General features: G+C 59.1%; 53 protein-coding genes and 3 tRNA genes (1 of these 56 only partly in view). 43 read left to right on the forward strand and 13 right to left on the reverse strand.

What is annotated here, in order from left to right; translation table 11 throughout:
* The 3 genes from rluD to clpB all read left to right on the forward strand — a co-directional run.
* Window positions 1-701, forward strand: partial view of a 23S rRNA pseudouridine(1911/1915/1917) synthase RluD gene (gene rluD, locus I6L34_RS12020; RefSeq protein ID WP_005339771.1) — the 3' portion only. It extends 280 nt beyond the left edge of the window; the window shows 701 of its 981 coding nt (coding positions 281-981); the start codon falls outside the window, past its left edge; it ends in the stop codon at window positions 699-701.
* Between the two features lie 179 nt (window positions 702-880).
* On the forward strand, window positions 881-1618 hold the full coding sequence (gene pgeF, locus I6L34_RS12025) for a peptidoglycan editing factor PgeF (RefSeq protein ID WP_216954754.1): 738 nt from the start codon (window positions 881-883) through the stop codon (window positions 1616-1618).
* A 202-nt stretch (window positions 1619-1820) separates the two neighbouring features.
* Complete coding sequence (gene clpB, locus I6L34_RS12030) at window positions 1821-4394, forward strand: ATP-dependent chaperone ClpB (RefSeq protein WP_058058981.1); 2574 nt, start codon at window positions 1821-1823, stop codon at window positions 4392-4394.
* 299 nt (window positions 4395-4693) lie between these two features.
* Here the strand turns inward: clpB and asnA are convergent, their stop codons facing one another.
* Window positions 4694-5686 (reverse strand): aspartate--ammonia ligase, encoded by a 993-nt coding sequence (gene asnA, locus I6L34_RS12035; RefSeq protein ID WP_111901457.1) that lies wholly within the window; start codon window positions 5684-5686, stop codon window positions 4694-4696.
* Between the two features lie 154 nt (window positions 5687-5840).
* Here asnA and asnC point away from each other — a divergent pair, with 154 nt between their 5' ends.
* The gene (gene asnC / locus I6L34_RS12040; protein ID WP_005339783.1) at window positions 5841-6302 is read left to right on the forward strand and encodes a transcriptional regulator AsnC; all 462 of its coding nucleotides are present in this window, start codon (window positions 5841-5843) and stop codon (window positions 6300-6302) included.
* Between the two features lie 8 nt (window positions 6303-6310).
* Here the strand turns inward: asnC and I6L34_RS12045 are convergent, their stop codons facing one another.
* On the reverse strand, window positions 6311-7075 hold the full coding sequence (locus tag I6L34_RS12045) for an ABC transporter substrate-binding protein (RefSeq protein ID WP_216954755.1): 765 nt from the start codon (window positions 7073-7075) through the stop codon (window positions 6311-6313).
* An 87-nt stretch (window positions 7076-7162) separates the two neighbouring features.
* Here I6L34_RS12045 and I6L34_RS12050 point away from each other — a divergent pair, with 87 nt between their 5' ends.
* Window positions 7163-7699 carry a DUF2301 domain-containing membrane protein gene (locus I6L34_RS12050; RefSeq protein WP_058056215.1) on the forward strand — a complete coding sequence of 179 codons (537 nt, stop codon included), beginning with the start codon at window positions 7163-7165 and terminating at the stop codon, window positions 7697-7699.
* Here the strand turns inward: I6L34_RS12050 and I6L34_RS12055 are convergent.
* Complete coding sequence (locus I6L34_RS12055; RefSeq protein WP_216954756.1) at window positions 7696-8100, reverse strand: CBS domain-containing protein; 405 nt, start codon at window positions 8098-8100, stop codon at window positions 7696-7698. The genes I6L34_RS12050 and I6L34_RS12055 overlap by 4 nt on opposite strands.
* Before the next feature lie 162 nt (window positions 8101-8262).
* Between I6L34_RS12055 and I6L34_RS12060 the strand changes: the two genes are divergently transcribed.
* Window positions 8263-8967: an SDR family oxidoreductase gene (locus tag I6L34_RS12060; RefSeq protein WP_216954757.1), complete on the forward strand. Its 705-nt coding sequence runs from the start codon at window positions 8263-8265 to the stop codon at window positions 8965-8967.
* Here the strand turns inward: I6L34_RS12060 and I6L34_RS12065 are convergent.
* Window positions 8893-9468, reverse strand: a complete 576-nt coding sequence (locus tag I6L34_RS12065; protein ID WP_058058984.1) for a 2-amino-4-hydroxy-6-hydroxymethyldihydropteridine diphosphokinase — start codon at window positions 9466-9468, stop codon at window positions 8893-8895. The two genes, I6L34_RS12060 and I6L34_RS12065, sit on opposite strands and share 75 nt — an antisense overlap.
* A gap of 124 nt (window positions 9469-9592) precedes the next feature.
* On the opposite strand from I6L34_RS12065, the gene I6L34_RS12070 reads away from it, so the two are divergent.
* From I6L34_RS12070 to I6L34_RS12085, 4 genes are all read left to right on the forward strand, one after another.
* Entirely contained in the window at window positions 9593-9685 is a 93-nt protein-coding gene (locus I6L34_RS12070) for a YnhF family membrane protein (protein ID WP_005339800.1), read from the forward strand.
* Window positions 9686-9788: 103 nt separating this feature from the next.
* On the forward strand, window positions 9789-11189 hold the full coding sequence (locus tag I6L34_RS12075; protein WP_042657344.1) for a HAMP domain-containing sensor histidine kinase: 1401 nt from the start codon (window positions 9789-9791) through the stop codon (window positions 11187-11189).
* Between the two features lie 5 nt (window positions 11190-11194).
* Window positions 11195-11713, forward strand: a complete 519-nt coding sequence (locus I6L34_RS12080) for a hypothetical protein (RefSeq protein WP_013724185.1) — start codon at window positions 11195-11197, stop codon at window positions 11711-11713.
* Complete coding sequence (locus I6L34_RS12085; protein WP_005339807.1) at window positions 11710-12990, forward strand: sigma 54-interacting transcriptional regulator; 1281 nt, start codon at window positions 11710-11712, stop codon at window positions 12988-12990. The genes I6L34_RS12080 and I6L34_RS12085 overlap by 4 nt, the downstream gene beginning before the upstream one ends.
* Window position 12991: 1 nt before the next feature.
* On the opposite strand, the gene I6L34_RS12090 is transcribed toward I6L34_RS12085, so the two are convergent.
* Window positions 12992-13474, reverse strand: a complete 483-nt coding sequence (locus tag I6L34_RS12090; RefSeq protein ID WP_058056212.1) for a DUF1097 domain-containing protein — start codon at window positions 13472-13474, stop codon at window positions 12992-12994.
* A 368-nt stretch (window positions 13475-13842) separates the two neighbouring features.
* Between I6L34_RS12090 and msrP the strand changes: the two genes are divergently transcribed.
* Together msrP and msrQ are read left to right on the forward strand one after the other, a co-directional pair.
* Window positions 13843-14844, forward strand: coding sequence for a protein-methionine-sulfoxide reductase catalytic subunit MsrP (msrP, locus tag I6L34_RS12095; RefSeq protein WP_058056211.1), 1002 nt, complete (start codon window positions 13843-13845; stop codon window positions 14842-14844).
* On the forward strand, window positions 14835-15461 hold the full coding sequence (gene msrQ, locus I6L34_RS12100) for a protein-methionine-sulfoxide reductase heme-binding subunit MsrQ (protein ID WP_216954758.1): 627 nt from the start codon (window positions 14835-14837) through the stop codon (window positions 15459-15461). The genes msrP and msrQ overlap by 10 nt, the downstream gene beginning before the upstream one ends.
* Here msrQ and I6L34_RS12105 read toward each other — a convergent pair.
* Window positions 15458-15706 (reverse strand): PepSY domain-containing protein, encoded by a 249-nt coding sequence (locus I6L34_RS12105; protein ID WP_058056209.1) that lies wholly within the window; start codon window positions 15704-15706, stop codon window positions 15458-15460. The genes msrQ and I6L34_RS12105 overlap by 4 nt on opposite strands.
* A 63-nt stretch (window positions 15707-15769) precedes the next feature.
* On the opposite strand from I6L34_RS12105, the gene I6L34_RS12110 reads away from it, so the two are divergent.
* Genes I6L34_RS12110 through I6L34_RS12125 form a run of 4 tightly spaced genes read left to right on the forward strand, consistent with a single transcriptional unit; the run spans window position 15770 to window position 18635 of the window.
* A complete protein-coding gene (locus I6L34_RS12110; RefSeq protein ID WP_058056208.1) occupies window positions 15770-16108 on the forward strand; it encodes a PepSY domain-containing protein in 339 nt (112 codons plus the stop codon).
* 21 nt (window positions 16109-16129) lie between these two features.
* A complete protein-coding gene (locus I6L34_RS12115) occupies window positions 16130-16786 on the forward strand; it encodes a response regulator transcription factor (RefSeq protein ID WP_005339826.1) in 657 nt (218 codons plus the stop codon).
* The gene (locus I6L34_RS12120; protein WP_005339828.1) at window positions 16783-18132 is read left to right on the forward strand and encodes a sensor histidine kinase; all 1350 of its coding nucleotides are present in this window, start codon (window positions 16783-16785) and stop codon (window positions 18130-18132) included. The genes I6L34_RS12115 and I6L34_RS12120 overlap by 4 nt, the downstream gene beginning before the upstream one ends.
* A gap of 41 nt (window positions 18133-18173) precedes the next feature.
* Entirely contained in the window at window positions 18174-18635 is a 462-nt protein-coding gene (locus tag I6L34_RS12125) for a hypothetical protein (protein ID WP_005339830.1), read from the forward strand.
* An 85-nt stretch (window positions 18636-18720) separates the two neighbouring features.
* On the opposite strand, the gene torA is transcribed toward I6L34_RS12125, so the two are convergent.
* Window positions 18721-21201, reverse strand: coding sequence for a trimethylamine-N-oxide reductase TorA (gene torA / locus I6L34_RS12130; RefSeq protein WP_216954759.1), 2481 nt, complete (start codon window positions 21199-21201; stop codon window positions 18721-18723).
* A 23-nt stretch (window positions 21202-21224) separates the two neighbouring features.
* Window positions 21225-22355 (reverse strand): NapC/NirT family cytochrome c, encoded by a 1131-nt coding sequence (locus tag I6L34_RS12135; protein ID WP_216954760.1) that lies wholly within the window; start codon window positions 22353-22355, stop codon window positions 21225-21227.
* 275 nt (window positions 22356-22630) lie between these two features.
* Between I6L34_RS12135 and I6L34_RS12140 the strand changes: the two genes are divergently transcribed.
* The 3 genes from I6L34_RS12140 to I6L34_RS12150 all read left to right on the forward strand — a co-directional run bounded on the left by I6L34_RS12140 (window position 22631) and on the right by I6L34_RS12150 (window position 27192).
* A complete protein-coding gene (locus I6L34_RS12140; RefSeq protein WP_216954761.1) occupies window positions 22631-24598 on the forward strand; it encodes an ATP-binding protein in 1968 nt (655 codons plus the stop codon).
* A gap of 55 nt (window positions 24599-24653) precedes the next feature.
* Window positions 24654-25151 (forward strand): response regulator, encoded by a 498-nt coding sequence (locus I6L34_RS12145; RefSeq protein WP_005341867.1) that lies wholly within the window; start codon window positions 24654-24656, stop codon window positions 25149-25151.
* Between the two features lie 67 nt (window positions 25152-25218).
* The gene (locus I6L34_RS12150; protein ID WP_216954762.1) at window positions 25219-27192 is read left to right on the forward strand and encodes a DNA topoisomerase III; all 1974 of its coding nucleotides are present in this window, start codon (window positions 25219-25221) and stop codon (window positions 27190-27192) included.
* A 40-nt stretch (window positions 27193-27232) separates the two neighbouring features.
* On the opposite strand, the gene I6L34_RS12155 is transcribed toward I6L34_RS12150, so the two are convergent.
* Together I6L34_RS12155 and I6L34_RS12160 are read right to left on the reverse strand one after the other, a co-directional pair.
* Window positions 27233-27673 carry a DUF417 family protein gene (locus I6L34_RS12155; protein WP_139461831.1) on the reverse strand — a complete coding sequence of 147 codons (441 nt, stop codon included), beginning with the start codon at window positions 27671-27673 and terminating at the stop codon, window positions 27233-27235.
* A gap of 16 nt (window positions 27674-27689) precedes the next feature.
* Entirely contained in the window at window positions 27690-28223 is a 534-nt protein-coding gene (locus I6L34_RS12160) for a carboxymuconolactone decarboxylase family protein (RefSeq protein ID WP_216954763.1), read from the reverse strand.
* Between the two features lie 101 nt (window positions 28224-28324).
* Between I6L34_RS12160 and I6L34_RS12165 the strand changes: the two genes are divergently transcribed.
* Window positions 28325-29155 carry an AraC family transcriptional regulator gene (locus I6L34_RS12165; RefSeq protein ID WP_216954764.1) on the forward strand — a complete coding sequence of 277 codons (831 nt, stop codon included), beginning with the start codon at window positions 28325-28327 and terminating at the stop codon, window positions 29153-29155.
* A 41-nt stretch (window positions 29156-29196) separates the two neighbouring features.
* Here I6L34_RS12165 and I6L34_RS12170 read toward each other — a convergent pair whose 3' ends face one another.
* A complete protein-coding gene (locus I6L34_RS12170; RefSeq protein WP_042082855.1) occupies window positions 29197-30552 on the reverse strand; it encodes a TrkH family potassium uptake protein in 1356 nt (451 codons plus the stop codon).
* Complete coding sequence (locus tag I6L34_RS12175; RefSeq protein ID WP_005339863.1) at window positions 30549-31202, reverse strand: TrkA family potassium uptake protein; 654 nt, start codon at window positions 31200-31202, stop codon at window positions 30549-30551. The genes I6L34_RS12170 and I6L34_RS12175 overlap by 4 nt, the downstream gene beginning before the upstream one ends.
* A 127-nt stretch (window positions 31203-31329) precedes the next feature.
* Here I6L34_RS12175 and murB point away from each other — a divergent pair, with 127 nt between their 5' ends.
* Window positions 31330-32367, forward strand: coding sequence for a UDP-N-acetylmuramate dehydrogenase (murB, locus tag I6L34_RS12180; protein WP_216954765.1), 1038 nt, complete (start codon window positions 31330-31332; stop codon window positions 32365-32367).
* Window positions 32364-33329: a bifunctional biotin--[acetyl-CoA-carboxylase] ligase/biotin operon repressor BirA gene (gene birA, locus I6L34_RS12185; RefSeq protein WP_058058994.1), complete on the forward strand. Its 966-nt coding sequence runs from the start codon at window positions 32364-32366 to the stop codon at window positions 33327-33329. Before murB ends, birA begins: the two co-directional genes overlap by 4 nt.
* Window positions 33330-33409: 80 nt before the next feature.
* Here birA and coaA read toward each other — a convergent pair whose 3' ends face one another.
* Window positions 33410-34348, reverse strand: a complete 939-nt coding sequence (gene coaA, locus I6L34_RS12190) for a type I pantothenate kinase (protein ID WP_005339877.1) — start codon at window positions 34346-34348, stop codon at window positions 33410-33412.
* Between the two features lie 263 nt (window positions 34349-34611).
* Between coaA and I6L34_RS12195 the strand changes: the two genes are divergently transcribed.
* The 21 genes from I6L34_RS12195 (at window position 34612) to tuf (I6L34_RS12295) (ending at window position 55365) form a co-directional block, all read left to right on the forward strand.
* Window positions 34612-34696: transfer RNA gene (locus I6L34_RS12195), tRNA-Tyr, on the forward strand.
* A 38-nt stretch (window positions 34697-34734) separates the two neighbouring features.
* Window positions 34735-34809: transfer RNA gene (locus I6L34_RS12200), tRNA-Gly, on the forward strand.
* 168 nt (window positions 34810-34977) lie between these two features.
* Window positions 34978-36162: an elongation factor Tu gene (tuf, locus tag I6L34_RS12205; protein WP_005339879.1), complete on the forward strand. Its 1185-nt coding sequence runs from the start codon at window positions 34978-34980 to the stop codon at window positions 36160-36162.
* A 53-nt stretch (window positions 36163-36215) separates the two neighbouring features.
* A tRNA-Trp gene (locus I6L34_RS12210) sits at window positions 36216-36292 on the forward strand.
* Window positions 36293-36352: 60 nt separating this feature from the next.
* Window positions 36353-36724 carry a preprotein translocase subunit SecE gene (gene secE, locus I6L34_RS12215; protein WP_005306322.1) on the forward strand — a complete coding sequence of 124 codons (372 nt, stop codon included), beginning with the start codon at window positions 36353-36355 and terminating at the stop codon, window positions 36722-36724.
* A gap of 9 nt (window positions 36725-36733) precedes the next feature.
* The gene (gene nusG / locus I6L34_RS12220) at window positions 36734-37285 is read left to right on the forward strand and encodes a transcription termination/antitermination protein NusG (protein WP_005306318.1); all 552 of its coding nucleotides are present in this window, start codon (window positions 36734-36736) and stop codon (window positions 37283-37285) included.
* A gap of 134 nt (window positions 37286-37419) precedes the next feature.
* Complete coding sequence (gene rplK, locus I6L34_RS12225) at window positions 37420-37848, forward strand: 50S ribosomal protein L11 (protein WP_005339887.1); 429 nt, start codon at window positions 37420-37422, stop codon at window positions 37846-37848.
* 4 nt (window positions 37849-37852) lie between these two features.
* Complete coding sequence (gene rplA / locus I6L34_RS12230; protein WP_005339888.1) at window positions 37853-38554, forward strand: 50S ribosomal protein L1; 702 nt, start codon at window positions 37853-37855, stop codon at window positions 38552-38554.
* 256 nt (window positions 38555-38810) lie between these two features.
* Entirely contained in the window at window positions 38811-39311 is a 501-nt protein-coding gene (gene rplJ, locus I6L34_RS12235; RefSeq protein ID WP_005339895.1) for a 50S ribosomal protein L10, read from the forward strand.
* A gap of 51 nt (window positions 39312-39362) precedes the next feature.
* Window positions 39363-39728 carry a 50S ribosomal protein L7/L12 gene (gene rplL / locus I6L34_RS12240; RefSeq protein WP_005306304.1) on the forward strand — a complete coding sequence of 122 codons (366 nt, stop codon included), beginning with the start codon at window positions 39363-39365 and terminating at the stop codon, window positions 39726-39728.
* Between the two features lie 224 nt (window positions 39729-39952).
* The gene (gene rpoB / locus I6L34_RS12245; RefSeq protein ID WP_075116112.1) at window positions 39953-43981 is read left to right on the forward strand and encodes a DNA-directed RNA polymerase subunit beta; all 4029 of its coding nucleotides are present in this window, start codon (window positions 39953-39955) and stop codon (window positions 43979-43981) included.
* Window positions 43982-44072: 91 nt separating this feature from the next.
* The gene (gene rpoC, locus I6L34_RS12250) at window positions 44073-48377 is read left to right on the forward strand and encodes a DNA-directed RNA polymerase subunit beta' (protein WP_005339899.1); all 4305 of its coding nucleotides are present in this window, start codon (window positions 44073-44075) and stop codon (window positions 48375-48377) included.
* 194 nt (window positions 48378-48571) lie between these two features.
* Window positions 48572-49288: a transcriptional regulator gene (locus I6L34_RS12255; RefSeq protein ID WP_005339902.1), complete on the forward strand. Its 717-nt coding sequence runs from the start codon at window positions 48572-48574 to the stop codon at window positions 49286-49288.
* Window positions 49289-49312: 24 nt separating this feature from the next.
* Entirely contained in the window at window positions 49313-49693 is a 381-nt protein-coding gene (locus I6L34_RS12260) for a RidA family protein (protein WP_005339904.1), read from the forward strand.
* An 84-nt stretch (window positions 49694-49777) separates the two neighbouring features.
* Window positions 49778-50170: a sulfurtransferase complex subunit TusD gene (gene tusD, locus I6L34_RS12265; protein ID WP_075112885.1), complete on the forward strand. Its 393-nt coding sequence runs from the start codon at window positions 49778-49780 to the stop codon at window positions 50168-50170.
* Between the two features lie 8 nt (window positions 50171-50178).
* Window positions 50179-50538, forward strand: coding sequence for a sulfurtransferase complex subunit TusC (gene tusC, locus I6L34_RS12270; RefSeq protein WP_005341830.1), 360 nt, complete (start codon window positions 50179-50181; stop codon window positions 50536-50538).
* 7 nt (window positions 50539-50545) lie between these two features.
* Window positions 50546-50824 carry a sulfurtransferase complex subunit TusB gene (gene tusB, locus I6L34_RS12275; RefSeq protein ID WP_216954766.1) on the forward strand — a complete coding sequence of 93 codons (279 nt, stop codon included), beginning with the start codon at window positions 50546-50548 and terminating at the stop codon, window positions 50822-50824.
* Between the two features lie 182 nt (window positions 50825-51006).
* Window positions 51007-51381: a 30S ribosomal protein S12 gene (gene rpsL / locus I6L34_RS12280; protein WP_005306278.1), complete on the forward strand. Its 375-nt coding sequence runs from the start codon at window positions 51007-51009 to the stop codon at window positions 51379-51381.
* Between the two features lie 93 nt (window positions 51382-51474).
* Window positions 51475-51945, forward strand: a complete 471-nt coding sequence (rpsG, locus tag I6L34_RS12285; protein WP_005339911.1) for a 30S ribosomal protein S7 — start codon at window positions 51475-51477, stop codon at window positions 51943-51945.
* A gap of 75 nt (window positions 51946-52020) precedes the next feature.
* Window positions 52021-54126 (forward strand): elongation factor G, encoded by a 2106-nt coding sequence (gene fusA / locus I6L34_RS12290; RefSeq protein WP_021229318.1) that lies wholly within the window; start codon window positions 52021-52023, stop codon window positions 54124-54126.
* Window positions 54127-54180: 54 nt separating this feature from the next.
* The gene (gene tuf, locus I6L34_RS12295) at window positions 54181-55365 is read left to right on the forward strand and encodes an elongation factor Tu (RefSeq protein WP_005339879.1); all 1185 of its coding nucleotides are present in this window, start codon (window positions 54181-54183) and stop codon (window positions 55363-55365) included.
* The last annotated feature ends 74 nt before the right edge of the window (window positions 55366-55439 follow it).

Raw genomic sequence — 55439 nt, forward strand, 5'->3', positions numbered from 1 at the left:
TGGTGATCGACAAACCGGCCGGACTGGTGGTTCACCCGGGCGCAGGCACGCCGGATGGCACCATCCTCAACGCCCTGCTGCACCGCTACCCCGGCATTGCCGAGGTGCCCCGCGCCGGTATCGTGCACCGTCTGGATAAAGACACCACAGGTTTGATGGTGGTTGCCAAAACCGTACCCGCACAGACCCATCTGGTGGAAGCGTTGCAGGCGCGCCAGATCACCCGTGAGTACGAAGCGATCGCCATCGGTCACATGACCGCAGGTGGTACCGTTGATGCGCCTATCGGCCGTCACCCGACCCAGCGTACCCACATGGCCGTGGTGCCCAATGGCCGTCCTTCCGTGACCCACTACCGGGTGCACGAGAAGTTCCGTGGCCACACCCGCCTGCGTCTGCGTCTGGAAACCGGTCGTACCCACCAGATCCGTGTCCACATGGCTCACATCAAACACCCGCTGGTGGGTGATCCCGCTTACGGTGGCCGTCTGCGCCCGCTGCGCAACGCGACCCCCGAGCTGACCCAGGCACTGCGTAACTTCAACCGTCAGGCGCTGCATGCCACCATGCTGCAACTGGCTCACCCCATCACGGGAGAAGTGATGCAGTGGCACTCAGCTACACCGCAAGACATGGTGGAGCTGATGGAAGTGCTGCGCGCGGATACTCTCGCCAATCCGGATGATTTAGTCTGGAATTGATGGGCTGAAAGAGGCGCTGCAGATCAAGGGCACCCTCGCCAATCCGGACGATCTGGTCTGGAACTGATGTGATAGGGCCTGCTGCGTCGGTTTCTGGCGTCATCCGGCCCGAACAGATGCCAAACGGGGTTCCCTTGCAGGAGCCCCGTTTTTATATCGGTGAATTGAAGGAGTCACAGATGAAATGGATCGAACCCGACTGGCCAGCCCCGGCGTGTGTCAGGGCGTTGTCGACCACCCGGGATGGCGGCGTCAGTGAAGGGGTCTTTGCTGGCCTTAATCTGGGCGCCCACGTGGGTGACGAACCGGCGCGAGTCGAGGCCAACCGGGCCCGGCTGCAGCAGGTAGCCGCCATCCCGGGGCCCCTCAACTGGCTCAATCAGGTGCACGGCACCGTGGTTCATCCAGTCAGCAGCCATTATCAGCAGGTGCCGGATGCCGATGCCGCCTGCGCCCATGAGGCGGATCAGGCCTGTATCGTGATGACTGCTGACTGTCTGCCGGTGTTGTTCTGCGATCGGGCGGGTACCGTGGTCGCCGCCGCCCACGCAGGCTGGCGTGGCCTGAAAGAGGGTGTGCTGGAGGCGAGTATCGCGGCCATGGGCTGCGAGCCGGGCGAGATCCTGGCCTGGCTTGGCCCGGCCATCGGCCCCACTGCGTTTGAAGTGGGTGGCGAGGTGCGGGAGGCCTTTATGGCAGAGCAGGCCGAAGCAGAAGCGGCGTTCGTCCCCTCGTCCAATGAGGGGAAATGGCTGGCGGATATCTACCAGCTGGCCCGGCTGCGCCTTGCCCGAGCCGGCGTCCCCGCCATCTATGGTGGCGAATACTGCACCTTCAGCGACAGCGAGCAGTTTTACTCCTATCGCCGCGACGGCCAGACCGGCCGGATGGCCTCCCTCATCTGGTTGGCCCGCTAAGCAATCACCCGCCAAGTAATAGCCCGTCTCTCTCAAGAACAGATCCGTATGAGAGAGGCGGGGATCCTGCCCTCTCCCCGCTTTGAAGAAAAAATAACCAGCCCATGCCCTTGAAATAGCCCGTACGGGCCTCATCTTTCATCTCAGAAAGTTATGTTGTTTGCCGCGCAAGCGGCGTCTGCCTGTTTGAAGGGGGAGTGCAATGCGCCTCGATCGCCTTACCAGCAAATTCCAGATTGCTATTTCCGATGCCCAGTCTCTTGCGCTGGGTCGTGACCACCAATTCATCGAACCCGTTCACCTGATGACCGCGCTGGTCAATCAGGATGGCGGCTCCATCCGTCCGTTGCTCACCCTGACCGGGATGGATATCAATGCCCTGCGCTCCCGTCTCGGTGAGGAGCTGGATCGCCTGCCGCGCGTCAGCGGCGTGGAAGGGGACGTGCAGCTCTCCAACGGCCTCGGCCGCCTGCTCAACGTCTGCGACAAACTGGCCCAGCAGCGCAAGGATCAGTTCATCTCCTCCGAACTGTTCGTGCTGGCTGCCCTCGATGACAAGGGAACGCTGGGTGAGCTGCTGCGCGCGCAGGGGCTGACCAAAGAGAAACTGGAAGCGGCCATCGACAAGGTGCGGGGCGGCAAGAAGGTGGAAGATGCCAACGCCGAGGAGAACCGTCAGGCGCTGGAGAAGTACACCATCGATCTGACCGAGCGGGCCGAGATCGGCAAGCTCGACCCGGTGATCGGCCGTGATGACGAGATCCGCCGTACCATTCAGGTGCTGCAACGCCGCACCAAGAACAACCCTGTGCTGATCGGTGCTCCCGGTGTCGGTAAAACCGCCATCGTCGAGGGGTTGGCCCAGCGCATCATCAACGGCGAAGTGCCGGAAGGGCTCAAGAACAAGCGGGTGCTGTCGCTGGACATGGGGGCGCTGGTGGCCGGAGCCAAGTATCGCGGTGAGTTTGAAGAGCGGCTCAAGGCTGTACTGACCGATCTCGCCAAGGAGGAGGGCAACGTCATCCTCTTTATCGACGAGCTGCATACCATGGTCGGCGCCGGCAAGGGCGAAGGGGCCATGGACGCGGGCAACATGCTGAAACCTGCGCTGGCCCGTGGCGACCTGCACTGCGTCGGCGCCACCACCCTGGATGAGTACCGTCAGTACATCGAGAAGGATGCCGCGCTGGAGCGTCGCTTCCAGAAGGTGCTGGTGGAAGAGCCGAGCGTGGAGGACACCATCGCCATCCTGCGTGGCTTGAAAGAGCGTTACGAGCTGCACCACCATGTGCAGATCACCGATCCTGCCATCGTGGCGGCGGCCCAGTTGTCCCATCGCTATATTGCGGATCGCCAGCTGCCGGACAAGGCCATCGACCTTATCGACGAGGCGGCGGCCAGCATCCGGCTGCAGATCGACTCCAAGCCGGAGGCGCTCGATCGCCTCGAGCGGCGCATCATCCAGCTCAAGCTGGAGCAGCAGGCGTTGATGAAAGAGGACGACGACGCCAGCCGCAAGCGTCTGGAGCTGATCAATCAGGAGATTGGCGAAAAAGATCGGGAATACAACGAGCTGGACGAAGTGTGGAAGGCCGAGAAAGCCGCCCTTGCCGGCACCCAGCATATCAAGGCGGCGCTGGAGCAGGCCCGTCAGGATCTCGATGTGGCGCGCCGCGCAGGCGACCTGGGCCGGATGTCCGAGCTGCAGTACGGCCGCATTCCGGAGCTGGAGAAACAGCTGGATCTCGCCACTCAGGCCGAGATGCAGGAGACCAGTCTGCTGCGCAACCGGGTCACCGACGTGGAGATTGCAGACGTGCTGGCCCGCTGGACCGGTATTCCGGTCGCCCGCATGCTGGAAGGGGAGCGCGACAAGCTGCTGCGGATGGAAGATCAGCTGCACAGCCGGGTGATTGGTCAGGAGGAGGCGGTCGATGCGGTCTCCAACGCCATTCGTCGCTCCCGTGCCGGTCTCTCCGACCCGAATCGCCCCATCGGCTCCTTCCTGTTCCTGGGGCCCACCGGGGTGGGCAAGACCGAGCTGTGCAAGGCGCTGGCGGAGTTCCTGTTCGATACCCAGGATGCCATGGTGCGGATCGATATGTCCGAGTTCATGGAGAAACACAGCGTGGCCCGTCTGGTGGGGGCGCCTCCCGGATACGTGGGTTATGAAGAGGGTGGTTATCTGACCGAGGCTGTGCGCCGTCGTCCCTACTCGGTGATCCTGCTGGACGAGGTGGAGAAGGCGCATCCGGATGTGTTCAACATCCTGTTGCAGGTGCTTGATGATGGCCGCCTGACCGATGGTCAGGGTCGGACCGTCGATTTCCGCAACTCGGTGGTGATCATGACCTCCAACCTCGGGTCGGATCTGATTCAGGAGCACCACTCCGAGAAGGATTACGACGAGATGAAGGCTATGCTGATGGATGTGCTGACCCGCAGTTTCCGGCCGGAGTTTATCAACCGGATCGACGAGACGGTGGTGTTCCATCCGCTTGGCGAGGAACACATCAAGTCCATCGCCCAGATCCAGCTCAAGAGCCTGATGGGCCGTCTCGAGGCTCAGGGTTACGAGGTGGAGGTGAGCGAAGCGCTGCTCGAGAAGCTGGTGCATGCCGGGTTCGACCCCGTCTACGGGGCGCGGCCCCTCAAACGGGCGATCCAGCAGAAGGTGGAGAACCCGCTGGCGCAGGCCCTGCTCTCCGGCCGCATCGTGCCGGGCAAAAAACTGGTGCTGGGGGCCGACAGCAACGGCCTCACCATGACCCAGTAACCAGTCTCGCATCGATGTTTGCAACGCCAGCCCTCGGGCTGGCGTTGCCATATCTGGTGGCAGGGATTCGGGCGCAAAAAAACGGCAATCCGAAGATTGCCGGGAGGAATGTAGTGAAGCGACCTGACGTGGGTTGAGCGGGTCGCAGGGGCAAGCCCCGGTTTCGCCGTGGGTCATCAGGGATGACCACGCGACTTACAGCATGTCCGGACTGCGCTCGTTCAGTCCGCACCGCCACACACCTTCAGGGCTGACCTGCGTGCCAATGCGCGCAGGCCAGACCGATGAAATCAACGCGTTTACAGCATGCCTTGCACGGCAGATTTCATCTCGGCTGGCCAGACACCAACCTGCACCTGACCGATATGCTCTTTTTGCAGCAGCAGCATGGCCAGACGGGATTGGCCGATGCCGCCGCCGATGGTCTGCGGCATCCGTGCGGCCAGCAGATCCTGATGCCAGTCGTACTGCAGGCGATCCTCGTCGCCTGTGATAGCCAGCTGACGGCGCAGCGCCTCGGCATCGACCCGGATCCCCATGGAGGAGATCTCGAAGCTGTCTTGCAGCACCGGGTTCCACACCAGAATGTCACCGTTCAGACCCGCCAGACCCAGCTCGTTGTGGCTGCTCCAGTCGTCGTAGTCCGGGGCGCGCACATCGTGGCGCTCACCGTGGGAGAGGGCACCGCCGATGCCGATCAGGAACACGGCGCCCAGCTCTTTGGCGATGGCCCGCTCGCGACCCTTGGCATCGAGGTCCGGGTAACGGGCCAGCAGCTCTTCGCTGTGCAGGAACTGGATCTCGGCTGGCAGGAAGGGGGTCAGCTCATGTTCGGCGCAGACTGCGCGCTCGGTGGCCTTGATGGCGGCCCAGATGCCGCGCACGGTTTCCTGCAGATAGGCCAGATCGCGGCGCTCGCTCGGCATCACCTTCTCCCAGTCCCACTGATCCACGTAGACGGAGTGGATGGGGGTGAGCTTGTCTTCATCCGGACGCAGCGCCTTCATGTGGGTGTAGATCCCTTCGCCCGGACCGAAGCCGAAGCGCCCCAGGGTCTGGCGCTTCCATTTGGCCAGTGAATGAACCACTTCGTAGCTGTGCTCCGGCAGGGTTTTCACTTTGACCTGCACTGCATTCTCATGGCCAGAGAGGTTGTCCTGAGTGCCATCACCGACCCGGCTCAGAATGGGGGCTTGCACCTCCATCAGACCCAGTTGTTGGGCGAGTTGGCGGGAGAACATCTCTTTGACGAAGCTAATCTGCTGTTGGCTGCGAATGTAGTGCTGTTTCATGCTGAATTCCTGTTTCAAACCCCGTTGGATATGGTGATTCTTCAACGGAATGCTAACTAAATTCAATATTCGATAATAGAAATAGGTTTTGTGTATTTTTTTCTTCAAAATAAGCCGTTCTTTAATGAGGTATCGTCAACGGGAGTGCAAAAAAATGCCGGAAAATTACCGGATCGATAATCTCGATCAGGCCATCCTCACCGCTCTGATGGAGAATGCGCGGATCCCTTACGCCGAACTTGCGAAACAACTGGCTGTCAGCCCGGGCACCATCCATGTGCGGGTGGAGAAGATGAAACAGGCGGGAATCATCGAGGGGACACGGGTGCAGGTTAACCCCAAGAAGCTGGGTTACGACGTCTGCTGCTTTATCGGGATCAATCTGAAGAGTGCCAAGGATTACCCCTCGGCACTGGCCAAGCTGCAGGCGCTGGACGAAGTGGTGGAGGCCTACTACACCACGGGCCACTACAGCATCTTCATGAAGGTGATGACCCGCTCCATCGACGAGCTGCAGATAGTGCTGATCAACAAGATCCAGACCATCGACGAGATCCAGTCCACTGAAACCCTGATCTCGCTGCAGAATCCGATCCTGCGGGACGTGAAGCCCTGAGCAACTGATCAGGGTTCGATATAGGGAATGCCGTACTTGTCGTAGAGCGCCTTGAGTCGGCCATCCCGTTTCATGCGCAGCAGTTCGGCATCGTAGGCCGCCATCAGGGCGGGGGTCTGTGCATCCGCCCGTGCGCGGGCCCAGGTGTTGAAGTAGGGGCTGCTCTTGAGCGGTTTGGGAAGGTAATCGATCTTTCCCGTCAGCCCCTCTTCCTTGATTTGGGTGAAGGCGGTGACCAGCGGCATGGGCACGGTATCGATGCGTCCGGCCAGCAGTTTGCGCAGTTGCAGCTGGTTCATGGTGATCTCCTGGAACTGATAGGCCGGGTCGGTCATGGCCGCTGCCAGTTCAGGGGTATAGGAGAAATCCTTGGTCACGCCGATGCGCCAGGGTTTGAGATCGGCCAGCGTTTCGTAGCGGATCTTCATCAGGTCCGCCTTGCGCACGAAGAAGTGCCAGCTGTGGCGAAGATGGGCCTGTTGGGGATAGATGAGATAACTCTCCCGCTCTGCCTTGTAGGAGTGGGTCATCACCAGATCGCAGGCGCCGGTTTCGGCATTGCGGGTGAGGCGGGCGGCGGAGTCGGCCAGTTCGATCCGAAAGGGTGTCGCCAGCTTGTCGAAGATGGCGGTGACGATATCGATATCGAGTCCGCGGGGTTTCTGATCGGCATCGAGAAACTTGAGCGGGGGCTCCATGGTGCCGCAGATCACCAGCTCTTTGGCGGGCAATCCGAGTGGAAACAGCAACCAAAACAGGGGGATCACACGCAAACTACGTCTCCTGAGCCCGTTTGAAGATATTCCAAGACCTGATTCCAGTATATTGGATGGCACCTGATCCGTTAGAAGCGACTGTTTATGGCAAATCCTGAAATCGAGAGCCCGCTGGACGGGATCGACAAGTTGACCGTCTCGCTCTACCGCCTTGGCTTGAGTGCAGTTGCCCTGTTGCTGCTTTGCCGCGGTGCGGCGCTGCTGAGCGGGATGGCACTGCTCCCGTCGGCACAATGGTTGATGTCGCTGGCAGTGGCAAGCGCAATATGCGGCTTCTCGCTGCATATCTACGACAAGCGGATTCGCCTGATTCTGCAGGGATTTGGGTGGGGCGCACTGGCCCTGGCAGCGGTGGGGGCACCGGATGCGCTGGTGCTGGGGGCAGCGTTGGCGACCCTCTCCGGGCTGGCGTTCAAGGAGCAGTTTTGCTTCGCCATTCCCGGCATCAAGCTGGTGCCCGTATTGCTGCCGGCGTTATGGCTGCTGGAGTGGTTGCGGGTGGAGTGGGCCGCCGCACTGGTGGCGCTGGTCTGCGGGGCCCTGTTGACTTTGCTGGCGCTGGCCAAGTGGCGGATGCCCCTGCACTTCGATATCGGTGACAAGGGGCGTTACCAGATCTAGGTCTGCTGGCACACCTTCATCTGCAGGTTGAGGGCCTGCATCACCTGACGGCGGCTGATGATGCCGATCACCTTGCCCTGTTGAAGCACCGGGTAGATCTTGGGCTTGGCATCGGCCATCTGGCGAGCCAGATCCAGAATGCTCTCATCCGGCCCGACCGAGAGGGGCGAACGGTTCATCAGATCCTCCACCCGGGTGCGGGTATCGCAGTGGTAGCTGCCGGTGAGCAGGCTGGGGATGCAGTCTTGTTCGGAAAGAAAGCCGATCAGCCGTTTCTGCTCATCCAGTACCGGCAGGCCGCCAAGACCCGATTGATGCAGGCGATCCAGCGCTTCTGCCAGGCCGAGTCCGGCAGTGAGGGAGTGGGTCAGGCGACCCATGTGGTGGTGTACTTTCAGCATGGTGGTGACTCCGCAAGAGGGGGATGCCGCCACTATGACGCGGGTGGGTGGCCCGCGACCAATGGCTTGTGCCGCAGGGATTGATAGGCACAAGCCATCGGCGGTGATCCGCTGGCAGGCGGGCTTCGTTCATGCAAGACCATGAAAGGGAAAGGAGATCGTATGCGTGCATTGGTTACGGGCTGCGGCCGTCGACTCGGATTTTATCTCTGTGAACAGCTGGTGGCAGCGGGCTGGCAGGTGACGGGCAGTTATCGCAGCGAGCGGCCGGAGCTGGCCACGCTGGCGGCACTGGGGGTCGAGCTGGTGCAGGCGGATTTTGGCCGGGAAGAGGACGTTGGCAAGCTGATTGATGTGCTGGCTGCCCATCAGGAGCTGACGCTGGTGATCCACAACGCCTCGGCCTTCGAGCCGCAGGCAACTGATCCGGCGGCGCAACTGGCCCAGTTCGAGCAGTTCTACCGGGTACACATGGCGGCCCCCTTCCAGCTAAACCGGGCGCTGGCCCCCCGGCTGGCCAGCAACCCCAACGCCAGCATCATTCACATCACCGATATCTATATTCATGCCCCGGCCCCCCGTTTTGCCAGCTATGTGGCCACCAAGGCGGGAGCCCATTCGCTGGCCATGAGCTTTGCCCGAGAGCTGGCGCCTGCGGTGCGAGTCAACACCATAGAGCCGGGCCCCATTCTGTTTCTCGACGAGCATGACGAGGCATGGCGCCAGCAAGTGTTGGCGAAAACGCCGCTGGCGCGGGAGGGAGGGCTGGAGCCCATCTGGCAGGCGGTGCAGTTACTGATGGGGAACAGTTATATGACGGGGGCCAGCATCAAGGTAGATGGCGGGCGCGCGCTGGCCACTCTCTGAAGATTTGCCAAGCACCAGCGGCTCCAGCCCGACCTGCCGGGTCAGCAAGCCCTTGCCGGGTTTGAGCTTGCCCGACGGGGCGGGGAGCGTCACTTGCAGCGCCACCTTGGGGGCATGCACCTCGCCATGGCCGTAGAGCTCGGCCAGCAGCTCCGCCAGATAGGAATCGACCTCTGCCGAGGCAAAGTCACCGCTCCTGTTGTTGGCCAGAATATCGATGTCGAGCGGTCGATCGTGCACCTTGCAGAGCGGATCGCTGCGATCCCGGCCGTGAGCTACTTCAAGGGCGATAAAGTACTGCTTGAGGCGGGCGGCATCGAGCGGGCTCTCCACCACCAGCAGGCAGTTGAGAAAGTCGTGGCTGGAGTGCATTCCCACCGGCTTGGTGCGGATCACCGAACTCAGCCGCAGGGGGCCGACGTTCGCAAGCAGCTCGGCCAGCGCATGGCTGACATGGATATGCGGGTCAATATTGGAACCAATGCTACACAGATAGAACATGCTCACCTTCCCTGGGTTGGGCTCATCTGAAATGTATACGCAGCTCACGGTTATCGGATTAACTATGGCTTAACATTGTCTTATCTATTGTGATCCGGCACTGATTGGCAGAAAGGAGGTTTGCATGAGTGTGGAGCTGAAATGGGCGCTGTTGACCGCCTCGGGCGCGCTGGCGATGATCATGATTATCTGTCTGGCCTCTGTCGCGTTGGCGTGAATCACCACAATCCAGATAATACAAACCGGCCTGTTGGCCGGTTTTGTTTTTTGGGGCGGTGCGGCTATGCTGGCGCACCGGTGAGAATGCAAGAGAAGAGATGATGACCAAGGTTCGCCCACGCTCCCTGCTGCAGGTGGTATTGATGGGATTTGTGCTGGTATTGATGCCGCTCGGTGGCATGATCTGGCACAACAGCACCTCCCTTGCCCACCTCAGTCAGCTCACCAGCGACGAGATGGAGCGGGCGGTCAAGGATACCCGCCGCGCTACCCTGCTGACGGCGCAAGCCATCGATATCGAACGCACCTTGCGCCGCTTCGCGGTGCTGGGGGATCGTCGCAGTCTCACCAGCTACCAGCAGCAACTCGATGGTTATCGGGTGTTGCTGGCGGAGCACCGCAACTCCATCACCGACGGCCAGCTCTACAGCGGGCTCGATCAGGGGCTGGCCTGGCTCGATAGCCTGCAGGATGCCGCGCTGGCCCGGGCGGCGGTAGCGGGGGACAAGCTCGAGCAGTTCAACGATGCCAACAAGCAGCTCGAAATAGTCACCCGCAGCCGGGTTGACGAACACATGGATCGGGTGCAGCTCACCATTGCCGGACTGACCAGCGAGCTCTGGTGGGTGAGCGGAGCGGTGGCGGCGCTCAGCCTGCTGATGGTCTTTATCTTCACCTACCTTATCATCCACCCGGTACGACAGATTGAGTCGCGCATCTTGAGTCTGGGTGCCGGGGTCGAACCCGATCCCAAGCCGGTTGACGGCCCTGCCGAGCTGGTATTGCTGGGGGAGCGGATCGTCTGGCTGCACGACAAACTCAAGGAGCTGGAGCTGCAGAAATACCAGTTCCTGCGCCATGTATCCCACGAGCTCAAGACCCCGCTGGCGGTGCTGCGGGAAGGGACGGATCTGCTCTGCGAGCAGCTGGTCGGGCCTTTGACGCCGGATCAGCTGGAGATCTGCCAGATGCTCGATGAGAACAGTCGGCGCCTGCAGACCCTGATCGAGCGGCTGCTCGACTTCAACCGGCTCAGTCAGCAGGAGGCCTTCGAACTGGAGCCCGTCCCCCTGCTGCCGATGTTGTCGGAACTTTCTGCCGAGTACCGGCTGGCATTGGAGTCCAAGCAGATCCGTGTACACTTGCCGACCGTGCCGGTTACCCTGTGGGCGGAGCCCTACCGGCTACGACTGATCCTCGATAACCTCTTCTCCAACGCCGTCAGTTACGGCGCCAGCGGGGGCAATATCTGGATCAGGGCGGGGCAGAATGAACAGATAAGCTGGCTGGAAGTGGCCAACGAGGGGCCCAAGATCCCCGTGGCCGATCAGCAACGTATTTTTGAACCCTTCGAGCAGGGCAGCACTGTGCGGCAAGGTCTCTTGAAAGGCTCGGGCATGGGCCTCTCCATCGCCCGCGAGTCTGCCAACAGCCTGGGGGGGGAACTGGTTCTGGTAGAGGATGAACAGGCGGATGTCTGTTTCAGGTTGACGTTGAAATGAGGACTATGAAGATACAACGCGTATTTCCAGCTCTGATGGCAGGGCTGCTCGCGGGTTGCTCCTTGCTGCCGCAACAGGCAGAGCGGGAGTCCTCCGATATCGCTTTTGCCAAGCGGATGGAGTTTGCCAACAAGGAGATGCAGGTGCGTCTGCAATACTCCGACTGGCTGCTGGCCAGCCACCCCCAGCAACGGGTGCAGGAGCGTCAGCGTCTGAAAGGGGCTGACGATCTGGAGAGCCGGGTCAGTCTGGCGATGGTGGACTCCCACCCCGCCGAATCTGTGGCCAATCGCACCGCCGGTCTGGCGCGCCTGAAGCAGATGCTGCCCGAGCTGGGTCTCGATGCGCAGGCCTTTTTGCGCAGCTGGATCGCCCTCGGCGAGCAGTTGCTGGCCCGCGACAGCCGTCGCGATGACCAGAGTCAGGAGATCCAGCGGCTGCGCCGCCAGATCGAGCAGCTGACGGCTATCGACGACCAGCTCAACCAGCGCAAGCTGAACGAGAATCGTGAGGTAATACCATGAGCCGGATCCTGTTGGTGGATGACGACGTCAGCCTGCTCAAACTGATGAGCATGCGGCTGCGCAGTCAGGGTTATGAAGTGGATACCGCCGACAGTGCGGAAGGGGCCCTCGACCGGTTGCGTCAGCAACGGGCCGATCTGGTGCTGAGCGATCTGCGGATGGCTGGCATGGACGGTCTGGCGTTGTTCGAGCGGATCCAGGCCCAGTGGCTGGGGTTGCCGGTGATCATCATGACCGCCCACGGCACCATCCCGGACGCCATTCAGGCGACCCGCTCCGGGGTCTTCAGCTTTCTGACCAAACCCATCAACAAGGATGAGCTGTTCGCCACCATCGAACATGCGTTGAGTCTGACGCGGCCGAAACAGCAGCAGGAGTGGCAGTCGCTGATCCTGACTCGTAATCCCCAGCTGGAACAGCTGCTGATCCAGGCTCACAGCATCGCCACCATGGAGGTGCCGGTGCTGATCATGGGGCCGTCAGGCTCCGGCAAGGGGGCGATGGCGCAGGCGCTGCATCAGGCCAGTCAGCGGCGCGACAAGCCGCTCCATACCATCAACTGCGCCGCCATTCCGTGGGCGTCACTCGACTTGCAGCTGTTTGGTGAAGATGGCCAGTCCGGGCTGTTCGAGCAGGCCAAGGGGGCGACCCTGTTTCTCGACGAGATTGGCAGCCTCTCCGAATCCCTGCAGGCCAAGCTGCTGCAGGTGATGGAGGAGTATGGTCAGGGCACGCCGGAGGTGAGGGTGCTCAGCTCCAGCCATCAGGATCTGGTCAAGGCGATGGAGGAGGGGCGCTTTCGGGAAGATCTCTTCTACCGTCTCAACGTCGCCAATATCACCTTGCCGTCTCTCAGTGCCCGCAGCGAGGATATCCCCCTGCTGGCCCGTCAGGCGCTCGACGATTACCGTAGCCGCCACAGCGACTGCGCCGCCATGGGTTTTTCGCCCGAGTCGCTGGCGATGCTGGCGGCCGCTGCCTGGCCCGGCAATGTGCGCCAGCTCTGCAACGTGGTGGAGCAGCTCGCCAGCCTCTGTTGCAGCCCGGTGATCGGGGTCTCCATGGTGGAGTCCGCCCTGAGCGGTGGCGGCGGCGGCATCCCCTCGTTCAACGAGGCGCGGGCCGAATTCGAGAAGGAGTATCTGATCCGTTTGCTGCGCACCACCGAGGGCAATGTGACCCTGGCGGCCAACATGGCGGGAAGAAACCGTACCGATTTTTACAAGTTATTGAATCGGCACGGTATCGAAGCTGCAAACTTCAAATCGAAGGGATAAATCAGGCGGGATCAACCACCACCGGAGCGGCATCGGCTTTCTGGGTTTTATGGGAGAGCCAGAGGCCGCTCGCCTTCATCAGGTAACCGAACAAGGCGCCAATGATGAGGGAGGGCAGGATCAGCCGCCACTCGCCAGCCGCCCCGAAGGTGGCACAGCAACCGGCAAAGGTGCCGGGAATGTAGCCGAGCCACTGCTGCTTGGCCTGTACGCACATCAGGGTGGCGACCACCCCCGTCATCACGTAACCCGCCACGCCTGCCCCCCACAGACTGTCGCCATGGATCAGCAGCAGTGCCCACAGCATGCCGCTGGTGTTGCAGAAGATGGTCTGCAGCAGCGCCTTGTAGCCACCGCTTGACGCGAAATAGCTGGTGCAGCCGAGAAAGCCGACCCAGGAGATAAGGCCGAACGCGACGGCAATCCAGCCCCAGACGGCGGAGAGAATTCCAGTGGTGATGGCGATGGCGATCAGTGGGCTCATGGGGCGACTCTTCAGTTGGCTTCGCAAAATGGGCAGCCTACCCCCGGCAATCGGGGCGGCAAGCGGGGGCAGAATTGTGTGTGATCTTCATCACCCTTTTCAACTCAGGAATACGCTTGCGCTCGCGAAAAAAATTCATTGGTGACCGGCCTGACAGTCGGCCATAGTTGGAGGCCCTGTCCTGCTCATGGAGTGAGTCTGATGGCGCCAAATGTGATCGTTCCCCTGCTGGTGTTCGTAGTCCTGTTTCTGGTCGGCACCATGGCCAAGGCACTGCCCCTGCACCACATGATGTAAATTTGTGTGAAATAAAAATCTGCCGGGGCGGGTCTTATCCATATTGCCTCACTCAGCCCCGGGAGTTTTTCATGTTGATCAAGCGTCGTACCGCCCACCCCCTCACCGAACAGGATGTCACCCCGGAAGCCGTCTATCAGGACCGCCGCCTTATTCTCAAGGGGCTGGGTCTGGGCGCCGCCACCCTCGCTTTCCCCACTCAGGCCGGTGTACTCGATCTGCTGCGCGGTAAAGAGGATGCTCCCCAGTTAGCCACCAAACCGCTCAACAGCAAGCCTGCCGAGCGCCCGGCCAATCTGGTACTGACACCGGAAGAGAAGGCCACCAGTTACAACAACTTCTATGAGCTGGGCACCGACAAGTCCGACCCGGCTCGCAACGGCCATTACCTCAAGCCCGAACCCTGGACCCTCAAGGTGGAGGGGGAGGTGGCCAAGCCTTTTACCCTCGATGTGTGGGATCTCATCAACAAGAGCGAGCTGGAGGAGCGGATCTACCGGCTGCGCTGCGTCGAGGCCTGGTCCATGGTTCTGCCCTGGAATGGCATCTCGCTGGCGGAGATCATCCGCCGTGCCGAGCCCACCAGTCGTGCCAAGTTTGTCGCCTTCGAAACCCTGTTTGATCCGAAACAGCTGCCGGGGCAGGCCTCCAGTCTGGGGGGCGGCATCGAGTATCCCTACGTCGAAGGGCTGCGTATCGACGAGGCGATGCACCCTCTCTCTTTCCTTGCGATGGGGCTCTATGGCAAGACCCTGCCCGCCCAGAATGGCGCGCCGATCCGGCTGGTAGTGCCGTGGAAGTACGGCTTCAAGAGCATCAAGAGTATCGTCTCGATCCGGCTGGTGGAGGATATGCCGCCGACCACCTGGAATCTGCTGGCACCCAATGAATATGGCTTCTACGCCAACGTCAACCCGCAGGTAGATCACCCGCGCTGGAGTCAGGCCAGCGAGCGTTTCATTGGCGAGGGCGGAGTGTTTGGCGCCAAGCGTCAGCCGACCCTGATGTTCAATGGCTATGGTGACGAAGTCGCCTCGCTCTATCAGGGGATGGATCTGCGCCAATGGTACTGAGATTGAAACCGGCCCATATCAACGACTTGCGGGCACTGGTGCATCTGGGCGCTCTCGGCTTCCTGCTCTGGCTGGGGTTTGCCATTCCGGCAGGCCTGCTGGGGGGCGATCCGGTGCCAGAGCTTATCCACTACCTCGGCAAGGGGGCGCTCAACCTGCTGCTGCTCACCCTGCTGGTGTCGCCGCTGGCCAAGCGTTGGCGGCAGGGGCAGCTCATCAAGCTGCGCCGTCCCCTCGGGCTCTGGTGTTTTGCCTGGGCGCTACTCCACTTCATGGCTTGGCTCGGGCTGGATCTGCAGTTTGACTGGGGGCTGATTGGCGGCGAGCTGGTCAAGCGCAGCTATATCGTGGTGGGGATGGTGGCCCTGTTGCTGCTGGCCGCCCTCAGCATCACCTCGCTGCCCGTATTGCAGCGCCGCATGGGTGCCGCATGGCAGAAGCTGCACAACTGGGTCTATGCCATCGCCCTGCTGGTGCCGGTGCATTACTGGTGGTCGCTCAAGAGCGGTTGGGGGGAGCCCCTCATCTACCTGCTGCTGGCCTGCGCCCTGCTCTGGCCGAGGCGGGAGAAGCTGCTGCGTCCCATGCGGGGACGCTGGAATGCAAAAGAGGCCTAATCGGCCTCTTGTTGTTTGATCTCGCCACTGTAGGCATCGACGATGAGATGCACCTTCTGATCCTGGCGATTGAGGGTTTTGACCTCGAATTTGTCCCCTTCCAGCTCCACTTCCCGAATGTCGTGATACCCTTGCGCCAGCAGGAGTTTGACCAGCCCGGCCATGTCGAGACGGCTCTGGGCCGCCCAGCTTGTGGCACTCAACAGGCAAAGGATCAGCAGGAAACTGCGCGGGATCATATTCATTCCGGATTCATGGCTGGCAGACTATAAACGCCATTATGTTAGGTTTTTGGAGATGAATCATCCATGAATAGAGCGCTCCCTCTGCTTGGGTTATTGCTGCCGTTGCTGGCACAGGCGGTCACGCCTGATGAAGCCATGCTGCAGCAAGCTGTCCATGAGGGACGGGTTCGGCCCTTCCATGAAATGATGGAGGTGGCGGCCAGATTGCCGGTGCGGGTGTTGCGGGTGGATCTGGGGGAAGAGGATGGTATCTGGCTCTATGAACTGCGAGTCATCGATCGGGAAAACAGCGTGATCAAGGTGGCCTATCGGGCCGACAACCTTGAGCTGGTGTGGGCCAAGGGCCACCATCTGGAGCGGTTGTTCGAACCGCCAAAGCCCCTGGTCGAGGATGATGAATAACCCCTGTGTGGAAGCCTGTTCATGCGAATTCTGATTGTTGAAGACGAAAAAATTCTGGCTGGTCAGCTGGCCGAACAGCTGCGCCTCTCCGGCTTTGTCACCGACCTCTGCCACGATGGCAACGAGGCCGGTTTCCTCGGTGAGACCGAACCCTACGACGCCATCATTCTCGACCTCGGCCTGCCGGGGCGCGATGGCTTGAGCGTGCTGAAGGAGTGGCGCAGCAAGGGGATAGATACCCCTGTGCTGGTGCTGACCGCCCGTGGTCAGCTGCACGAGAAGATAGAGGGGCTCAACGCCGGTGCCGATGACTACCTTACCAAGCCGTTCCAGGTGGCCGAGCTGGTAGCGCGGGTCCATGCGCTGGTGCGCCGGGCGGCGGGTAACGCCAGCTCCATTCTGGAGATTGGCGGAGTGCGGCTCGACATGGCGGCGTCGCAGGTGTGGTACGAAGGAACCCCCATCAAGCTGACCGCCCACGAGTTCCGGGTGCTGGGTTACCTGATGCAGCATCGGGGCAAGGTGGTGTCGCGCAGCGAGCTGATCGACCACATCTATGCTCAGGATTTTGACCGTGACTCCAATACCGTGGAGGTGTTCATCGGCCGGATCCGCAAGAAAACCAACCCCGATCTGATTGAGACAGTGCGCGGCCTCGGGTACCGGATCAACGAATGAGGCTGGTCAGAACCCTGCGGGGGCGACTGGTCGCCATCGCGCTGGTGTGGTGCGGGCTGTTTCTGTTCGCCACCGGTTTCAGCCTGCAGACCATGATGCGCAACTACTGGCAGGAGGCGGAGGCCGACGGCCTGCGCCTGCAGCTCTATGATCTGCTCTCCCGGCTGGAAGTGGCCAAAACCGGCCTGCCGGTGGTCACCGGCTCCCTCTCCGATCCCCGCTTCAATCAACCCTACTCCGGCTACTACTGGCAGCTGGAGTTGGGCCGCGATGTGGTGGGGCGCTCCCGTTCCCTGTGGGATACCAATCTGAAGAGCGACGGCCTCAAGTCGGCGTTTGGCGATCCCGACCTCTTCGTCGGCAAGGGGCCCAACAAGGAGCCGCTGCTGATCATGACCCGCACCGTACTGCTGCCAGGCTCGGATCGGGTGTTCACTCTGGTGATGGCCAAGGACAGCAGCGCCCTGACCCAGACCCTCAACAAGACCCGCATCAGCCTGTTCCTCGGCCTCGGCTTTGCCGCCGCCGGTCTGGTGCTCGGCTTCATGTTCCAGATCGTCTACGGCTTGCGGCCGCTGCACCTGCTGCGCCGCGAACTGGGGCGGGTTCACGAGGGTCATCAGGAGGGATTCCGGCTGCGCTATCCGCTGGAGATCCAGCCGCTGGTGGAGGATATCAACCGGCTGCTGCACCACTACGGCGAGCTGCTGCAGCGGGCGCGATCCCACACCGGCAATCTGGCCCACGCCCTCAAGACGCCGCTCAGCATCATGCGCAATCAGGTGGCCCAGTTGCCGCCGGAGGATCAGGCCGCCATCGGCGAGCAGCTCGACCAGATCCAGCGCCATATCGACTACCACCTCGGCAAGGCGCGGGTGACCGGTGCTGCCAAGATCCTCGGGGTCTCGACCCCGGTGCGGGCGCGGGTGGAGTATATCTGCCGCGCCTTCTCCCGCCTCTATCCGGGCAAGACGGTGGATCTGCAAGTGCCCGCCAATCTGGCGGTCGGGGTGGAGGAGCAGGATTTCGACGAGATGGTGGGCAATTTGCTGGAGAACGCCTTCAAGTGGTCTGCCAGCGAGCTGCGCATCTCCAGCGCCGAGCTGGGGGGCTGGATCACCTTGCGTATCGAGGATGACGGCCCCGGCATGAGCGAGGATCAGATCGCCAAGGCGGTGCTGCGCGGGGTGCGGCTCGACGAGAAGGTGCCGGGCTCGGGCCTGGGCCTCAATATCGTCTCCGATCTGGCGGAAGCCTATCGGGGCAGTTTCATCATGGGCCGCGCCGAACTGGGCGGTCTGGCCGCCTCCCTCTCGTTGCCCAAGGTGGCAAGAGTCGAGAGCTAGGCATAACATATGGCATTTGTTTTAGCCTGAGGAAGAGAAGCATGACCGACGATCCGTGGGCACTGTGTCACCTTGACGATTCGTTTGATGCCTCTGTGCTGGGGGTCAAGGGCGCCCAGATCCAGTGGTTTGAAGACAGGGATGGCCTGATCGCGTTCCTTCTGGAAGATTTTGTCGACTTGCTGGCCGATGTGGGCGAGCTGGACGAGGAGCAGACCGAGCAGGCGCGCGAGCGCTTCACCCTGCTGGTGGAGCAGAGCTTCGACGATCGCACCCTGATGGATGCCATCAACGATCTCGCCTCCGGCCTGCGTCGCATCGCCTGGTTGGGGCCGCTCTCGGAGCTGGCCGAGATCAGCGACGAGTTTGCCTCCGGCCTGCGCCGCTATTTCTGGAGCCAGTACGACGGGGACGAAGATGACCCGGACGCCTGGGTGCCGGAAGAGCTGTGGCCGCAGCTGGTTGAGTGCGCGCAGGAGTATATGGAGGAAGGGGAGTTCTAAACCCGTCCCGACCATGCCTGAGCTTTGGCAGGCAGATAAAGAAACGGCGCCTTGATGGCGCCGTTTTTATTGGGTGGCAATCGCCTTAGCCGTTGGCCGGTACCGCGTGGGCGGTGTTGGCCAGCACCGGGCCTGTGTACTTCTCGATCTGCAGCTGGGCCATGTGGCCGCAGTTGCCCTGCGCCAGACTGGACGAGCCTTCGTCGAAGGTGAGGCAGTTGACGTTGCCGTTCTTGCAGATGCTGCCCGCTTCGCCCGGCTTGGCCGGGTCATACCAGGCCCCTTCGCAGATCCGCACCACCCCTTGGCGCACATCCTCGGAGAGCAGGGCGCCCACCAAAATCTGGCCGCGCTCGTTGAAGGCGCGCACCAGATCCCCCTGGGCGATGCCACGAGCCTTGGCATCCAGCGGATGGATCATGATTGCCTCGCGGTCGGCGATGGCGAACTTGTCCCGCAGCGGGGTGTTGTCGAGCTGGGAGTGCAGCCGCTGGGTCGGGTGGGAAGTGTTGAGCGACAGCGGATAGCGCGCCGCCACCTCGCTCTTCACCCACTCCTTGGGCTCATACCACTTGGGATGACCGGCGCAGTCGGTGTAACCCATCCCGGCTACCGTGTTGGAGAAGATCTCGATCTTGCCGGACGGGGTGCCGAGCGGGTTGAGCAGCGGATTCTCGCGAAAATCGGCGTGACGGATCCACTGGCGGTTGGCCTCGGGGATCGGGAAGCGGATGTAGTTGTTGGACTCCCAGAACATGTTGAACGGCGGCAGCGCCACGCGGGCACCACGGGCCTGCGCCGCCATGCCGTCGTACATCTGCTTGAGCCACAGCATCTCGTCTTTGCCTTCGGTGTATTGCTCCTGCACGCCCAGCTTGGCGGCGATGGCGCTGAAGATGTCGAAGTCGTTGCGGGCTTCAAACTGGGGCGGCACGCACTGATGCATCGGGAACACATAGCGCTGGGAGTAGTCGCCGCCCATCTCCAGATCGTTGCGCTCGTAGCTGGTGGTGACCGGCAGCACGATATCGGCGTGCTTGGCGGTAGCGGTCCAGTAAGGCTCGTGAACGATCACGGTCTGCGGCTTGCGCCACGCCTGCAGCAGGTTGTTGGTGTCCTGATGGTGGTGGAAGGGGTTGCCGCCCGCCACGTAGATCAGCTTGATGTCCGGATAGGTCACCTTGCGGCCGTTGAAGTCGATGGTCTTGCCCGGGTTGGCGAGACAGTCGGCGATGCGGGCCACCGGGATCGGGGCCGGGCTGTTCTTCGGTGCGTTGCCGGCGGAGATACCCGCCAGAATGCCGCCCTTGGCGGTGGGGCTGCCACCGGAGGAGTAGTGGTAGCTGAAGCCGTAGCCGCCGCCCGGCAGGCCGATCTGGCCCAGCATGGAGGCCAGGGTCACCAGCATCCAGTTCGGCTGTTCGCCGTGTTGCTGACGCTGCATCCCCCAACCGGCCATGATCATGGTGCGCTTGGCGGCCATGTCGAGAGCCAGCTGGCGGATCACCTTGGCATCGACGCCGCAGACGGTGCTCGCCCATTCGGCGCTCTTCGGTTGGCCGTCATCCTTGCCGAGCAGGTAGTTCAGGAACTTGTCGAAGCCGACGGTATAGCGATCGAGGAAGGCCTGATCGTGCTTCTTCTCGCTGTAGAGGGTGTGGGCCACACCCAGCATCATGGCCACGTCGGTGTAGGCGTTCGGCGCAATCCACTCGGCACCGACCAGCTTGGCGGTCTCGTTGTAGATGGGGTCGATGCTGATGACGCGGGTGCCCTTCTCTTTCAGCGCCATGAAGCCGGCCTGACCTTCGTGATCCGGCATGTTCCAGCTGTTCTTCAGGGTGACCCGGGCGTTGACCCCCCACAGCACCACCAGTTCGGCGTTCTCCACCACGTTGGGCCAGGCGGTCTGCTGCTCGTACACCTCGATGGAGCCCATCACGTGGGACATGATCACTTGGGCCGCACCGGTGGAGTAGTCACCGGCATAACCGGTGAAACCGCCGGAGAGGTTCATCAGGCGGTGCAGCAGGGTGCGGCTGTTGTGGAACATGCCGACACTCTTCCAGCCGTAGGAACCGGCGTGGATCGCCTGCGGACCGAAGTCACTCTGCACGCGCTGGATTTCACCGGCCACCAGTTCAATCGCCTTGTCCCAGCTCACTCGTACCCACTCGTCGGTACCGCGCAGCTCGGGCTTGGCACCCGGGCCGTGCTCCAGCCAGCTCTTGCGAACCATGGGATATTTGATGCGGTTCTTGGCGTGCACCTGGAACGGCGCCGTATCGATGAGATCGTTCGGCGCCGGATCATCGGCTACCGGCTGGACGCGCACCATGCGGCCATCTTCGACGATCGCCTCGAAGGCACCCCAGTGGGCGCCGGTCAGAATACCCTTCTGGGCGGGCACCAGGGTCGGGAATTGGCTCAATGCGGTGCTGATGGCTTGTGCCAGCGCACTCTTGGGAAAAATGCCGCCGAGCAGGGGCAGGGCTGCGCAGGCGCCGAGCCCCTTGAGCAGGTTGCGGCGGGACAGATTGGTCTTGTTGTCATTGAAAAAAGTCATAACGGTTTTCCTCTGTGCCAGCCTTAGTGGGCCGCGCTCATGTCACTGGCGTGTTTCTGGACATACTGGGTCAACATGCGAGCCTGTTCCGGGGTCAGGGAGGTACGAGATTCCATCCCCTTGATGACGCCGATCCACTGGTTGGCGTTGAAGTGATCCAGCGCGGTGAGGCCGTGGCAACCGGTACAGTTGTTGGACATCAGGGTGGAGGCGTATTGCCACAGCTTGCCCTGATCGCCGATAAGCTGGCTCTGGTCGACCCAGGCGGTCAGCTTGACCTGATGCCAGGTGAGGTTGGTGGCGCTGTCGGTTTCGCTCTGGCCGGTGACCAGCGCTTTCTTGGCGGCATCGCCGACCAGTACGCTGAGGATCCGTTTGCCCGGTGCGGCGTAGAACACTTCGCTCACACCATCCTGTTGCCAGCCTTCGATCTGCACCTTGGCGCGGCCGTTTTCGTTGGCCAGCACTTCCACCTTGGTGGAGGGCATCAGGGTGCCTTCGTCGGTCTTGGCGGCGGCATCGAGGAACAGCGGGGTGGTGGCGATGGCGTAGCGGGTGGTGACGTTGGCCGGAGTCTGGGCCGCAGCCTGCGCCAGCTCGCTGGCACCGGCGGCAGCCAGGCCGCTCATGTCAGGCATGATGTGGGCGACACCACGGTGGCAGTCGATACAGGTCTGGCCTTCCTTGATGGCGATCGGGTGCTCGGCACGGGCATTGGGGCGCTGGGCCAGAATATCCATCGCCTCGTAGCTGTGGCAGCTGCGGCAGGTGGCGGAGTCGTTGGCTTTCAGCTCGTCCCAGACGGACTGGGCCATCCGCAGCTTGTGGGCTTCATACTTTTCCGGGGTATCCAGCGTGCCGATCGCCTCGTGATAGATATCCTTCACGGCGCGGATCTTGGTCCACAGGTAGGAGGTGGGGTCGCCCGGGATGTGGCAGTCGGCGCACTCGGCGCGGATCCCCTTGGTGTTCTGGAAGTGGACACTGCCCTGATACTCGGCGAGCGGAGTCTGCATGGAGTGGCAGGAGACGCAGAATTCGGTGGAGCTGGTCTTGTGCAGCACGGTCACGGTGACACCCAGTGCCGCGACACCCAGCAGGGCCCCGAGCAGCAGGAGCCAGAACCAGGTTTTTCTTATCAGTTTTCCAATCATGGCGGCGTTTTCCTACGGTCAATAATTACCTACATAGTACTAGTCCAATAGTAGTAGTAATGATAGGGATAAGGCGTTGACCTCCATCATGGTTTATATTTTTGATTGTTGTCACATTTTGTCTTTTGTTTTGTTGTTTGCATATTTATCGAATTAAATTCAGTTTTTTCTGTTTTATTTATTTGTGCACTTTCCGCGACAGCTGTTAGCCCCCTCGCAAAACCCCACAAGATTCGCTGATATAGTGAGCAGTGAGCCTCAACGGAGTGTCGCTGATGAGCCCTTTCTCACTGCTGTGTGTCGCCGCCAACGTGCAACTGCTGGCCGAATTCGAACAGGAGTTGGCTCCGCTGCTCGGCCATTTCGCGCTGGTGGTGGTAGTCGGTCAGGGGGCGGCGGAGCTGGCCTTGGACGAACTGGATCGAAAGGGGCAGCCACCCGCAGTGGTGGTGTGTGACAGCGAGCTGGGGGATGGGCGAGGGGCTGATTTTCTGATCCGCCTCGGCAGCCGTCACGAGGCGTGCCGCAAGATCCTGCTGGGCAGCCAGCCGGAGATGAAGTCGATCATCGAGGCGGTGAACCTAGGTCGTCTCGACTACTACCTGCAACGCCCTTGGCGCGATGGCAGCCTGCGCCGGGCGGTGATCGAGCAGGCGAGCCACTTTGTATTGCAGCGTCCCGAGGCGGATCTGCTGAGCTATGCCGCCGTGCTCGACAACCAGAAGCTGCTGCGAGCCCATGTCGATCGCCAGTTGGCAGCCTATCGGCAGGGCTTTATGGATTACACCCACTGCAGCGATGAAGAGCTGTCGCGGGTGGTGATCGACGGCCTCTACCAGTTTTTCGAGGGCAATGACGAGGAGCGGGTCTGCCGCCACTACAGCCCGGGCCATGTGCTGACCCGCGAGGGGGAGCCCAACAGCTTCCTCTGGTTTATCGCCAAGGGGGAGGTGGTGCTGCGCAAGCGGGACGAGCAGGGGATCGATCAGGAGGTGGTGCACTACCGCACCGGCTCGTTGGTGGGGGGCATGTCATTTGTGACTGGAGAACCCGCCTTCACCACCGGCGTGACTCTGACCGGTGCCGAGGTGATCAAGCTCGATAAGCTGCAATTCTCCCGGGTGATGCAGGCGCGCAGCGAACTGCTCCCCTCCTTTACCAACCTGCTGCTGCGCCACTTCAACCGCCGTCTGCAAAACAGCATCCGCACCGAGATGCGGCTGCAACAGACCCTCAACTCCCTCGATGCCGCTCACGCCCAGCTGGTGGAGAGCGAAAAGATGGCGATGCTGGGTCAGCTGGTGGCCGGTGTCGCCCACGAGCTGAACAACCCGGTGGCGGCTATTATCCGTGGCAGCGAGACCCTGCGGGCCGCCATCCCCGATCTGGTCAATCTCGAACTGCCCGCCCCCATCAAGGGTCTGGGCAACCAGACCCTCTGTCAGGCGCTCTCCTCCCAGCCGGTCTCGACCAGCGAGATCCGTGACAAGACCCGGCAGGCGGAGGGGCGCTTTGGTGACCGCCAGCAGGCGCGGCTGGCGGTGCAGATGAATCTGGATGACGAGCTGAACTGGCAGCGCTGGTTTGCCAGCCGCACTGCCGACGAGCGGGAGGCGCTGCTCTCCCGGCTGGAGCTGTTCCAGCAGACCGGCAGCTTCCTGCGCAATATCGAAGTGTGTGCCCGTCGCATCGGCGATCTGGTCAAGAGCCTCAAGCAGTATGCCCGGCAGGATCGGCTCGACCCCTCGCTGGTGGACCTGCACGAGGGACTGGAAGATACCCTGATGATTTTCGAAAACCGCCTCAAGCATCATGAGCTCTGCAAGGAGTACCAGCCGTTGCCGCTGGTGCGCTGTCACCCCATCGCCCTGCAGCAGGTGTGGACCAACCTTATCGCCAACAGTCTGGATGCCATGAGCGGCCCGGGGCGACTCACCATCCGCACCGGGTTGCTGGATCCCGAGTGGGTCATGGTAGAGATCGAGGACAGTGGTTGCGGCATCGAGCCCGAGCTGTGGCAGCGGATCTTCGATCTCAACTTCACCACCAAGCGGGAGGGACATTTCGGCCTCGGGATTGGTCTGAGCGTTTCGCTGCAGATAGTGCAACAGCACCACGGCCGGATCGAGGTGGCCTCCGAACCGGGCCGTTACACCCGGATGCGGGTCTGTCTACCGCTGGACGGCATGGGGCAGGCCGGTTACGGGGGCGAACCTCATCACAACAAGGAGCATGCTGCCTGAGCCGTCGCCAGCATCAATCGCGCGGCGTGCCAAACCATGTCGCCAAGGAGGAGCAATGAACAAACACTATCTGATCCTGTGTGTGGACGATGAGCGTGAGGTGCTGGATGCGGTGATCCATGATCTCGCCCCGTTCCGTTCCCACTTCGAACTGGAGGCTGCCGAGAGTGTCGATGAGGCGCGAGCGGTGGTGGAGGAGTGGGAGCGCGACGGTAACAAGCTGGCGCTGATCCTCTGTGACCACATCATGCCGGGAACCCTGGGGGTCGATTTTCTGGTGGAGCTGAACCGGCGAGCCTCCACCCGTGCCAGCCGCAAATTGCTGCTGACCGGACAAGCGGGGCTGGAGGCCACCGTCGAAGCGGTCAATCGCGGGGGGTTGCACTACTACCTTGCCAAGCCGTGGAAGCTGGAGACCCTGCAAGAGGCTGTGCGCGAACAGCTGACCGACTACCTGCTGGCGGAAGATGGCGAAAATGCCTTCCACTATGCGCCGCTGCTCAATCAGGCGCGGCTGTTTGCCGCCATCCACGATCACCCGTTCGACGAATAGGGGCAGTTGGGCTTTCGCGGTGGCAGTTGTATACTGTCTGCATATACAGTATTGCAGGTAGTCACCGATGCGACTCTTTATTGCCGAGAAGCCCACGCTGGGCCGCGCCATTGCCGATGCCCTGCCCAAGCCCCACAAGAAGGGCGACGGTTTTATCGAAACAGCCCAGGGGGATGTGGTCACCTGGTGTATCGGCCATCTGCTGGAGCAGGCCGAGCCCGATGCCTATGACGCTGCCTTCAAGCAGTGGCGGATGGAGCATCTCCCCATCATCCCCGCCCAGTGGCAGCTGGTGGCCAAGCCCAAGACCAAAACCCAGCTCACCGTCATCAAGCGGCTGATCAAGCAGGCGGACTGCGTGGTCAACGCCGGTGACCCGGACCGGGAAGGGCAACTGCTGGTGGACGAGGTGATCGACTTTCTCGGTTACCCGAAGACCAAGCCGGTGCAGCGTTGCCTCATCAGCGATCTCAACCCGCCCGCGGTGTGCCGCGCCCTCGACAAGCTCAGAGACAACAAGGAGTTCGTGCCGCTGGCGGTCTCCGCGCTGGCCCGTAGTCGGGCCGACTGGCTCTACGGCATCAACATGACCCGCGCCTATACCCTGCTCGGGCGCAAGGCCGGTTGCAGTGAACTGCTCTCGGTTGGTCGGGTGCAGACCCCGCTGCTCGGGCTGGTGGTGCGGCGTGATCTCGAGATCGAGGCCTTCGTCCCCAAACCCTTCTACGAGGTGCTGGCCCATCTGCTGACCGATAGCAATGAGCGCTTCACCGCCAAGTGGCTGCCATCGGAAGCCTGTCTGCCATGGCAGGACGAGGAGGGGCGGGTGCTCAACCGGGCGCTGGCCGACAAGGTGGTGAGCCGGATCAACGGCCAACCCGCACAGGTCGAATCGGTGGAGGAGCAGGCCCGCAAGCAGGCGGCGCCGCTGCCCTATAACCTCTCCAGCCTGCAGATCGATGCCGCCAAGCGGTTCGGCATGGATGCCAAGCGGGTGCTCGATATCTGCCAGAGCCTCTACGAGCGTCACAAGCTCATCACCTATCCGCGCTCCGACAGCCGCTATCTGCCGACCGACCATTTCAAGCGGGCCGAGCAGGTGCGCGGTGCCATCGCCGCCACAGCGCCCGCGCTGGCCAAGGCAGTTGCCGAGGCGGACTGCAAGATCCGCAGCAAGGCGTGGAACGATAGCAAGGTGGATGCCCACCACGCCATCATTCCCACCGAGAAGCAGGGCAATCCCGGTACGCTGGGGGCCGACGAGGCGAAGCTCTATGGCCTGATTGCCCGCCAGTACCTGCTGCAGTTCTATCCCCCGTTCGAATACAACGACAGCAAGGTGCTGCTGCGCATCGCCGGTGGTCTGTTTCAGGCCAAGGCACGGCGCATTCTCAAAGCGGGCTGGAAGGCACTGCTCGGGGTAGAAGAGGATGACGACGAAGAGAAGGCGGGCACGCTGCCTGCCCTGAAAGAGGGAGAGCAACTGCTCTGCGAGCGGGGCGAACTGCAGGAGAAAATGACCCAGCCGCCCAAGTCGTTCACCGATGCCACCCTGCTGGCGGCCATGACCGGCATCGCCCGCTATGTGCAGGATCCCGAGATCCGCAAGACCCTGCGCGACACCGATGGCCTCGGCACAGAAGCGACCCGAGCAGGCATTATCGACCTGTTGTTCAAGCGCCGCTTTCTGGTGCGTCAGGGCAAGAGCATCAAGGCGACCCCGACCGGGCGGGCGCTGGTTCAGGCGTTGCCAGCCACCGCTACCACGCCGGATATGACTGCGCTGTGGGAGCAGAGCCTTGGCCAGATCGCCGAGCGCCACGGCAGCTACCAGCAGTTTATGGGGCCGCTCACCGAGCAGCTTAACGGCCTGATTGAAGGGGCGCGGCAGGACTCCGGCGCCAGCTTCAGCGCCCTGCCCAAGGAGGCGCCGGGTGCCGGCAAGCGGCGTTTTACCAGGCGCAAGAGTCCGGCGGCCAGCACGACTGGCGGGCCCCGACCGCGCAAGACGGCCAGCAAGCGCCAGACCAGGGCGGCATAACGAAAAAAGGCGCCCATCCTGGGCGCCAAAGGCATTGTTGTCAGGCTGCCTGAGTGGACAAGCTGGCACGGATCCTGTGCTGGTAGTGCAGCACCACACCGAGAAACACCAGATCCTTGAACAGGAAGAACTCGGTGACTGGCACGCCATCAACCACTTTCCAGACACCTGTCAGGGTCAGCAGGAAGCTCAGCGTCGCCAGGAAGGTGACGATAGCCCCCATGCTGCACCAGTAACCGATGCGAGGTTGCCACAGACCCACGACCAGTCCGATGGCGATCACTATCTCGACCACCCCGATCAGGTTCGATACGCTCTGTTCCGACAGGGGGCCATAGAGCCAGCTCATCAAGGGGTGGCTGGCTACCAGTGGTTTGATGGCGGCTGCCTCTGTCGGGGTAAACTTGAAGACGCCGATCCAGAGCAGGGTCATTACCACGCCCGCCAGGGCGACCAGAAAGCCTTTGTCATGTTGTTGCATGGGGGGGGCTCCTTGTTTAAGGGGTCAGAGTGACGGGCGGGAAGTCGATCTCGGTCGCTGCCAGGTGGTTGCCATAGTTGGTCAGGGTATTGACGACCACCTGGCCGAGCACCTCCAGCAGCAGCTCGTCATCTACGCCTGCGGCACGGGCGCTAGCAAGCTGCTCGTCACTGATCACCCCGCGCTGACTGACCAGTGCCGTTGCCAGTTGCAGCAGGGCGTGATCAAGGGGAGCCGAGGCCTGGCCGAGCCGGGCAGCCCGGATCTCCTGAGCCGAGAATCCGGCCTTGCCCGCCAGTAGTGTGTGGGCAGACAAACAGTATTGGCAGGCGTTGGCTTGACCTATGGCCAGTGCCAGCAACTCCCGTTGTCGGGCAGTGAGGCGCCCCTTGCCAAGCGCCTCGGCAAAGCCCAGGAAGCCATTGAGCAGGGCTGGCGAGTGGGCCAGGGTGGCGTAGAGGTTGGGCGCCATGCCCAGATTGCGTTGCAGGGTGGCCAGGGTCTGGGCGGCTGCGGGTTGCGGCTGGGATACGGGTTGGATACGGCTCATGATCTTCTCCTGTGGTAGTGAAGGTACGGGAGACAGTGTGCCGTCATTCGTGATACGTTTTATCACTCATCGTCTGCAAATAAATACTATTCGTCTCAAATATGGATCCGCTCTCTGCCCTGTTGGTTCATGCCTCCCCCGAAGCCAAGATCTTCTTCGCCGGCAACCTGTGCCAGAACTCCTCCAGTGATGATTACCCGAGTGGCGGACATCTTCATCTGCTGCGCAGCGGCGCCGTCATGTTGCGTGAAGAGGGGGTCGCCAGCTTGCTGCTCGAGGAGCCGACCCTGATCCTGTTCCCTCGGGGGCGTCCTCACAAGCTTGAACCCAGAACGTTGGGGGGTTGCGATTTGGTGTGCGCCAATGTCGCATTCGGCAAGGGGGGCGCATCGCCGTTGCAACTGGCATTACCGGGCTCGCTGGTGCTGCCGCTAAGGGAGTTGCCTGCCCTGACGCCGGTGCTGAGTCAGCTGTTTGACGAGGCGTTTCACCCCCGCTACGGGCAGGATCCGCTGGTCTCCCGCTTGCTGGAGGTACTGTTGATCCTGCTGCTGCGTCATCTGGTCGAGCAAGGGGGGTGTCAGCAGGGGATGCTGGCAGGTATTTCCGATCCCCAGTTGGCCAAGGCGATCTCGGTGATGCATCAGCGTGGGGATGAACCCTGGACGGTGGCCACGCTGGCGCGGGAGGCCGGCATGTCGCGGGCCCGCTTTGCTGCGAGGTTTCAGGAGCGGGTTGGTCAAGCGCCGCTGGGTTATCTGACCCACTGGCGCATGGCGCGAGCCTGTCAGCAACTACTGGCGGGGGAGCCTATGGTGCAGGTGGCGCTGGGGGCGGGGTACAGCAGCAGTGTTGCCTTTGGTCGGGCATTCGAGCGGGAGCTGGGGGTGAGCCCGGGGCGCTGGCTCAAGGCGCAGCAACAAGCCGAATAAAAAAACGGGGCAGCCAGTGGCGGCCCCGTTTTCATAACCGGTCAGCCGGTATAGACGTTCTCTTCCGGATAACGGATGCGGGTCTCGACCGGGCGGGCCAGCATAAAGGCCAGGGTCAGCGGGCCGAGACGGCCGCAGATCATCACCAGCACCAGGATCAGCTTGCCCGGCTCGCTCAGGGAGGCGGTGATGCCGGTAGAGAGGCCGACGGTGGCAAATGCCGAGATGGTCTCGAACATGATTTTGTCGAACGGCAGATCCTCGGTCACCATCAGCAGGAACATCGCCAGCATCAGCACCATGGTGCTGACGATAATGATGGCCAGCGAGCGGGTCACGATCTGGGGCGACAGGGTGCGGCCAAAAGCGGTGACATGGGGCCGTTTGGTCAGAAACGCCTTGGTCGCCAGCAGCACCACGGCGAAGGTGGTGACCTTGATACCACCACCGGTTGAGGTGGCACCGGCACCGATAAACATCAGCATCATCAGGAACAGCAATGCCGCCGGGGTCATCAGCCCGATATCTATGGTATTGAAACCGGCTGTACGGGCACTGGCAGACTGGAAGAAGGCAGCCAGCAGCTGGCCACCGACACCGGCCTTGCCGAGGGTGCCGGGGTTGTTGTGTTCCAGCAGCCAGAACATCAGGGTACCGGCCAGCAGCAGCGCCGGGGTCATCAGCAGCATCAGCTTGCTGTGCAGCTTCAGCTTGCGCCAGCGGCGGTTGCGCACCAGATCGACGATGACGGTAAAACCGATCCCCCCCAGGATCAGCAGACCGGCGATGGTCAGGCTGATGATGGGGTCGTCCCTATAGTCCATCAGGTTGTTGGCAAACAGCGAAAACCCGGCGTTGTTGAAGGCTGAGACCGCGTGGAAGAAGCTGACATAGAGGCCGTGCACCCACCCCATCTCGGGCACCCAGCGGATCGCCATGATGCCGGTGCCAATCAGCTGGGCGATAAAGGCGAACAGCACGATCCGTTTGACCAGCTGGATGATGTTGACCGAGCCCTCCTGTCCCAGCGCCTCCTTGGCCAGCACCTGCTGGCGCAGACCGACCCGCTTGCTGAAGATGGCGATCAGCAGCAGGGTCATGGTCATCTGGCCCAGACCTCCGATCTCCATCAGCATCAGCAGGAAAATCTGCCCCTGCAGGGTGAAGGCGGTGCCGGTATCCACCACGCCAAGACCTGTCACGCTGATGGCCGAGGTGGCGGTAAACAGGGCGTTGACGAAGGTAACCTCGCCATTGTGGCTGGAGGGTTGCACCAGAAAGATGGTGCCAATCAGCAGAATGATCAGAAAGCTGCCGAGGATCAGCCGGGCTTCGCTCCAGCGAGAGTCCTGCTCCCGATGGAGGGCGAAGGCGTAGCTGCTGCGCCAGTTGATCATAGAGTTTCGAGCCAGTGGTCGATAGCGTGCTTGTTGCCCGCCAGGATCAGGATGTCGCCCAGTTGCAGCTCCATCTTGCCGGTCAGCACGTTGTGCAGCACATCACCACGCTTGATGGCGAGCAGCTGGAAATCGCTCTGTTGCAGCAGGTGGAAGTCGCCCAGTTCCCGGCCGTTCTGTTGCAGGCCAATCACGAACTCGGTCAGCACCATGTCGTGGCCCAGCTCCAGATAGTCGAACAGCCGGTTGTCCAGCATGCTCTGGGCGACCCGGCGGCCCATGTCCCACTCCGGGTTGATCACCTTGTCGGCGCCCACTTTCTGCAGGATCTTGGCGTGGAACTTGTCGCGCGCCTTGACCCACACCTTCTTCACGCCTGCCTCTTTCAAGACGAGGGTGGTGAGGATGCTGGTCTCCAGGTTGTCACCGATGGCAACGAAGACGATATCGAAATTGGCCAGTCCCAGCTCGGCTACGGTGGCCTCGTCGGTAGCATCCGCCACGATAACGTGATTGCAGAGGGCGGCGATTTGCCGGGTCTTGCTCTCGTCGATATCGATGGCCAGTACTTCTGCATCTTGCCGTTGCAGCTCTTCGCACAGCGCGCTGCCAAACAGGCCCAGGCCGATGACGGCAAACTGGTTGTTCATGAGTTGTTCCTCAGCAGTTGAAGTCGCCTACTCTAAACCACTGCTATTCCCCCGAAAAGGGCTCGGGTTTTTCGTCATGGGGCAACTTGAGGTAGACTGCGCCCTTGCACCAAGCCGGGATAGACCGATGAAACTGAATGCCAACGCCTCCTTGTTGAAGCTCAACACCCTTGCCCTCGATGCGTATTGCCTCTGGCTGGCCGAGGTGGAGCAGGTTGCCGATCTGGCGACCCTGCGTGCCGATCCGCAGTTCAACCAGCTGCCGCGCCTCAATCTGGGCGGCGGCAGCAACATGCTTTTCACCACCGATTTTCTCGGTCTGGTGGTGCTCAACCGGCTCAAGGGGATTACCGCTGAAGATGGTGGCGATAACTGGTTGCTCCATGTGGCGGCCGGTGAAGATTGGCATCAGCTGGTGCGCCATACCTTGCAACAGGGCTGGTTCGGGCTGGAGAATCTGGCGCTTATTCCCGGCACGGTCGGTGCGGCGCCGGTGCAGAACATCGGTGCCTATGGCGTTGAGCTGGCCGACTTCTGCGCCTATGTCGAGGCGTTCAACTGGCAGAGTGGCGAGATTGAACGGATCGCGGCGGCAGAGTGCCGCTTCGGGTATCGTGACAGCATCTTCAAGCACGAGTATCAGGACTCCCACCTGATCACCGCAGTCGGGCTCACACTGCCCAAGGCGTGGCAACCGGTGCTGGGCTATGGCCCGCTGGCGGCGCTCGGTGACGCGCCTTCGGCGCAGGCCATCTTCGATACCGTCTGTGCCACCCGCATGGCCAAACTGCCGGATCCCGCCGTACTCGGCAATGCGGGCAGCTTCTTCAAAAATCCGGTGGTGCCTGCCGCGCTGGCGGAGTCGCTCAAGTCGCGCTATCCGCAGATGCCCTGCTATCCGGCTGGCGAAGGGCAGTCCAAGCTGGCGGCAGGCTGGCTCATCGATCAGTGCGGGCTGAAAGGTTTCGCCATTGGCCGCGCCGCTGTTCATCAGGAGCAGGCGCTGGTGCTGGTCAATCTGGGGGGCGCCAGTGCCATGGAGCTGATCGCGCTGGCGGCTCATGTCCGTGACAGCGTGGAGCAGACGTTTGGCGTGGTGCTGGAGCACGAGGTGCGTTTTATGGGTGCGCATGGTGAAACCTGGCTCGACGAGGTGCTCTCATGACCCTTACTCCCATCAGACAGACCTTGATCACTCTGCTTAGCGACGGCCAGTTTCACTCCGGCGAACAGCTGGGTGAGCAGCTCGGCATCAGCCGGGCGGCGGTGAGCAAACACATGGCGGCGCTCAAGGAGCTGGGGCTGGATCTCTTTAGCCTGACCGGTAAGGGCTACCGGCTGGCGGTGCCGATGGCGCTCTATGACGAGGCGCAGCTGCAGGCACTGGCCCCGATGGCACCGGTGCACTGTTTTCCGGTCATTGGCTCGACCAACCAACACCTGCTGGATCGGGTCAATGAGCTGCGCTCTGGCGAGAGCTGTCTGGCCGAGTGTCAGACCGCCGGGCGCGGTCGTCGTGGCAAACCCTGGATTTCGCCGTTTGGTTGCCAGCTGATCCTCAGCATGTACTGGCGACTCGAGCAAGGCATGGCGGCGGCCATGGGGCTGAGTCTGGCGGTCGGCGTGGCAGTGGTTGAAGCGCTGGAGTCCCTTGGTTATCAGGGGGTCGAGCTCAAGTGGCCGAACGACCTCTACTATCAGGGCCGCAAGCTGGCGGGCATTCTGGTAGAGATGAGCGGTAGCGCCGGGGCCAGCTGTCATCTGGTGATCGGCATCGGTCTCAATCTGGCGATGCCTGCCCGCGAAGGGGAGAAGATCGATCAGGCCTGGGCCGAGCTGCGCCACATCAATCCGGAACTGGTGGATCGCAATCAACTGGCGGCCCGGATGATCGTCCATCTGCAGCGGGCGCTGCACACCTTTGAGCAACAGGGGTTGGCAAGCTTTGTCGATGAGTGGAATCGGCTCGATCACTTTGCCGGCCGTCCGGTGCGCTTGCTGATGGGAGATCAGGAGATCCGCGGCATCGCCCGTGGCATCGACGATCGTGGCGCCCTGCGACTGGAGACAGGTGAAGGGATCAAATTCTATCTAGGGGGCGAGCTCTCCCTGCGTCGGGGCGACTGAGGGCCTGCAAGGCCACTCATGATGCCAAACAGAAGAGGGGGCCTGCGGGCCCCCTCTTCGTTATCCGGCAATGGCTGTCATCATTTGCGCAGTTTGATCTGCTCGATGGCGTGCTCATGGCCCTTGGTCATGATCAGGTTGGCTCGCTCACGCGTTGGTAGGATATTTTCTTGCAAATTCAGATAGTTGATATCTTGCCAGATGTTGCTCGCGATCTGGGTCGCCTCACTCTCCGCCAGCTTGGCGTAGTTATGGAAGTAGGAGTCGGGATCCGAGAAGGCGCCGCTGCGGAATTTCAGGAAGCGTTCGATATACCAGGTGCGCAGCAGTTCGGCATCGGCATCCACATAGATGGAGAAGTCGACGAAGTCCGACACGAAGACCCGATGGGGCTCCTGAGGGTAATCCATGCCGCTTTGCAGCACATTGAGCCCTTCCAGGATCAGGATGTCCGGCTGCTCCACCACCTTCTTCTCATCGGGAATGATGTCGTAGATAAGGTGGGAGTAAACCGGCGCTTCGACCTTCTCGTGACCGGCGCGGATATTGGCGACAAACTCCACCAGATGGCGAATGTCGTAGGACTCAGGGAACCCCTTGCGGCGCATCAGGCCGCGCTCTTCCAGTACCTTGTTGGGATAGAGGAAGCCGTCGGTGGTGACCAGCTCCACCCGCGGATGTTCCGGCCAACGCTCCAACAGGGCCTGCAGAATACGGGCCGTGGTGCTTTTGCCCCCCGCCACGCTGCCGGCAATGCTGATGATATAGGTGCCCTTGCCGCGGGACTGGCCGAGGAACTGCTCCAGCACCCTGCTGCGACGCTGTTTGGCCTTGACATAGAGATTGAGCAGGCGGGAGAGAGGCAGATAGATCTCTTCCACTTCCCGCAATGACACCTTCTCGTTGATCCCGCGCAGGGTCTGCAGATCGTGTTCGGTCAGGGTCAGGGGGACCGAATCGCGCAATAACGCCCATTGTTCGCGGGTGAATTGCAGATAGGGGTTATGCTCTGTCGTCATGGTGTCATCACTGTTTCTTGGGCACGGCGACCATACACCAAGGGTGGGGGAGCGACAAGGGACGCAGCAGGATTGGCTTGTTTGCCCCCGCTTTTTTGCAAACTTCCCAGCAATAAAGCATATTTTGCCGGGTTCAATGGTTGCATCCCCCAAAACCTTACAATAAAATGCGCGACGCTTGACTGTCTGTCGTCTATTTGCCGTGCAAAAGCGATAAACACAACGGGTGCAAGCAGAATTACCGTTGTGACAATCTGGCGTCTGGAGGGGTTCCCGAGCGGCCAAAGGGATCAGACTGTAAATCTGACGGCTCTGCCTTCGAAGGTTCGAATCCTTCTCCCTCCACCATATTTCTCTGCGGTTTGAGTTCTTTGGGTTAGAGAAATGCGGGCATCGTATAATGGCTATTACCTCAGCCTTCCAAGCTGATGATGCGGGTTCGATTCCCGCTGCCCGCTCCAAGATGCTGATATGGCTCAGGCGTTAGCAGAGCCGCACCCTAGGGTGAGTTCGGCAAGCGAACCAGCCATCAGTACCTCTCTCTTTCCCACCAGATTCAAATCCATCATATAAACTGTTCTGTGGTTAGCTTGCCACCGCGTACTCAGCGTTAGTTTAGAGGGACGATCATGTCTAAAGAAAAATTTGAGCGTAATAAACCGCACGTTAACGTGGGTACCATCGGCCACGTTGACCACGGTAAAACCACCCTGACTGCAGCTATCACCAACGTGCTGGCCAAGCACTTCGGTGGTAAAGCTTTCGCCTTCGACCAGATCGACAAGGCACCGGAAGAGCGTGAGCGTGGTATCACCATCAACACCTCCCACGTAGAATACGACACCGCTACCCGTCACTACGCGCACGTAGATTGCCCGGGTCACGCCGACTACGTTAAAAACATGATCACCGGTGCTGCCCAGATGGACGGCGCGATCCTGGTAGTAGCAGCGACTGACGGCCCGATGCCGCAGACTCGTGAGCACATCCTGCTGGGTCGTCAGGTTGGTATCCCGTACATGATCGTGTTCATGAACAAGTGTGACATGGTTGATGACGAAGAGCTGCTCGAACTGGTAGAGATGGAAGTTCGTGAACTGCTGACCGAGTACGACTTCCCGGGTGATGACCTGCCGGTAGTTCGTGGTTCCGCACTGAAAGCGCTGGAAGGCGACGCTCAGTGGGAAGAGAAGATCATCGAGCTGGCTGGCCACCTGGATACCTACATCCCGGAGCCGGAGCGCGCGATTGACCAGCCGTTCCTGATGCCTATCGAAGACGTATTCTCTATCGCTGGCCGTGGTACCGTAGTTACCGGTCGTGTAGAGCGCGGTATCGTTAAAGTAGGTGAGACCGTAGAAATCGTTGGTATCAAAGATACCGTTTCTACCACCTGTACCGGTGTTGAAATGTTCCGTAAGCTGCTGGACGAAGGTCGTGCAGGCGAGAACATCGGCGCGCTGCTGCGTGGTGTTAAGCGTGAAGACGTAGAGCGTGGTCAGGTACTGGCCAAGCCGGGTTCTATCAAGCCGCACACCAAGTTCGAATCTGAAGTGTACGTACTGTCCAAAGAAGAAGGTGGTCGTCATACCCCATTCTTCAAAGGCTACCGTCCGCAGTTCTACTTCCGTACTACCGACGTGACCGGTACCATCGAACTGCCGGAAGGCGTAGAGATGGTAATGCCGGGCGACAACATCAAAATGGTTGTTACCCTGATTGCCCCGATCGCGATGGACGACGGCCTGCGTTTCGCTATCCGTGAAGGTGGCCGTACCGTAGGTGCCGGTGTTGTAGCCAGCGTAATCGCTTAATCTTTGGCTTACATAAATAAAGCAAAGCCCCTATAATAGGGGCTTTCTTGTGTAGGGGCGTAGTTCGAATTGGTAGAACAGCGGTCTCCAAAACCGATGGTTGCGGGTTCGAGTCCTGCCGCCCCTGCCATATACCTCGTCTCGTACGGGGCTTTTGTGTCTTTGGTTACGTCAGATACAGGTGGGTTGTATGAGTGTTAGTTCTGAGAGCCAGGGCGGAAGCAAGGATACCCTGCTTTGGGGCCTGGTTTTCATTATCCTGGCGGCCGCTGTAGTGGGTAATTACCTGCTCAACGATGTTGTCGCTGCCGTCCGCGCCCTGGGTGTGGTCGTTGTCATTGCTGCTGCTGGTGCAGTAGCCCTGCAAACCACCAAGGGAAAGGCAACACTGGCATTCGCCCGTGAGTCTCGCCTGGAAGTCCGCAAGGTCGTATGGCCGACCCGTCAGGAAGCCATTCAGACAACCCTGATTGTGCTGGCGGTGACCGCCGTGATGGGGCTGCTGCTGTTCGTTCTGGACGGTGCCTTGGTCTGGTTGGTCAACCTGATTACCGGTGTGTAAGGATAAGCCATGACTGAACAACGTGAACAACGTATGAGATGGTATGTCGTGCAGGCTTTTTCCGGCTATGAAGGCCGTGTAGCCAAGTCCCTGCGTGAACATATCAAGATGCATGGCATGGAAGACATGTTCGGTGAAGTACTGGTCCCGACCGAAGAAGTGGTCGAGATGCGTGCTGGCCAGAAGCGCAAGAGTGAGCGCAAGTTTTTCCCGGGTTATGTCCTGGTCCAGATGATCATGGATGAAACCACATGGCACCTGGTGCGTAACGTACCGCGTGTCATGGGCTTCATCGGCGGTACTTCCGACCGTCCGGCACCGATCTCCGACAAAGAGGCCGATGCCATCTTGAACCGTCTGCAGGATGCCCACGACAAGCCGCGTCCGAAAACCCTGTTTGAACCGGGTGAAATGGTGCGGGTTGCTGATGGTCCGTTTGCCGACTTCAACGGTACCGTTGAAGAGGTCGATTATGAGAAGAGCCGCGTGAAGGTCTCTGTACTGATCTTCGGTCGTTCTACTCCTGTTGAACTGGATTTTGGTCAGGTCGAAAAAGGCTGATTGAATTCTGTACGTTTAACGGTTGTCAGGGGCAGCGAATATCTCTATAATTCGCTGCCCCTTTATTAGTTGGGGAGCCGTTTGCAGGAGCAAGTCTCCGAGGCGCTAGAACCCATTTTTGAGGTATTTTCCTAATGGCTAAGAAAGTCACAGCTTATATCAAGCTGCAGGTTGCTGCTGGTGCAGCCAACCCGTCTCCTCCCGTTGGTCCTGCACTGGGTCAACACGGTGTTAACATCATGGAATTCTGTAAGGCGTTCAACGCTCGTACAGAGAAGCTGGAAAAAGGTTCACCGACTCCGGTCGTGATCACCGTTTACAGCGACCGTTCCTTCACCTTCGAAACCAAGACTCCGCCTGCTTCCTTCCTGCTGAAGAAAGCTGCTGGCATCAAGTCTGGTTCTTCCAAGCCGAACAAAGACAAGGTTGGTAAGGTGACCGTTGCTCAGCTGCAAGAAATCGCCAAGACCAAAGAGCCGGATATGACTGGTGCCGATCTGGATGCAAAAGTACGTTGCATCGCAGGCTCCGCTCGTTCCATGGGTCTGGTAGTGGAGGATTAAGACAATGGCTAAACTTTCCAAGCGTATGCGCGTTATTCGCGAAAAAGTTGACGGTACCAAAGAGTACTCCATCAACGAAGCCATTGCCCTGCTTAAAGAACTGGCTACCGCCAAGTTCGTTGAAAGCGTTGACGTTGCTGTCAACCTGGGTATCGACGCTCGTAAATCTGACCAGAACGTACGTGGTGCTACTGTACTGCCGCACGGTACCGGTCGTGATGTACGCGTTGCCGTATTTACTCAAGGTGCAAACGCCGAAGCAGCTAAAGCTGCCGGTGCTGACCTGGTAGGTATGGATGACCTGGCCGATCTGGTTAAGAAAGGCGAGATGAACTTCGACGTAGTTATCGCATCCCCGGATGCCATGCGCGTTGTTGGTCAACTGGGTCAAATCCTGGGCCCGCGCGGCCTGATGCCGAACCCGAAAGTTGGTACTGTAACTCCTAACGTTGCCGAAGCAGTCAAGAACGCCAAGGCTGGTCAGGTTCGTTACCGTAACGACAAGAATGGTATCATCCATACCACTCTGGGTAAGGTTTCTTTCAACGAAGTTCAGCTGAAAGAAAACTTGGAAGCTCTGCTGGTTGCCCTGAAAAAAGGCAAGCCCTCTTCCGCCAAAGGTCAATTCATCAAGAAAGTCAGCATCTCCACCACCATGGGTGCCGGTGTTGCCGTAGACCAAGCTTCTCTGGAAGCTCAGGCCTAATTGATGGGTTTTACAAGGCGCAAAATTTAATCTATAATTTTGCGCCTTGATTGGTTGGGGGTTTCGACCTCCGTCCAAGACCGCAGGAGGCTGCAAAGCCTTAATGTTTCCTGCGTAGACGGTGCCGGAAACCCAGCGAGAAAGATTCTTTCTCTTCTGGAATCCTGCTACCGCATCGTTCCCCTCTGTTGTAAAGGTAGGGGGGATGTGTCAGTACTGGGTCAATAGACCCGGATTCAATCCAGGAGTTAAGCCAATGGCATTGGGACTCGAAGACAAAAAGGCAATTGTTGCTGAAGTCAACGAAGCTGCCAAAGGCGCTCTTTCTGCAGTTGTTGCCGATTCTCGCGGTGTAACTGTAGACAAGATGACCGTCCTGCGTAAAACCGCTCGTGAAGCCGGTGTGTACATGCGCGTTGTGCGTAACACCCTGCTGCGTCGCGCGGTAGAAGGTACCGAATACGAGTGCCTGAACGACGCATTTACCGGTCCTACCTTGATTGCTTTCTCTAACGAACACCCGGGCGCTGCTGCTCGTCTGTTCAAAGAGTTTGCCAAAGCGAACCAAAAGTTCGAAATCAAGGCTGGCGCTTTTAACGGTGAGTTTATCGCCGCAGCACAAATTGATCGTCTGGCCACGCTGCCGACTTACGAAGAAGCAATTGCGAAGTTGATGGCGACTATGAAAGAAGCCTCTGCTGGCAAGCTGGTTCGTACTATCGCTGCTGTTCGCGACCAGAAACAAGCTGCTGCTTGATTCTCGCCTATTTAGGCTGTTTGAGTTTATTCAACATCAGGAATTTTTGTCATGTCTATCACTAAAGACCAAATCATCGAAGCCGTTGCTTCCATGTCCGTAATGGAAGTTGTTGAGCTGATCGAAGCTATGGAAGAGAAGTTCGGTGTTTCTGCCGCTGCTGCCGTAATGGCTGGCCCGGCTGCTGCTGAAGCAGTAGAAGAGAAGACCGAGTTCGACGTAGTTCTGACTGCTGCTGGCGCCAACAAAGTTGCCGTTATCAAAGCCGTTCGTGGCGCTACCGGTCTGGGCCTGAAAGAAGCCAAAGATCTGGTAGAAGCTGCTCCGGCTAACCTGAAGGAAGGCGTGTCCAAGGACGAAGCTGAAGCTCTGAAGAAAGAGCTGGAAGCTGCCGGTGCTTCTGTTGAGATCAAATAATCTGCATTTATGTAGATTAGCCTGATAAAACAGGCTAGGGCTGGTGAATTTTTGTTCACCAGCCTTTTTGCGCTGTAGACTGAGAGCATTTCACACCGTTTACGACTCTCGGTGCACCAGCAATCCGGACTGTCTTCTTTCGTCCGGGCCAACACAAAACGGTGTTGAGACAGAGCTGTCCCGCGGGACAGAGTGGGTCACTTATCAGCGAGCTGAGGAACCCTATGGTTTACTCTTATACCGAAAAAAAACGCATTCGTAAGGACTTCGGTAAGCGAGACCAGGTACTGGACACGCCTTATCTGTTGTCCATTCAGCTGGACTCCTTCAAGCAGTTCATCGAGGCTGACCCGGAAGGTGAATATGGCCTAGAGGCCGCTTTCCGTAGCGTTTTCCCGATCACCAGTTACTCCGGTAGTGCTGAGCTTCAGTATGTCAGCTATCGCCTGGGTGAGCCGGTATTTGACGTAAAAGAATGCCAGATCCGTGGAGTGACCTACTCCGCGCCGCTGCGTGTCAAGCTTCGTATGGTTCTGTACGACCGTGAAGCAGCTGCCGGCACCGTCAAAGACATCAAGGAACAAGAAGTATACATGGGCGAAATTCCGCTCATGACCGAGAACGGCACCTTTGTTATCAATGGTACCGAGCGGGTTATCGTCTCCCAGCTGCACCGCAGCCCGGGCGTCTTCTTCGACCACGATAAAGGCAAAACTCATTCATCCGGTAAGGTACTGTATAACGCTCGCGTTATCCCCTACCGTGGCTCCTGGCTGGACTTCGAGTTTGATGCGAAAGACAACCTGTTTGTCCGTATCGACCGTCGTCGCAAACTGCCAGCATCCATTATTCTGCGCGCCCTGGACTTCACTTCCGAACAAATCCTGGCCACCTTCTTCGAGACCATCGGTTTTGAAGTAAAAGATGGCAAGTTGATGATGGATCTGGTGCCGGAGCGTCTGCGTGGTGAAACTGCGACCTTTGACATCGTGGCCAATGGCGCCGTGGTGGTTGAGACCGGTCGTCGTGTGACTGCGCGTCACATCCGTCAGTTGGAAAAAGACGCCGTTACCCAGATTGAGGTACCGGTTGAGTATGTTGTTGGCAAAGTTGCTGCCAAGGACTACACACATCCGCAAACTGGCGAGATGGTCGTGACCGCCAACCAGGCGCTGAGCCTGGAAGCGATCGCCAACCTGTCCCAAGCCGGCTTCAAGCATTTCGAGGTTCTGTTCACCAACGAACTGGATCACGGTGCCTACATGTCCGAGACCCTGCGTGTCGACTCCAGCTCCAACCGTTTGGAAGCGCTGGTCGAGATCTATCGCATGATGCGTCCGGGCGAGCCGCCTACTCGCGAAGCTGCAGAACAGCTGTTCGAAAACCTGTTCTTCTCCGCCGAGCGTTACGACCTGTCTACCGTAGGTCGGATGAAGTTCAACCGCCGTCTGGGTCGTGAAGACGAGACTGGCGCGGGTGTACTGACCAAAGACGACATCGTCGATGTGATGAAGCGCCTGATCGACATCCGTAACGGTAACGACGAAGTGGACGATATCGACCACCTGGGTAACCGTCGTATCCGTTCTGTCGGTGAAATGGCTGAAAACCAGTTCCGCGTCGGTCTGGTGCGTGTCGAGCGTGCGGTCAAGGAGCGTCTCTCCCTGGGCGACCTGGACACCCTCATGCCGCAGGATCTGATCAACGCCAAGCCGATCTCCGCCGCAGTCAAAGAGTTCTTTGGTTCCAGCCAGCTGTCCCAGTTTATGGACCAGAACAACCCGCTCTCCGAAGTGACCCACAAGCGTCGTATCTCCGCGCTGGGCCCGGGCGGTTTGACTCGTGAGCGTGCCGGCTTTGAAGTCCGAGACGTACACCCGACCCACTACGGTCGTCTGTGCCCTATCGAGACTCCTGAAGGTCCGAACATCGGTCTGATCAACTCTCTGTCCGTGTACTCTCGTACCAACGAGTACGGTTTCCTCGAGACCCCGTACCGTAAGGTCATTGACGGTGTGATCACCGACGAAGTGGACTACCTGTCTGCTATTGAAGAAGGCAAGTACGTGATCGCACAGGCTAACGCTGCGACCACCGAAGATGGCCGTCTGAAAGATGAATTGATCCCGTGCCGTCACAAAGGTGAATCCACCTTTATGAACGCCGACCAGATCCAGTATATGGACGTGAGCCCGCAGCAGATCGTATCTGTGGCAGCGGCTCTGATTCCGTTCCTGGAACACGATGACGCGAACCGCGCATTGATGGGTTCAAACATGCAACGTCAGGCTGTACCGACTCTGCGTGCTGACAAGCCACTGGTAGGTACCGGTATGGAACGCGCTGTGGCTGTTGACTCCGGTGTAACCGTAGTGGCCAAGCGTGGCGGCGTAATCGACTATGTCGATGCCTCCCGTATCGTCCTGAAGGTCAATGAAGATGAGCTGATGCCAGGCGAAGCCGGTATCGACATCTACAACCTGACCAAATACACCCGTTCCAACCAGAACACCTGTATCAACCAGCGTCCTTGCGTGATGTTGGGTGAGCCGGTCATGGCTGGCGACGTACTGGCTGACGGCCCGTCCACCGATCTGGGTGAACTGGCACTGGGTCAGAACATGCGTGTCGCGTTCATGCCGTGGAACGGTTACAACTTCGAAGACTCGATCCTGGTGAACGAGCGTGTTGTTCAGGAAGATCGCCTGACCACCATCCATATCCAGGAACTGGCCTGTATCTCCCGTGACACCAAGCTGGGTCCGGAAGAGATCACTGCTGACATCCCGAACGTGGGTGAAGCCGCTCTGTCCAAGCTGGACGAGTCCGGTATCGTCTACGTGGGTGCCGAAGTGAAGGGCGGCGACATTCTGGTCGGTAAGGTAACCCCGAAAGGTGAAACCCAGCTGACGCCGGAAGAGAAGCTGCTGCGCGCCATCTTCGGTGAGAAGGCGTCCGATGTGAAGGACTCCTCCCTGCGTGTGCCGAACGGTGTGTACGGTACCGTGGTTGACGTGCAAGTCTTTACCCGCGATGGCGTGGAAAAAGACAAGCGCGCCAAAGAAATCGAAGAGATGCAGCTGAAGGAAGCGAAGAAGGACTTGACCGAAGAGTTCAAGATCCTGGAAGACGGCATTTTCGGCCGCTCCCGCAACCTGCTGCTGGCCGCCGGTTACAGCGAAGATCGTCTGAACAAGCTCGATCGCTCCAAGTGGTTTGAACTGGCCATCGAAGACGAAGGCAAGCAGACCGAACTGGAACAGATCGCTGAACAGCACGTTGAGCTGAAAGCCGAGTTCGACAAGAAATTCGAGAACAAGCGTCGCAAGATTATCCAGGGTGATGATCTGGCGCCGGGCGTACTGAAAATCGTCAAGGTTTATCTGGCAGTCAAGCGTCGCATCCAGCCGGGTGACAAGATGGCGGGCCGTCACGGTAACAAGGGTGTTATCTCCAAGATCTGTCCGGTCGAGGATATGCCTCATGACGAGTTCGGCCGTCCGGTCGACATCGTACTGAACCCGCTGGGCGTACCATCCCGTATGAACATCGGTCAGATCCTCGAAGTGCACCTGGGCCTTGCGGCCAAGGGTATCGGCGAGAAGATCGATCGCATGGTCAAAGAGCAGCGCGAGCTGCACGAGATGCGCAACTTCCTGCAACAGGTCTATGACCTGGGCGAGAAGGACACCCAGCAAGTGAACATCGCCGAACTGTCTGACGACGACGTACGTACCCTGGTGGGTAACCTGCGTAAGGGTCTGCCGGTTGCTACTCCAGTGTTTGATGGTGCCAAAGAGCGCGAAATCAAAGCCCTGCTGAAGCTGGCCGATCTGCCGGAATCCGGTCAGATTGATCTGTTCGATGGCCGTACCGGTAACCGCTTCGAGCGTAAAGTAACCGTTGGTTACATGTACATGCTCAAGCTGAACCACTTGGTCGACGACAAGATGCACGCGCGTTCTACCGGTTCTTACAGCCTGGTTACCCAGCAGCCGCTGGGTGGTAAGGCTCAGTTCGGTGGTCAGCGTTTCGGTGAGATGGAAGTGTGGGCCCTGGAGGCTTACGGTGCGGCATATACCCTGCAGGAAATGCTGACCGTCAAGTCTGACGATGTGAATGGCCGTACCAAGATGTATAAGAACATCGTGGATGGCGACCACCGTATGGAGCCGGGCATGCCCGAATCCTTCAACGTATTGCTGAAGGAAATCCGCTCTCTGGGTATCAACATCGAGCTGGACGAAGAGTAAGAGCTCGCTCTTATTGTTCGAGAATTGACGTGGGCGCCCCGCTGTTTTGGCAGCCGGGGCGCCGAGGTTAGACTCCTGACAGGGGAAACACGTGAAAGACTTACTCAAGTTTTTGAAGGCTCAGACCAAGACCGAAGAGTTTGACAGTATCAAGATCGGTCTGGCCTCTCCTGACATGATCCGCTCCTGGTCATTCGGTGAGGTCAAAAAGCCTGAGACCATCAACTACCGGACTTTCAAGCCGGAGCGTGATGGTCTGTTCTGCGCCCGTATCTTCGGACCGGTGAAGGACTACGAGTGTCTGTGCGGCAAGTACAAGCGCCTGAAACACCGTGGTGTGATCTGTGAGAAGTGCGGCGTTGAAGTGACCCAGACCAAGGTCCGTCGTGAGCGTATGGGCCACATCGAGCTGGCCAGCCCGACTGCCCACATCTGGTTCCTGAAGTCCCTGCCGTCCCGTATCGGTCTGCTGCTGGACATGACCCTGCGCGACATCGAGCGCGTGCTTTACTTCGAATCTTTCGTGGTAATCGAGCCGGGCATGACCAACCTCGAACGCAGCCAGATGCTCTCTGAAGAGCAGTACCTGGATGCGCTGGAAGAGTGGGGCGACGAATTTGACGCCAAGATGGGTGCCGAAGCAATCCTGGCATTGCTGCGCGCTATCGATCTGGAAGGTGAAGTCAAAACCATGCGTGAGGAGCTGGATCAGACCAACTCCGAGACCAAGCGCAAGAAGACCACCAAGCGTCTGAAGCTGATGGAAGCTTTCCTGCAGTCCGGCAACAAGCCGGAGTGGATGATCATGACAGTGCTGCCTGTGCTGCCGCCGGACCTGCGTCCGCTGGTACCGCTGGACGGCGGCCGTTTCGCGACTTCCGATCTGAACGATCTGTACCGTCGCGTGATCAACCGTAACAACCGCTTGAAGCGTCTGCTGGATCTGGCTGCTCCGGACATCATCGTGCGCAACGAAAAGCGTATGCTGCAAGAGTCCGTCGATGCGCTGCTGGATAACGGCCGTCGCGGTCGTGCCATCACCGGTTCCAACAAGCGCCCGCTGAAATCCCTGGCCGACATGATCAAGGGTAAACAGGGTCGTTTCCGTCAGAACTTGCTCGGTAAGCGTGTCGACTACTCCGGTCGTTCCGTTATCACCGTAGGCCCGACTCTGCGTCTGCATCAGTGCGGTCTGCCGAAGAAGATGGCTCTGGAACTGTTCAAGCCGTTCATCTATGGCAAGCTGGAAACCCGCGGTCTGGCGACCACTATCAAGGCCGCCAAGAAGATGGTGGAGCGCGAGGAAGCTGTCGTTTGGGATATCCTGGACGAAGTGATCCGCGAACACCCGGTTCTGCTGAACCGTGCACCGACTCTGCACCGTCTGGGTATCCAGGCATTCGAACCGACTCTGGTCGAAGGCAAGGCAATCCAGCTGCACCCGCTGGTTTGTGCTGCGTATAACGCGGACTTCGATGGTGACCAGATGGCGGTCCACGTACCGCTGACCCTGGAAGCCCAGCTGGAAGCGCGTGCGCTGATGATGTCTACCAACAACATCCTGTCGCCTGCCTCCGGTGAGCCGATCATCGTTCCTTCTCAGGACGTGGTCTTGGGTCTGTACTACATGACCCGTGCCCGTATCAACGCCAAAGGCGAAGGTATGGTGCTGGCCGGCCCGAAAGAAGCCGAGAAAGTATATCGCGCCGGTCTGGCCGATCTGCATGCTCGTGTGAAAGTACGCATTACCGAATACCTGCGTCAGGAAGACGGTTCTCTGCGTGAACACACCGAGATGAAGAACACCACCGTTGGTCGTGCGATCCTGAGCCTGATCCTGCCGAAAGGTATGGAATACGCCCTGATCGACGAGCCGAAGGTGCTGACTGCTGCAGAACAGGCTGATCTGGATGCCAATCCGCAGAACTGGATCAAGTGCGTATCCAACAAGGCGCTGGGCAAAAAGCTCATCTCCCGTCTGCTGAACACCTGCTATCGCAAGCAGGGCCTGAAGGACACCGTTATCTTTGCTGACCAGCTGATGTATACCGGTTTCCACTACGCGGCCCTGTCCGGTGCTTCCGTTGGTATCGATGACATGGTCATCCCGGATGCCAAGAAAGACATCATCGCAGCAGCCGAAGCCGAAGTTGCCGAGATCCAGGACCAGTTCCTGTCAGGTCTGGTAACTGCGGGCGAGCGTTACAACAAGGTTATCGATATCTGGGCCAGCGCCAACGAGCGCGTCTCCAAGGCCATGATGGAGAACTTGTCCAAAGAGCGTAACGTCAACTCGCTGGGTGAAGAAGAAGAGCAGGCCTCGTTCAACAGCATCTTTATGATGGCCGACTCTGGTGCGCGTGGTTCCGCCGCCCAGATCCGTCAGCTGGCCGGTATGCGTGGCCTGATGGCCAAGCCGGATGGCTCCATCATCGAGACCCCGATCATCGCGAACTTCCGCGAAGGTCTGAACGTACTGCAGTACTTTATCTCTACCCACGGTGCTCGTAAGGGTCTGGCGGATACTGCACTGAAGACTGCGAACTCCGGTTACCTGACTCGTCGTCTGGTAGACGTGGCGCAGGACATGGTGATCACCGAGGACGATTGCGGCACTACCGACGGTCTGTGGATGACTCCGCTGATCGAGGGTGGCGACGTGGTCGAGCCGCTGCGTGAGCGCGTGCTAGGTCGTGTGGTGGCAGAAGATGTCATCAAGCCGGGTACCGAGGACGAGATCCTGGTCGCTCGCAACACCCTGCTCGACGAGCAGCTGTGTGACCTGCTGGAACGCAACTCCGTTGACCGTGTGAAGGTGCGTTCTGCCATCACCTGTGAAACTGACTTCGGTAACTGTGCTCACTGCTACGGCCGTGATCTGGCCCGTGGTCACCTGGTTAACAAGGGTGAGGCTGTCGGTGTTATCGCCGCCCAGTCCATCGGTGAACCGGGTACCCAGCTGACGATGCGTACTTTCCACATCGGTGGTGCTGCATCTCGTGCCGCTGCTGAAAGCAGCATCCAGGTCAAGAACACAGGTACCATCAAGCTGCAGAACGCCAAGTTCGTTCACAACAGCGATGACAAACTGGTTATCACCTCACGTTCTACCGAACTGACCATCATGGACGACATGGGCCGTACCAAGGAAAGCCACAAGCTGCCTTACGGTTCCGTGCTGGAAGTGAAGGACGGCCAGGCCGTGAGCGCTGGCGAGACCGTTGCCAACTGGGATCCGCACACCCACCCGATCATCACCGAAGTGGCAGGTCGTCTGCAGTTCGAACACATGATCGATGGCGTGACCATCACTCGTCAGACCGACGAGCTGACCGGTCTCTCTTCTATCGTTGTTCTGGACGTCAACGAGCGTCCGAGCGCCGGTAAAGAGATGCGTCCGACCGTTAAACTGGTCGACCTGAACGGCAAAGACGTGATGATCCCGGGTACCGATGTAGCCGCCCAGTACTTCCTGCCGGGCAAGGCGATCGTGAACCTGGAAGATGGTGCCAACGTGGGCGTGGGTGACGCGGTAGCGCGTATCCCGCAAGAGTCCGGCGGTACCAAGGACATCACCGGTGGTCTGCCGCGCGTTGCGGATCTGTTCGAAGCACGTCAACCGAAGGAACCGGCAATTCTGGCCGAGATCTCCGGTACCATCTCCTTCGGGAAAGAGACCAAGGGCAAACGCCGTCTGGTCATCACCCCGACCGATGGTGGCAACGTCTACGAAGAGATGATTCCGAAGTGGCGTAACCTGAACGTGTTCGAAGGTGAAAAAGTTGAGAAGGGTGAAGTGCTGGCGGACGGTCCTGAGTCTGCTCACGACATCCTGCGTCTGCGCGGTATCAGCCCGGTCGCCAACTACATCGCCAACGAAGTGCAGGACGTTTACCGTCTGCAAGGCGTTAAGATCAACGACAAGCACATCGAAGTCATCGTTCGTCAGATGCTGCGCAAGTGCGAGATCCTGAGCGCGGGCGATACCGATCTGATCGAAGGCGAACAGGTTGAAGTGGCTCGTGTGAAGATTGCCAACCGTAAGCTGGTTGCCGAGGGCAAGACCCCTGCGACCTACCGTCATGTACTGATGGGTATTACCAAGGCATCTCTGAGCACCGAGTCCTTCATCTCCGCGGCTTCCTTCCAGGAAACCACTCGCGTTCTGACCGAAGCCGCCGTAGGTGGCAAGCGTGATGAACTGCGTGGTCTGAAAGAGAACGTCATCGTGGGTCGTCTGATCCCGGCTGGTACCGGCTTTGCCTACCACCACAGCCGGATCAACCAGCGTGCTGCCGCAGCTCGTGCTGTTGGCACCCCGCAGGTGACCGCTGATGAAGCGGAGCAGAACCTGGCGGATCTGCTGAACGCAGCCGGTAGCTTCGACGAAGAGTAACTCGTCATCCGTGATTAAAAAGGGCTCCTTCAAGGAGCCCTTTTTGTTGGCCAATTCCTCGGCAAAGGTAGACGCAGCGCGGGTTTCAGGATGATCCAGAGCAAAGTTGTAGAGTAAAAAATCAAAAAAAGTTGACTTTACTCCCCTGCAATTTAAAACTCGGGAAAGTTGAATGGTTATTACAGGGGTAGAACATGACTGTCGGTATCGAGGAAGCCATGCTTCCCGAAGAACAGCTGATCAGCCGCACTTTTACAGATGAAGACAGGGAATTGTTGCGCTCATACGATGGGCTCATCGATGGCTTGGCCGAGCTGTTCGGCAAGCATTGTGAAGTGGTTCTCCACTCCCTGGAAAATCTGCACGAGTCGGTGATCAAGATCGCCAACGGCTTCAATACCGGACGCACCCTCGGGGCGCCCATCACCGATCTCGCCCTGCGCATGCTCAAGGATATCGAGAGCACCGGCCAGGATTACACCCAGAGCTATTTCGCTCGCAGCCGTACCGGCGCGCTGATGAAGTCGAGCACCATCGCCATTCGCAACAGCGAGCGGCAAGTAGTGGGGCTTATCTGCATCAATCTGCACATCAATGCGCCTTTCCACGAGTTCGTGGCCGAATTTTTCCCGACGCCCCAGCAGGCGGCGCGTCAGTCACCAGAGACCTTCGCCAACAGCGTGGAAGAGCTGGTTGCCCAGACGGTGGATAACACCATCGACGAGATCAATCGCGATCCCACCGTGGCCAACAATGCCAAGAACCGCTTCATCGTGACCCAGCTGTTCGAGAAGGGCATTTTCGACATCAAGGATTCGATCAATCTGGTGGCGGACAAACTCAATATTTCAAAACATACCGTTTATCTTTACATCCGACAGCGCAAGCAGGGTGAAGACGAGAACGAGTAACTCATTCCAGAAGGGGATAGATGAATGGCTAAAGAAGTGATTGCAACCGACAAGGCGCCTGCCGCGATTGGTCCGTATGTTCAGGCTACCAAGGTTGGCGAGATGATCTTCACCTCCGGGCAGATCCCGCTCGATCCTGCCACCATGGAAATCGTGGCTGGCGGCATTGAAGAGCAGGCCGAACGGGTGATGAAGAACCTGGTTGCCGTGTTGCACGCTGCGGGTGCCGATGCCAGCAAAGTGGTCAAAACCACCTGCTTCCTGAGCGACATGAACAACTTCGTTGCCTTCAATCAGGTCTATGCCCGCTACTTTGGCGATGCGGCGCCAGCCCGCTCCTGCGTTGAGGTGGCCCGTCTGCCGAAAGATGTGCTGGTCGAGGTCGAGGCGATTGCCCATCTCTGATCAACAGATTGAATCAAGCCCCTCCTGGCAGGGGCTTTTTTGTTTTTGGCGTAAAATGGACCGGGTCAGCACAGGAGTCCTGCTATGAGTCTGAGTTTTGCCATCCTGGTCACGGGGCCTGCCTATGGCACCCAATCGGCCAGCACAGCCTATCGTTTTGCCCGCACCTTGTTGGCACAGGGGCATACCTTGTCCCACCTGTTTTTCTATCAGGACGGGGTCTGCAACGGCAACGGTCTGCATCTGCCAGCATCCGATGAGACTGACCTGGTGCGTCTGTGGCGAGAGCTGGCAGAAGAGCAGGGGATCCGTATCGACGTCTGCGTCGCCGCCGCCATGCGGCGCGGTGTGCTCGATGAGCAGGAGGCCAAGGGGGCAGGGCAGGCACACTTCAATCTACAAGCGCCATTTTGCCTGAGCGGTCTGGGCCAGTTGGCCGAGGCGGCGCTCACCGCCGATCGGTTGGTTCAGTTCTAGGGGGAGTCATGAGCAAGAAAATCGCCTTTATCTGCAGTCGTGGCCCCCATGGCCATGCCGCCGGTCGGGAAGGGTTGGATGCCCTGCTGGCCACCTCGGCCATGACCGATGAGCTGGCCCTCTTCCTGATTGGGGACGGCGTGCTGCAACTGCTCAAGGAGCAGCAGCCTGCCGCCATTTTGCAGCGCCACTACGCGCCCACCTTCAAAATGCTGGAACTCTATGACATCGAAGAGGTCTATGTTTGTGCTGACTCGCTGGCAGAGCGTGGCGTGACAGTGGATGATCTGCTGATCCCGGTCGAGAGTCTGCCGCGCCAGGAACTGGCTCGGCGCTGGGCACAATGTTCGACTCACATCAGCTTTTGAGGTCTCCATGTTGCATCTGATATTGAACTCTCCCTTTCAGAGTCAGGCTCTGGCAGAGGCGCTCTCATACCTTCAGCCCGAGGATGAGCTGGTACTGATGCAGGATGCCGTGATTGCGGCATCGGCCCCCCAGTGGAGCGCGCGGCTGGCGGGTATCCCGCTGTATGTGATGCAGGAAGATCTGCATGCTCGCGGTTTGCAGCATCGGGTGGGCAATGTGCTCGATATGGCGGGTCTGGTGGCACTGATTGCGCAAAAAGGTTCCCCGCGCACCTGGGGTGGCTGAGAAGCATATTTTCAAGAAAATTCAAGGTGATGTCGTGAAATCAAACGGATCCGAATTGCCCTTTTGTGACGCAAATTGTATAAATCTTGACTCCCCAGACAACAGGGCATAAAATTTCGCGTCCCCGTATCTGCGGGGAGGATTTTCCACACGTTTATGAAGTCATTATCAGGAGCCTTTTGATGGCAACTATTAACCAGTTGGTTCGCAAGCCACGCATCAAGCTCGTTGTGAAAAGCAACGTGCCGGCGCTGGAAGCGTGCCCTCAGAAGCGTGGCGTATGCACTCGTGTATATACCACCACCCCGAAGAAGCCTAACTCTGCACTGCGTAAAGTGTGCCGTGTACGTCTGACCAACGGCTTCGAAGTCACCTCCTACATCGGTGGTGAAGGTCACAACCTGCAAGAGCACTCTGTTGTTCTGATCCGTGGCGGTCGTGTAAAAGACTTGCCAGGTGTTCGTTATCACACCGTTCGTGGTGCGTTGGACTGTGCCGGTGTTAAAGACCGTAAGCAGGCTCGCTCCAAGTATGGCGTGAAGCGTCCTAAAGCTTAATGGTTCTCCGTTAAGTAAGGCCAAACGTTAATTCGTTTCTAGTTAGATAGCTTTCTAGTTTTGGGTAATCCCTGAAGTTACGGAGAATTTGAAATGCCAAGACGTCGTGTTGTTGGTCAGCGTAAAATCCTGCCAGATCCCAAGTTCGGATCAGAGCTGCTGGCTAAATTTGTCAACGTAGTAATGGTTGACGGTAAGAAATCTGTTGCAGAAGCCATTGTTTATGGCGCCCTGGACATCATTGCCACCAAATCTGGCAAAGAGCACCTGGCCGTATTCGAAGAAGCTCTGGATAACATTCGTCCGGCGGTCGAGGTTAAATCTCGTCGCGTCGGTGGTGCAACCTATCAGGTGCCGGTAGAAGTTCGTCCGGTACGTCGCAATGCCCTGGCAATGCGCTGGTTGGTTGATGCCGCTCGTAAACGTGGTGAAAAATCAATGGCTCAGCGTCTGGCTGGCGAGCTGCTGGATGCCGCTGACAATAAGGGTTCGTCTGTCAAGAAACGTGAAGACGTTCACCGTATGGCTGAAGCGAACAAAGCCTTCGCTCACTTCCGCTGGTAATCCGCTTGCGCAGGGTCTTTTGACTCTGCGCACCTTTAATTATCTAGGGACAAGCGCCTTAGTAAGAGGATGACAATGGCTCGTACAACCCCCATTGAGCGTTATCGTAACATCGGTATCTCCGCTCACATTGACGCCGGTAAGACTACTACTACCGAGCGTGTACTGTTTTACACCGGTGTAAGTCACAAGATCGGTGAAGTTCACGATGGCGCAGCCACCATGGACTGGATGGAACAGGAACAAGAGCGTGGTATCACCATCACCTCCGCCGCGACCACCGCTTTCTGGTCAGGTATGGGTAAACAGTTCCAACCGCACCGTATCAACATCATCGATACCCCAGGCCACGTTGACTTTACTATCGAAGTAGAGCGTTCAATGCGTGTTCTGGACGGTGCCGTGATGGTGTACTGTGCCGTAGGTGGCGTACAGCCACAGTCTGAAACCGTATGGCGTCAGGCTAACAAGTACAAGGTTCCCCGTATCGCGTTCGTCAACAAGATGGACCGTACCGGCGCCAACTTCCTGCGCTGTGTTGAGCACATCAAGACCCGTCTGAAAGGTACTCCGGTTCCCCTTCAGCTGAACATCGGCTCTGAAGAGAACTTCAAGGGCGTTGTTGACCTGGTCAAGATGAAAGCCATCAACTGGAATGAAGCTGATCAGGGCGTATCCTTCGATTACGAAGACGTCCCGGCCGAGTTGCTGGAACAGGCGCAAGAAATGCGCATGAATCTGGTTGAAGCCGCTGCTGAAGCTTCTGAAGACCTGATGGAAAAATACCTGGGCGGCGAAGAGCTGACCGAGGAAGAGATCAAAGGTGCTCTGCGTCAGCGCGTGCTGAACAACGAAATCATCCTGGTAACCTGTGGCTCCGCGTTCAAGAACAAGGGCGTACAGGCAATGCTGGATGCCGTGATCGAGTACCTGCCGGCTCCGACCGACGTTGCTGCTATCGACGGCCTGAAAATGGACGGCGAGACCAAAGACGAGCGTCACGCTTCTGATGACGAGCCGTTCTCTGCTCTGGCGTTCAAGATCGCTACCGACCCGTTCGTTGGTAACCTGACCTTCTTCCGTGTCTACTCTGGCGTGATCAACTCCGGTGACACCGTGCTGAACTCCGTCAAGGACAAGCGCGAGCGTTTTGGCCGTATCGTTCAGATGCATGCCAACAAGCGTGAAGAGATCAAAGAAGTACGCGCTGGTGACATCGCTGCTGCTATCGGTCTGAAAGACGTGACCACTGGTGACACCCTGTGTGACCCGAACGCACCGATCATCCTCGAGCGTATGGAATTCCCGGAGCCGGTAATTTCTATCGCGGTTGAGCCGAAAACCAAGGCTGACCAGGAGAAGATGGGTCTGGCACTGGGCCGTCTGGCTCAGGAAGATCCGTCCTTCCGCGTATGGACTGACGAAGAGTCAGGTCAAACCATCATCGCTGGTATGGGTGAGCTGCACCTGGACATCATCGTTGACCGTATGCGTCGCGAGTTCAAGGTTGAAGCCAACGTAGGTAAGCCGCAGGTTGCCTACCGTGAAACCATCCGTACCACCGTTAAAGACATCGAAGGCAAGCATGCCAAGCAGTCTGGTGGTCGCGGTCAGTACGGTCATGTTGTTATCGACATGTACCCGCTGGAAGAAGGCAAAGCCTACGAATTCGTCAACGACATCAAAGGTGGTGTCATTCCTGGTGAATTCATCCCGGGTGTTGATAAAGGTATCCGTGAGCAGCTCAAATCTGGTCCGCTGGCTGGTTACCCGGTTATGGATCTGGGTGTGCGTCTGCACTTCGGTTCTTACCACGATGTCGACTCTTCCGAACTGGCGTTCAAAATCGCTGCTTCCATGGCCTTTAAGGCTGGCTTCATGAAAGCCAACCCGGTTCTGCTCGAACCGATCATGAAAGTAGAAGTTGAAACTCCGGAAGATTACATGGGCGACGTTATCGGTGACCTGAACCGTCGTCGTGGCCTGATCGAAGGTATGGAAGATGGCCCGTCCGGCAAGATCGTACGTGCTCTGGTGCCGCTGGCCGAAATGTTCGGTTATGCAACTGCACTGCGTTCCGCTACCCAGGGTCGTGCTTCCTACGCCATGGAATTCGCCAAGTATCACGATGCACCGACCAACGTTGCACAAGCCGTGATCGAAGAGCGCAAATCCAAGTAATTTAAGATTCCCCGCCTACGACGGTAGGCGGGTTTAACCTAGAAGGACTACGTCGTGTCTAAAGAAAAATTTGAGCGTAATAAACCGCACGTAAACGTCGGCACCATCGGCCACGTTGACCACGGTAAAACCACCCTGACTGCAGCTATCACCAACGTGCTGGCCAAGCACTTCGGTGGTAAAGCTTTTGCCTTCGACCAGATCGACAAGGCACCGGAAGAGCGTGAGCGTGGTATCACCATCAACACCTCCCACGTAGAATACGACACCGCTACCCGTCACTACGCCCACGTAGATTGCCCGGGTCACGCCGACTACGTTAAAAACATGATCACCGGTGCTGCCCAGATGGACGGCGCGATCCTGGTAGTAGCAGCGACTGACGGCCCGATGCCGCAGACTCGTGAGCACATCCTGCTGGGTCGTCAGGTTGGTATCCCGTACATGATCGTGTTCATGAACAAGTGTGACATGGTTGATGACGAAGAGCTGCTCGAACTGGTAGAGATGGAAGTTCGTGAACTGCTGACCGAGTACGACTTCCCGGGTGATGACCTGCCGGTAGTTCGTGGTTCCGCACTGAAAGCGCTGGAAGGCGACGCTCAGTGGGAAGAGAAGATCATCGAGCTGGCTGGCCACCTGGATACTTACATCCCGGAGCCGGAGCGCGCGATTGACCAGCCGTTCCTGATGCCTATCGAAGACGTATTCTCTATCGCTGGCCGTGGTACCGTAGTTACCGGTCGTGTAGAGCGCGGTATCGTTAAAGTAGGTGAGACCGTAGAAATCGTTGGTATCAAAGATACCGTTTCTACCACCTGTACCGGTGTTGAAATGTTCCGCAAACTGCTGGACGAAGGTCGTGCAGGCGAGAACATCGGCGCGCTGCTGCGTGGTGTTAAGCGTGAAGATGTAGAGCGTGGTCAGGTACTGGCCAAGCCGGGTTCTATCAAGCCGCACACCAAGTTCGAATCTGAAGTGTACGTACTGTCCAAAGAAGAAGGTGGTCGTCATACCCCGTTCTTCAAAGGCTACCGTCCGCAGTTCTACTTCCGTACTACCGACGTGACCGGTACCATCGAACTGCCGGAAGGCGTAGAGATGGTTATGCCGGGCGACAACATCAAAATGGTTGTTACCCTGATTGCTCCGATCGCAATGGACGACGGCCTGCGTTTCGCTATCCGTGAAGGTGGCCGTACCGTAGGTGCTGGTGTTGTAGCTAGCGTAATCGCCTAATCGATTCGTTATATACAAACATGAAAAGGGGTGGCTTCGGCCACCCCTTTTATTTTTGGGGCTATTTATGGCCT

It is taken from the genome of Aeromonas sp. FDAARGOS 1404 (genome assembly GCF_019047085.1).
In the GTDB taxonomy this organism is placed as follows: domain Bacteria; phylum Pseudomonadota; class Gammaproteobacteria; order Enterobacterales; family Aeromonadaceae; genus Aeromonas; species Aeromonas veronii.

Bases quoted from the DNA above. Each gene is read 5' to 3' on its own strand.
- I6L34_RS12135 (WP_216954760.1), bottom strand. From the start codon at position 22,355: ATGATTGGAAAACTGATAAGAAAAACCTGGTTCTGGCTCCTGCTGCTC.
- I6L34_RS12160 (WP_216954763.1), bottom strand. From the start codon at position 28,223: ATGAGCCGTATCCAACCCGTATCCCAGCCGCAACCCGCAGCCGCCCAG.
- tuf (WP_005339879.1), top strand. From the start codon at position 34,978: ATGTCTAAAGAAAAATTTGAGCGTAATAAACCGCACGTTAACGTGGGT.
- I6L34_RS12050 (WP_058056215.1), top strand. From the start codon at position 7,163: ATGGCAAATCCTGAAATCGAGAGCCCGCTGGACGGGATCGACAAGTTG.
- rplK (WP_005339887.1), top strand. From the start codon at position 37,420: ATGGCTAAGAAAGTCACAGCTTATATCAAGCTGCAGGTTGCTGCTGGT.
- asnC (WP_005339783.1), top strand. From the start codon at position 5,841: ATGCCGGAAAATTACCGGATCGATAATCTCGATCAGGCCATCCTCACC.
- msrP (WP_058056211.1), top strand. From the start codon at position 13,843: ATGTTGATCAAGCGTCGTACCGCCCACCCCCTCACCGAACAGGATGTC.
- rplA (WP_005339888.1), top strand. From the start codon at position 37,853: ATGGCTAAACTTTCCAAGCGTATGCGCGTTATTCGCGAAAAAGTTGAC.
- I6L34_RS12075 (WP_042657344.1), top strand. From the start codon at position 9,789: ATGACCAAGGTTCGCCCACGCTCCCTGCTGCAGGTGGTATTGATGGGA.
- pgeF (WP_216954754.1), top strand. From the start codon at position 881: ATGAAATGGATCGAACCCGACTGGCCAGCCCCGGCGTGTGTCAGGGCG.
- rplL (WP_005306304.1), top strand. From the start codon at position 39,363: ATGTCTATCACTAAAGACCAAATCATCGAAGCCGTTGCTTCCATGTCC.
- I6L34_RS12060 (WP_216954757.1), top strand. From the start codon at position 8,263: ATGCGTGCATTGGTTACGGGCTGCGGCCGTCGACTCGGATTTTATCTC.
- rplJ (WP_005339895.1), top strand. From the start codon at position 38,811: ATGGCATTGGGACTCGAAGACAAAAAGGCAATTGTTGCTGAAGTCAAC.
- I6L34_RS12115 (WP_005339826.1), top strand. From the start codon at position 16,130: ATGCGAATTCTGATTGTTGAAGACGAAAAAATTCTGGCTGGTCAGCTG.
- torA (WP_216954759.1), bottom strand. From the start codon at position 21,201: ATGACTTTTTTCAATGACAACAAGACCAATCTGTCCCGCCGCAACCTG.
- I6L34_RS12065 (WP_058058984.1), bottom strand. From the start codon at position 9,468: ATGTTCTATCTGTGTAGCATTGGTTCCAATATTGACCCGCATATCCAT.
- coaA (WP_005339877.1), bottom strand. From the start codon at position 34,348: ATGACGACAGAGCATAACCCCTATCTGCAATTCACCCGCGAACAATGG.
- secE (WP_005306322.1), top strand. From the start codon at position 36,353: ATGAGTGTTAGTTCTGAGAGCCAGGGCGGAAGCAAGGATACCCTGCTT.
- I6L34_RS12110 (WP_058056208.1), top strand. From the start codon at position 15,770: ATGAATAGAGCGCTCCCTCTGCTTGGGTTATTGCTGCCGTTGCTGGCA.
- I6L34_RS12150 (WP_216954762.1), top strand. From the start codon at position 25,219: ATGCGACTCTTTATTGCCGAGAAGCCCACGCTGGGCCGCGCCATTGCC.
- I6L34_RS12090 (WP_058056212.1), bottom strand. From the start codon at position 13,474: ATGAGCCCACTGATCGCCATCGCCATCACCACTGGAATTCTCTCCGCC.
- rpsG (WP_005339911.1), top strand. From the start codon at position 51,475: ATGCCAAGACGTCGTGTTGTTGGTCAGCGTAAAATCCTGCCAGATCCC.
- I6L34_RS12070 (WP_005339800.1), top strand. From the start codon at position 9,593: ATGAGTGTGGAGCTGAAATGGGCGCTGTTGACCGCCTCGGGCGCGCTG.
- I6L34_RS12260 (WP_005339904.1), top strand. From the start codon at position 49,313: ATGGCTAAAGAAGTGATTGCAACCGACAAGGCGCCTGCCGCGATTGGT.
- I6L34_RS12105 (WP_058056209.1), bottom strand. From the start codon at position 15,706: ATGAATATGATCCCGCGCAGTTTCCTGCTGATCCTTTGCCTGTTGAGT.
- I6L34_RS12055 (WP_216954756.1), bottom strand. From the start codon at position 8,100: ATGCTGAAAGTACACCACCACATGGGTCGCCTGACCCACTCCCTCACT.
- I6L34_RS12165 (WP_216954764.1), top strand. From the start codon at position 28,325: ATGGATCCGCTCTCTGCCCTGTTGGTTCATGCCTCCCCCGAAGCCAAG.
- I6L34_RS12155 (WP_139461831.1), bottom strand. From the start codon at position 27,673: ATGCAACAACATGACAAAGGCTTTCTGGTCGCCCTGGCGGGCGTGGTA.
- I6L34_RS12120 (WP_005339828.1), top strand. From the start codon at position 16,783: ATGAGGCTGGTCAGAACCCTGCGGGGGCGACTGGTCGCCATCGCGCTG.
- I6L34_RS12255 (WP_005339902.1), top strand. From the start codon at position 48,572: ATGACTGTCGGTATCGAGGAAGCCATGCTTCCCGAAGAACAGCTGATC.
- fusA (WP_021229318.1), top strand. From the start codon at position 52,021: ATGGCTCGTACAACCCCCATTGAGCGTTATCGTAACATCGGTATCTCC.
- clpB (WP_058058981.1), top strand. From the start codon at position 1,821: ATGCGCCTCGATCGCCTTACCAGCAAATTCCAGATTGCTATTTCCGAT.
- murB (WP_216954765.1), top strand. From the start codon at position 31,330: ATGAAACTGAATGCCAACGCCTCCTTGTTGAAGCTCAACACCCTTGCC.
- I6L34_RS12175 (WP_005339863.1), bottom strand. From the start codon at position 31,202: ATGAACAACCAGTTTGCCGTCATCGGCCTGGGCCTGTTTGGCAGCGCG.
- rpoB (WP_075116112.1), top strand. From the start codon at position 39,953: ATGGTTTACTCTTATACCGAAAAAAAACGCATTCGTAAGGACTTCGGT.
- nusG (WP_005306318.1), top strand. From the start codon at position 36,734: ATGACTGAACAACGTGAACAACGTATGAGATGGTATGTCGTGCAGGCT.
- I6L34_RS12170 (WP_042082855.1), bottom strand. From the start codon at position 30,552: ATGATCAACTGGCGCAGCAGCTACGCCTTCGCCCTCCATCGGGAGCAG.
- msrQ (WP_216954758.1), top strand. From the start codon at position 14,835: ATGGTACTGAGATTGAAACCGGCCCATATCAACGACTTGCGGGCACTG.
- tusD (WP_075112885.1), top strand. From the start codon at position 49,778: ATGAGTCTGAGTTTTGCCATCCTGGTCACGGGGCCTGCCTATGGCACC.
- I6L34_RS12140 (WP_216954761.1), top strand. From the start codon at position 22,631: ATGAGCCCTTTCTCACTGCTGTGTGTCGCCGCCAACGTGCAACTGCTG.
- I6L34_RS12145 (WP_005341867.1), top strand. From the start codon at position 24,654: ATGAACAAACACTATCTGATCCTGTGTGTGGACGATGAGCGTGAGGTG.
- tusC (WP_005341830.1), top strand. From the start codon at position 50,179: ATGAGCAAGAAAATCGCCTTTATCTGCAGTCGTGGCCCCCATGGCCAT.
- birA (WP_058058994.1), top strand. From the start codon at position 32,364: ATGACCCTTACTCCCATCAGACAGACCTTGATCACTCTGCTTAGCGAC.
- rpsL (WP_005306278.1), top strand. From the start codon at position 51,007: ATGGCAACTATTAACCAGTTGGTTCGCAAGCCACGCATCAAGCTCGTT.
- asnA (WP_111901457.1), bottom strand. From the start codon at position 5,686: ATGAAACAGCACTACATTCGCAGCCAACAGCAGATTAGCTTCGTCAAA.
- tusB (WP_216954766.1), top strand. From the start codon at position 50,546: ATGTTGCATCTGATATTGAACTCTCCCTTTCAGAGTCAGGCTCTGGCA.
- I6L34_RS12125 (WP_005339830.1), top strand. From the start codon at position 18,174: ATGACCGACGATCCGTGGGCACTGTGTCACCTTGACGATTCGTTTGAT.
- I6L34_RS12080 (WP_013724185.1), top strand. From the start codon at position 11,195: ATGAAGATACAACGCGTATTTCCAGCTCTGATGGCAGGGCTGCTCGCG.
- I6L34_RS12085 (WP_005339807.1), top strand. From the start codon at position 11,710: ATGAGCCGGATCCTGTTGGTGGATGACGACGTCAGCCTGCTCAAACTG.